We start from the raw sequence: 57,174 nt of genomic DNA, 5'->3' as shown, positions 1-57,174 counted from the left end.
ACGACAGCGGCGTGGTGGATCCGCAGCTGCGGGTGCGCGGGATCGAAGGACTGCGCATCGCCGACACCTCGGTCATGCCGGTGATCACCCGCGGGCACACCCACGCGCCGGCGGTGCTCATCGGCGAGAAGGCCGCGGATCTGATTCTGAACTGAGCTTTTCGGACGGCTCGACTCGTGAACCGTCACGTCGGATCGAAGTGCGCATCGATTCGGCGTGGCGTGCGCGAGGATCCGTAGCTCGTGGCGGCGGTGGCTCCTCGCTGCAATGATGGAGCGCGATGTCCGACGAACAGATGCCTCCGTCGCCCGAGTGGCCGTCCGACCGTCCCAAGTCCCGGGGCGGTAAATCCGGCGGTCTGCTCGGCCCGCTGCATGCCCTGCGCGCCAAGCTCGACACCAACAGCGCGCTGTCGGCCCCCACCATGCGCTGGGGTCTGCTCGCCGTCGCCGGCGGCGCGGTGCTCGCGGCCCTGCTCACCCTGGTCTTCACCGGATTCGACTCGAATCGCATCGAGGCGCACACGCCGGGCGCGGCCCAGCCCACCGGCGCGGTCGCGGGCGCGGCCTTCGGCACCGCCTCCCAGGGCGACTGCCTGAGCTGGAGCAAGCCGAACGCCAGCGACCTGGTGAAGGTGGACTGCTCCAACAAGCATCTGTTCGAGGTCACCGAGGACGTCGACCTGAGCAAGTACCCGGGCGTCGAATTCGGGCCCGGCTCCCGCTTTCCCGACTCGCTGCGCTTCACCGAACTGCGCGACGAGCACTGCGTCAGCGCCGCCCAGTCCTATCTCGGCGGCAAGCTGGACCCGCGCGGCAAGTTCGTGGTCGGCCTGATCAATCCGGGCGAGGCGGGCTGGAAGGCGGGCGAGCGCACGCTGCGCTGCGGCCTGCAGGTGGCCGGCAGCTCCGGCACCGCCACCCATCCGATCAGCGGCAGCGTGCGAGAGTCCAATCAGTCCAAGGTCTTCGACGCCGGCACCTGCGTGGGCATCAGCCGCAATCTGCCGACCGATCCGATCGACTGCGCCAAGTCGCACGCCTTCGAGATCGTCTCCACCGTGGATCTGGGCACCCGCTTCACCGGCGGCCCGCCGTCCAAGGACGAGCAGGACAAGTTCATGGAGGAGGCCTGCGCCAAGGACTCCACCGACTACCTCGGCTCCGCGGACGCGCTGCGCAACAAGACCCTCACCCTGTTCTGGGATTTCCTCGACACCCGCAGCTGGCTGGCCGGCAGCCGCAGCCTGAACTGCATGATCGGCAAGGGCGCGGACCAGGAGGGCTTCGCGGCCATCACCGGTTCGGCGCGCGGCGAGATCCTGATCGACGGCCAGGCCCCGGTGCCGCCGCCGAACAACGGCCGCTCCACGCCGTCGCCACTACCCGGCGCCGCCCCGCCCGTCATCCCGCAGCCGCGATGATCGACGGTTCGCCGGGGCGGAACGGATAGGCATGCCGGTCTTCATGTCCGACGACCGCTTCGAGGAGCTGGTCGGGGAATCGCTGGATCTGATTCCGCCGGAGCTGGCGCGGGCCATCGACAATGTGGTGGTGCTCATCGAGCCGCGCAGCGACGAGGACCCGCACCTGCTCGGGCTCTATCACGGGATAGCGCTCACCGACCGGGACTACAGCCACTATGCCGGGGCCTTGCCGGACACCATCACCATCTATCGCGAAGCCATCCTGGAGATGTGTCACAGCGAAGAAGAGGTGGTGGAGGAGGTGGCAATCACAGTGATTCACGAGATAGCGCACTATTTCGGGATTGACGACGACCGCCTTCATCAGCTGGGATGGGGCTGAAAGTCACGGCAGCTGAGAATTAGCTGGCGGGGGAATCGAAGGGAGTCCGCGCATGGTCGGCCACGTGCACGTACAGGCCGAGGTCGTCCTCGCCGCCGCTCTGGAGCTCGATCTGCTCGCCGAACGGCTGGCCGCCGCCGCTTCCTTCGCCGGACCCGCCACCCACGTGCTGCCCTCGGGCACCGAAGAGGTGTCGTTCCTGGCCGCCGGGCATTTCAATCAGGCCGCGCTGAGCCATGATCGGGCCGTCGCGCAGGGCATTCTCGAACTCCATCACGCCGCCGCCACGCTGCGCGGTCAGCTCGCGCAGTACATCGCGCAGGACGCCGTGCGCGCGGTCGGCATCGCCGCCGTCCAGGTCTAGAGGGGGAAACTCGCATGACGCTGGGAATCACCGGGGTGTTCTGGCTGCCCCGCATGGCCGAACTGAATTCCGTCTCGCTGAACGCGGGCGCGCACGCGATTCCGATCGCGGCCGCGGGCAGTTCGTGGGGCGTGCTGACCGCCGCCTGGGTGGACGCCACCGCGACCGTGGCCCGGGTCATGGCCGAACTGGGGGTCGGGCTGCAGGGCATCAACGGGCTCAATGTGCTCGGCCGGCTCACCGGGTTCAACCTGTGGGCCGAACAGCAGGGCGTGATGGCCGCGGTGATGGCGGGCAAGGCCGCGTTCAATGCCACCGCGTACACCGTGGCGTCCATCGCCATGCCGAGCCTGCCGGAGATCGCGCTGGTCGAGGCGGCGCGGGTGGCCGCGCACTCCACCGGCGGCGCGCTCAACGGGACCGCCGAAGCGGCCGAGGCGGCCAAGCTGGCCTTGGACATCCGGGCCGCGCTGGTCATGGAGACCTACGAGGCGGCGACCACGTTCATGGTCACCACGCCTGGCGAGTTCCTGATGCCGCCGCCCATCGCCATGGGCGCGGGGTCGGCGAACGGCGGGGACGCGTTCGGCACCGGGGGCGGGGATCCGATTCAGATGGCCGTGACGGCGGCGACCGCGCTGGCCAACAATCCGGCCGTGATGAGTGCGCTCTCGCAGGTCGGGCAGGTGGCGGGGACCGTGGTCACCACGGGTGCGTCCAGTGTCGGGCAAGTGGCGAGCAGTGCGGTCACGGCCATCACCAATGCGGTGACACAGACTTCCGCGGGCGGCGCGGCGCAGCTGCCGATGATGGCGGGCGCGAGCGTCGCCGCCGGTGGCGCGGCGTCGGTGAGCACGCGCGCGGCCTCCTTCGGTAGCGGCGGGGTGAGCATCGGAAACGGCGGCGGCACATTGAAACTGCCCGAGGGCTGGGGTGCGGGAGCTTCGATCGGCGGCGGTGCGCCGGCTGCCGCGCCGGTCACGGCCGTGGCGGAACCGGTCGCGGTGGCGGCGAACAACGGTGTGGCGCCGGTGCGGCCCGCGAGTTCGGGCAGTCCGCTGCTGGGTGCGCAGGCCGCCGACGACGAGGACGAAACGCACAGCGGCAATGGTTATGGGCGGTCGGTGGAGCACTTCGCCGACGGCCGGGCCATCGCGCCCGCGGTGATCGGCGGCGATCCGATGGATCAGCGGTGACGGTGCTCGGTGCGGGCCGCGGCCCGTCCCAGCTGCGGGCGGTCCTGCTGTCGCTCGACGAAATGCAGTATCTCCAGGAGGCTTTGGCGATCGACGAGCTGCCCGTGGTGTTGAATGCCATGGGGCGCTACGACAATGCGGCCGAGCACGACGCGGCCATGGTGGCGGCCGCCGCCGCGCTCACCGAACGCGGGCTGCTCGACGGTGCCGAGGTGCATCCGGAATTGGCCGAGCGGCTGCGGGTGCTGTACCGGCCGCATTGGGTGGTAGCGCTGCGCTGGTACGTGGACGGGCAGGTCAATCGGGGTTGTCTCGCCAAGGGGGACGATTTCGAGGTGATCGTGTTGCGCGGCACCGAGTCCTACATGCTCGACGAAGCCGGGCACGATCTGCCGGGCACGCTGCTGGCCGCGATCGGTCCGGCGGATCCGCTGGAGATCAGCGGCATGAACGCGCCCACGGCGGAGCTCGCGCCCATTTTCGATGCCGCCGGGGATGTCACCACCACCGCGAATCATCTTGCCCGGGTGGGCAATCCGGCGCGGGACGCGCAGACCTTGGCCGCCGCGCTGGTGCAGGTGCACGCGCACGCCGAGATCGTGGGCGTGGTCTATGCGGACGGTGCGCGCGAGGTCACCGACAATCACGTGGCCGTGTTCGATACCCGGCACGGGCGCTTGCTGGCCACCGCCAGCCGCGCCGACGACGGGGCCAAATGGACCTCGCTGGCGAGCGGCACACCGGGGCGGCTGCGCACGGCATTGCAGGACCTGATCACCTCGCTGCCGCTGCGCACCGAATTCCCTGGCGCACAAGAACCGTCAGCCCAGCGCTGACCGATCAGCCCATCGGGTCGTCGCCGGTCGGCGCGATGTCATCACCGAACGGCGGCAGGTAGCGACCCCAGCGGGTGCATTCCCAGCCACCGCCCGCGACCGGTAGCAGTTCGATCGTCTCGGTATTGTCGAGATGGTTGTTGGCGGCGAAACTGCGTGGCACGCCGGTCAATTCGCGCGAGACCAGCCGCATGGCGGCGCCGTGGCTGACCAGGATGACATCCGGGGCGTCCGGATCGGTCAGGTAGTCGGCGCGGATCCGTTCCAGCGCGGGCACATAGCGATCCAGCACGTCCCGCCCGGATTCCCCGCCCGGCACCCGCAGGCTCAGATCGTCGAAATGCCAAGCGTGATAGATGTCCTGGAACGTCTCGTGCGCGTCGCGGGTGTTCAGCCCCTCCAGGTCGCCGAGCTGTACTTCCTGCAATCCTTCGAGCGCCACCAGCGGCACGCCCGTCGCCGCTTCGATATAGCTACCGGTTTGCCGGGCTCGCAATGCCTCCGAGGAGAACAACCGCTGCGGTGGATCCACCAGGTTCGCCCCGAACGTCTTCGCCTGCGCCGCACCGCGTTCGGTCAGCGGCAGCCCCGGCAGCCGGGTGTCCAGGATCTTGGCCACATTGCCTTCGGTCTCACCGTGCCGCACCAGTATCAATTTGCCGGTCACAGATCAGCCACCCCCTTCTTGAGGTCGGTCAGCCAGACCGCCGCCGGTTCGTCGGGCGGCGGCGGGGTTCCGGTGGCCGAGGTCGCCGGCCAGGAACCCAGGAAGCGAATCCGGGCGGCGGTGCGGTGCAGGGCTTTCAGCGCCTCGGCGACCGCGGCATCGTCGATATGCCCGACACAGTCCAGATAGAAGCGATAGGTGCCCATCCCGGTGCGGGTGGGCCGCGATTCGATACGCGTGAGATCGATACCGCGGGTGGCGAATTCGGCGAACGCCCGCATCAGCGAGCCCGGCTCGTTGGCCAGCTCCAGCACGATGGAGGTGCGATCCGCCCCGGTCCGTGGCGGCGCCGGTTGCGGCGGGGTCACCAGCACGAACCGGGTCACCGCTTGATCATGGTCGGCCACACCCGAAGCCAGCACCGCCAGCCCGCGCCGCTCCCCCGCCAGCAAAGTCGACACCGCCGCATCCGCGTGCCCGGCGACCACATCGTCCGCCGCGGCCGCATTCGAAGCGGACGTATACATCTCGGCCTGCGGCATCCGGTGCGCCAGCCACATCCGCACCTGCGCGGCCGCCACCGGATAGGCCGCGACCCGTTTCACGTCGTCGAGCCCGATCCCCGCCCGCCCCACGATCGTGAACGCCACATCCAGCTCGGCCTCAGCGATGATCTGCAACCGCGGCCCCACCGCCAGCGCATCCAGGGTCGGCGCGATGGACCCCTCGACGGAACTCTCGATGGGCACTACCGCCCCTTCGACCTCCCCGGCCCGCACCAGCTCGATGGCCGCCCCCTGACTCGGCGCCGGCACACGCTCGACCGGCCCGCCGAACAATCCGGCGGACTCGAGTTTCGCGAGAGCCATCTCGGTAAAAGTTCCGGAGGGCCCGAAGTAGGCGATACGAGGCACGACAACGAGATTACTGTTCCGCCTCCCCGCGTACTTGGCGGACGGCTGAGAGCCGTAGGACTTCCCTGTCCGTGCCTGCGTCGAGTGCCGAACAAATTCTGGGCGTACCCCGGGAGTTACCCCGAATCTCACGAAATCAGTTGTCACCTTCGGCGAGCACGACCATGCGCGAGCGTCAAGCGAGGGCGGTGAGGGCGGCCGCCACGTCCGGATTGTCGGATTCGATGGCGAGCAGGACGGTGCGGAACGCCTCCACTGCGGGTGGCTTCAAGCCCTTCAGAAAGGCCAGATCCGGGGCGGCGAGCGCGGCGCGGATGTCTTCGCCGCAGAGGGCGGCCACCGTGGCGGCGACGATGGCGAGCGCGCGTTCGCCGGAATCGGTACGGGCGACGAAACCGGTGTCGGCGTGAGCGATTCGGACCAGGAACTCGGAGACGGCCTCGTCATCGGCGGTCAGGTCGAGTACTTCGGCGGCGGGCGCCGCACCGGTGGGGCGAACCAGATCCTCGGTGAGACCGCGCGCGGGGGCGGGCGGCATGGACAGCGAGAGCGCGACCGGCTCGGGCGCGGGAGGCAGATCGTGCGGCACCCGTCCACCGTAGCGAGCGCCTGCGCGGGCCTGAAGCGGGTGGGCGGCCGTTGCCCGGACGGAGTCGGCCGAACGTCCGACCCGTCGCGGCTGTTCGCATTCTGGTGGTGCCGAGCCATCCATGGCTTTGGCATCGCACCTCGCGAACCCCCAGCCGCAGGTGGCCACATACCCGGCAACGTGGGTGACGCGCCTTGGGATCGAACGCGCGAAGAGGCTGGTCGCGCGCACGGATCGGCCGCGCCCGCGGGGATTCGAGCGGTTGCGGGGTTGCGTGGGCGACTTGCGTCACTTAGCTTAGGTTTACCTAATTCACGATGGAGGTGTGTATGCCACCCGCGGCTGCCCCGGTTGCCTCACCCACTACCGCCGAGCGCGTGCACAGCGCGTGCAGTAATGCCGAGAGTTCGGTGCTGGCGCTGCCGGGGCTGGATCCGGTGCCGACCTCGGTGCATCGGCTGCGGTTGTGCGGCGACATGGTGATCGCGGTGCCGGCGGAGTCGACGGCGGCGATGCTGGTGGATCGGTGCGGGACGACCGGATCGCCGGCGGTGCTGGAGCTGACCGACAATGCGCCGCTGCCTTTGCGGGAGCCGGTGCGGGCGCTGGTGTGGTTGCGCGGATGGGTGCACGCGGTGCCCTCGCATGCGCAGCGGGCGCTGGCCACGGCGGTCGCGGAAGATCATCCGCATCCTAATCTGCTGGATGTGGGGCATACGTCGGTGCTGTTGCGGCTGGTCATCGACTCGGCGGTGGTGGCGGACACGGCGGGCGCGGATTCGGTGTCGCGGGAACAGCTTCGGGCCGCTCGGCCGGATCCGTTCTGCGGGATGGAGGCCGCCTGGCTGCAGCATCTGCATGCCGATCATGCCGATGTGATCGACCGCTTGGCCCGGCATCTGCCCGCCGACATCCGCCGGGGCGCGCTGGTGCATCCGCTGGCCATCGACCGGTACGGGGTCACGCTGCGGGTCGAGGCGATCGACCGCGATCACGACATCCGGCTGCCCTTCCACGCGCCGGCCGACGATGTGGAATCGCTGAGCCGCGCGGTACAGACCTTGGCGGGCAATCCCTTCCAGCGCGGCTTGCATCGCATCTGAATCCGGCTCGGCACGCCCGGACCGCCGAACCAGACGACTGCCCATAGATTGGCGGCATGGTTTCGGCTGATTCCGCGTCCGCGTGGCCCGCACCCGCGTCCTCCGAGGGCGAGCGGCGGGCGATCCGGATCGAGATCGCTATCGTCCTGGTCGTCACGTTCGGGCTGAGCGGGGCCAGTGCGGCGCTGTCGTTGATCGAGAGCGCGCTCTCGCCCGGTGGGGTGGGCGGGCAGACGGTCGCGCTGAATCCGTCGCGGGCCGCGCAATCCTTCCTGGACCTGCTGTTTCAGCTGTTGAGTGTGGGGCGGCTGCTGGGCTGGGCGGCGCTGGGGCTGTATCTGTTGTGGCGCAGCGGGATCGGACCGCGGGCGATCGGATTGGCGCGGCTGCGGTGGCGTTCGGACGTGCTGCCGGGCCTGGCGCTGGCGGCGGTGATCGGCATTCCGGGCCTCGGGCTGTATCTGATCGCGCACGCGCTGGGCGTGAGCGTCACCATCGTCCCGGGCTCACTGGAACATTGGTGGCGCCTGCCGATGCTGGTGCTCAACGCCTGGGCCAACTCGGCGGCCGAAGAAGTGCTGGTGGTGGCGTATCTGATCACCCGGTTGCGGGCGCTGGGCTGGTCGGAGCACAAATCGCTGCTGGCATCGGCGCTGCTGCGGGGCAGCTATCACCTGTATCAGGGCATCGGGGGCGGGCTCGGAAACCTGGTGATGGGGTTGGTGTTCGGGCGGTATTGGCAGCGGACCGACCGGTTGTGGCCGTTGCTGCTGGCGCACGCGCTCATCGACACCATCGCCTATCTCGGCTACGCCGCACTGCGCGGGCACGTGTCCTGGCTGCCGTAATCCCGGTCACGTCCACCGAAGTCCGATCACCGTAATGCGATTGGAATGAACCGCTCGAGCGCTTCCATCAGTAGGCTTTCCTTGATGAACGGCGACGACCCCCAGCAGTTTGCACGGATGCGCCGGGAGCCGCCGCCGAGACGTCCGGGCGAGCCTCCCGTGCCGCCGCGGCAACCACGAGCAAATCCCGTGCAACCCCAGCGCGGCAATCCCGGCGGCGCGGCGCGCGCGAACGGGAATCCACCGCCCGGCGCGCAGCCCGGCCGGCCGCAGCGCCCGAATGCCGCTCCGCCGCAACGCTCCAACGCCGTGCCCCCACAGCGCGGCAATGCGGCTCCCCCACCGCGCGGCAACGCGGCCCCAACGCAGCGCGGTAACCCGGCGCCGCCGCAGCGGGGTAACCCGGCCTCGCCGCAGCGCGGCAACGCGTCGCCGCAGCAGCGCGGCGGCGCCCCACAGCGATCCAATGCCGCTGCGCCGCAACGACAGCAGCGCCCGCCCGAGCGGACCCGGAAGATGTGGTCGGACGAGCAGAGTCCGCCGACAACATACGGGGAAGCCCGCGAGGCCGCGCCGGTCACGCACGCGCCGACCCAGCGCCCGGTCCCCTATCGCGAATCCACTCCCCCGCCGCCGCCCTCCCGGCCGGCCAAGCGCGGCGGCCGCGGCGAAGCGCCGCGACCGAAACGGCCCAAGCGCAAACGGCACTGGTTCCGCTGGATCCTGGTGTTGCTGCTGCTGATCCTGCTCATGCCGATCGGCGCGGCCATCTACGTGGACACCCACCTGACCCGGATCGACGCGCTCACCAGCTACTCCGGCCGGCCCGGCGACACGCCCGGGACGAACTGGCTACTGGTGGGTTCGGACAGCCGCGCCGGGCTCTCGACCGAGCAGGAACAGGAGCTGTCCACCGGCGGCGAGGTCGGGTCCGAACGGACCGACACCATCATCCTGGTGCACGTGCCGGAATCCGGTAAGCCGACGCTGGTCAGCCTGCCGCGCGACTCCTACGTGAGCATTCCGGGGCACGGAAAGGACAAGCTCAACGCCTCTTTCGCGTTCGGCGGCCCGCAATTGCTGGTGCAGACCGTGGAGGGTGCGACGGGGCTGCGCATCGACCATTACGCGCAGATCGGGTTCGGCGGCTTCGCCGGCATCGTGGACGCGGTGGGCGGTATCGACATGTGCCTGGACGAGGCCATCGACGATCCGCTGGCCGGCATCGACCTGAAGGCGGGCTGCCAGACGCTGAGCGGCAAGAACGCGCTCGGCTTCGTGCGCAGCCGCGCCACGCCGACCGCCGACCTGCAGCGCATGCTGAATCAGCGCAAGTTCCTGAGCGCACTACTGAAGAAGGCGTCCAGTCCGTCCACCCTGCTGAACCCCTTCCGGGCCTGGCCGCTCGTCACCGATACGACGGCCGCGCTCAAGGTCGACAATGGCGCGCACGTGTGGAATCTGGCCTCCCTCGGCCGGGCGTTGAGCGGGGATCCGGTGGCCACCACGGTCCCGGTCGGCGGCTTCACCGACGTCGACGGCAGCGGCAATGTGCTGCTGTGGGACAAGACCAAGGCGAGCAAGTTCTTCGAGGCGCTGGCGGCCGATCAGCAGATCCCGTCGGACCTGATCACCACGGTCCCGAATTAGCTGAAATTAGGCAATACTTGCCTCAATAAGGCTGGGCTCAATAAGGCTGCACTTGGATGACACGCGTTGTGACCAGGGCTAATGTCTTCTCCCATGGCCATCCGTACTCAAACCAAGCGCAGCAAGTTCCACGGTTTGCTGCAGGATCAGATCCGCAACGAATTCAATGCCGAACACCAGTACGTCGCGATCGCGACCTGGTTCGATCACGCGGATCTGCCGGTGCTCGCGAAGTACTTCTACAAGCAGGCCGTCGAAGAGCGCAATCACGCGATGATGATCGCGCAGTACCTGCTGGATCAGGATTTCGGCGTGGAAGTGCCGGCCGTCGATGCCGCGAAATCGCAATTCGAGAATGCCAAGGAGCCGATCGCCCTGGCCCTGGCCCAGGAGGAGACGGTCACCGAACAGATCGTCGCCCTCGCCCGCACCGCCCGGGAAGAAGGCGATTATCAGGGCGAGCAGTTCATGCAGTGGTTCCTGAAGGAGCAGGTCGAGGAAGTCGCCACCATGCGCACCCTCCTCACCGTCGCCGAGCGGGCCAGCGCGAACCTGTTCGATCTGGAGAATTACGTCTCGCGGGAAATGAGTTCCCCGAAGGACGCTTCCGGTTCGCCTTCCGCCGCCGGCGGTTCGCTGTAGTAAATACGAAATGGGCCCGATCCCTTGCGCTGGATCGGGCCCATTCGCATGTTATGAGCGAATTCCGCTCACTTGGCGGAGATGCTGGCGGACAGGGTGGAGACCAGGCCCTTGAGCATGGTGAGAATGGCTTCCATGATTTTCTCCTCATCTAACTCGGTGAGTCTTTCCCTCACCTCCCCCGACCTTCTGGGGTGAACCGAACTTAACCCCATCCCCGGACCGAAATGAGCATTTTTCAAAAAATTGACCGGGAAAAAATTTCGGGCCGTCCGGGGATGGTTGGAGACCACCCGCGAACGGCCCGGTAAGACCAGCTCAACGCCCCTTTCGAGGGCGGCGGATCAGCGCAGCGTGACCTGACGCGAACGCAGGCCGTCGCGCGAACGACGCTCGTCCGAGGACAGCGGGGCATCCGACTTCAGGGCAGCGGCCAGCTTGGCGCCGAACTCGCGCGCCGGGGCCTCCCATTCGGTGGCGTGCCGCTCCGGATCCAGGTCGAACACCGGGACCAGCAGGCCGTGGGTGCGGAACGAGCCCGCGAAGCGCGAACCCTCGCCCAGGTGCAGGTCACCGGCCGCGTGCAGGCGGGCCAGGGCCAGCATCAGCTGATCCTCGTCCTCCGGGCGCACCCAGCGCAGATGCGCCTTCTCGCCGGCGTCCACCCACCAGGCCGCGCCGATGGCGTCCGCGCCCAGCTCCAGGCGCGCCGACGGCATGATGGCCTGATTGGCCTGCTCGATGGTGGCGGCGACCTGCGGGTCCGGGGTGACGCCCGCGGGCACCCACCAGTTGAAGTCCTGGTGCACGGTCAGGTCCAGGGCGGCGCCGGGATCCAGCACCTCCGAAAGGCTCGGGGCGCCATCCACATTCGCGGCGTCCAGCGATTCGCCCGGCTCGGCGGCCTGGGTCCACAGAATGGCGCTCGCCAGATCGGCGGCCGGATTCGCGGACTGGTGCTGCACCTGGGTGCCGACGAAACCGATCGCCTCGTCCCCGGCCCGCACCAGCGCGGCCACCGCGCCCGGCAGCACCGTGGCCAGCGTGACCGCGCGTTCGGCGCCGACGCTCGGCGACAGCTTCAGCGTCGCGGTGGCGGACGGCACGAATTCGCGGAGCGCGACCAGATCGCATTCCGCGGCCAAGCCCTCGAACGGGCGGGTGACCGCCTGCGCGGCCTGCTCCTGCGCGGCCTTGCGCGCGGCCAGCTTCTGCGCCCGATTACTGTCCGGCTTCGGACTGTTGCGCTTGCTCTTACCCATGAGTGGCAAACCTACAGGGCCACTTACGCGGCAGGGAGCAAGCCCTTCGTACGGCCGGGGTGGTTGGTGGCGATCCAGCTGACGCCGAGGTCGGCGCAGAGGCGGACGTCTTCGGCGTCGTCGACGGTCCAGACGTAGGTGGCGCGGCCCGCGGCGGCGGCTTTGTCGACCAGGTCGGGGTGTTCGCGGAGGGTGCGGACCGAGGGGCCGATGGCGGTGGCGCCGACGGTGGTGGCCGCTCCGCCGGAGAGGTAGAGGGAGGATTCGCCGAGTAGGACGGTGGGGAGCAGCGGGGCGGCGCGGCGGATGCGCCAGACGGCCGTCGCGGCGAAGGAGATGACCACGGCGCGGGAGTGGTCGGCGGAGGCGGGGGCGGCGATGCCGTACTTCTGAAGTTGTTCCAGGAGGGTGGTTTCCACCTGTGCGCCGTAGCGGACGGGGTGCTTGGTCTCGATGAAGAGCTTGGTGGGGCGGCTCTTCCAGTCCAGGACCAGCTCGATGAGTTCGTCGAGGGTGAGGACCGAGGCGGGTTCGCCGTCGGCGCCGAAGTCCAAGGCCCGCAACTCGTCCAGGGTCATCTCGCTGACCGCGCCGGCACCGTTGGAGGTGCGGTCCACGGTGCGGTCGTGCACGCAGACCAGTACGCCGTCCTTGGTCAGCCGGACATCGCATTCGACGCCGTCGGCGCCCTCCTGCAGGGCGAGTTCGTATGCGGCGAGGGTGTGTTCGGGTCGCGCCGCCGACGCCCCCCGGTGCGCGACCACGAACGGCGCGCGACTGGCCCGGCTCACTTCGCCAATACCTCCTCATGTTCGGATTCCGGCGCCCGCTCGGAATCGGCGAGGCCGGATTCCGAATCGGATGCGGTGGCCTCATCATTCCCGACGGCGGCCCCGGGCGCGCGTCCGGTGGAATCCGATGCCCGATCGGCGGGCTGCACCGGTTCGATCACCGGCTGCGCCGGGGTGGTCGCGGGCAGCCAGCGGGTGACGGCGGTGGGGCGGCCGCGCAGATCCTGTCCGGCGAAGGCGCGCACCAGGCCCAGGGTCAGCACCGCGACGCCCGCCGCGACCAGGTTCGTCCACATGGCGACGAGGACGCCATCGGCCTTGACCTGCAGTGAGTCCGCAAAACGGTACAGCTGGGCGATCACGACCAGCAGACCGTTGAGAACCCAAGCCGCCCACCAGATCCGGACCGTGCGCAGCAGGCGCGGATCGGCCTCCGACTCCGTGCCGGGGTGCGCGGCAGCGGGACGGCGCGAAGCTCGGACGCCCTGCGGGGTCGCGGTGTCCGCGCCGAACCCGCGCAGCCGGGCGGCCTCGGTGAGGAAGACCCCCGGGAAGATCAGGTTCACGCCGGGGATCAAGCACCCCGCCGCGATCAGCCGCGGCGAACGCGGATCGTGTTGCCCCCGCGCGGCATACAGCGCGCCCCGGGTGCGCACCAGCCACCCCACCAGCGCCACGGCGGTGGCCAGGGCGAACACGAGGGACAGCACCGCGGTCGCGTACACGGCGATATCCGACGCCCACAGCACGGCCGGATGGATCAGCCGGGTGCGATTGCGCAGCAGTACCCCGTAGCGGCCCAGCTCGGCGACGGCGGCCAGCACGAACAGCGCGATGCTGGCGTACAGCAGCTGGTGCAGGCGATCGGTGAACGGCGACAGCGCGTTCCGGGGCTCCGGCGAGACCGCGGCCGGCCGGTCCCGCAGGCCCCAGCGCGGAATCTCGGTGTAGCGCGGCGTCTCCCGGCTCGCGGCGGCGCGCGCCGGACCACCCGCCGGATGACTCCTGCGGCCGGGCGGGCGCGCCACCCAGCGGTAGTTGCGCCGTTCGGCCGGCGCGTCCACCGGTGCGGGTGAGAGCAGCACGCCGTGGCAGCGGGGGCACCAGTGCAGCGGTTTGCCCTGCACGGCCCAGCGGGCGCCGCAGCGGGCACACGGCTGTACAACCGCGGATCGCGAGTCGGCCACTCGTCCCCCTGTCATCGGTGAGTCGTCGTCATCAGTAGATCTTGGCCTCGGCGCCCGCGCCGGTAAGCGGCCGCCCGGTCTGCTGCCAGGCCACCATGCCGCCGGTGACGTGCACGGCTTCGTAGCCGAGTTGTTCCAGGTACTGCACCGCGGTGATGGAACGCCCGCCCTGCCGGCAGATCACGTAGATCTGGGCGTCGATATCGAGCTCGTCGATCCGGGCCGGGACGTCCACGAGCGGGATGTGCACCGCGCCCGGCGCGTGCCCGAGCTGCCATTCGTCGTCCTCGCGCACATCGAGGAGCTGGGCGGGCAGGGGCTGCGCGCCGGCCCACGGCTCGGGTGTGTCGAACTCCGCCGGGACGGCGTCGACCGGCACCGAGGGGACATGGGGCATCGTCACACTTTCGATCCTGCCACGTGGTCAAGGGCGCCGTGGAGTCCTGTGCATAGCCGGACACCAGTTATCCACATAATCCACAACCTGATCCACAGCTTCAGAGTCGTCCGGAATGTCCGATCGGCCGATCCGGAAGTCCCCTCCACGTTCCGGAGCGGCCGACCGCACCGAGGGCCGCGACCCGGCCCTCATCTACTCTGACGCGCCCGCTCACGCCGCGGTTCCGTTCGCCTCCGAAAAAAACGACAACACTACCGAAAAACGGAAATCCTCGGCCCGGCCAGGCCGGATCGGTAGCCTGGCGCTATGACTGTGAGCAGGGGGCTACTCGACGGACTGGACATCACCGGACTCAGCACCGCGCTGTCCGAGGCGACCTGCCTCGGGATCGACGTCGACAAACAAGCCCGGACCCTACGGCTGGAGCTCGACGTCCTCACCCTCCCCGTCGACGGGCCGCCGCCGGCGGACTGCGACGTCTACCTCACCCTGACCGGCGTCAGCCGGGTCGCCGCCTCGCTGCGGCGGCAGCGCTGGGACGACCTGGAACCGGTCGTGCTGCCGCTCGAACTGGACGGCCTGCACGACGCCGTCAACAGCTTCGGCGGCGGCGCGCTGCACGGCTGGGAATTCATCGACCTCGACGAGAACGCCTGGAACCAGTGGCGCAAACTGCTCAGCTTCGACACCACGATCGGCGATGACCCCGCCTCGCACATGCTGGAGTTCTCGCAGGAAGAGGGCATCGATCCGCGCGAACTGGATGTGCGGGTGTGGTTCGACGGCCTCTTTGTGACCGATAAACAGGGCAATGACATTCCGCTCGACGAATTCATCGCGGGCGGGGTGCGCTGGTGGAAGGCGCACGACCTCGGCGACCCGCGCACCATGCGGCCGAATATCGTGCCGCCGCTGTAGCCCGAAAGCGGCTCGCGCAGATTCGAATCCGGCCCCGGCCCCGTTGAGGCGCCGGGGCCGGGGTATGCCCGGACCGGGAAGCCGCAGCCCGCAGCGGCCGGCGCCGGTCCATCCGCCCACTCCTCGAGACGATCGGGCCGGCGCCGGAATGTGGGGGCGAACGACCCGGTTGCACCCGAGCGGGTGTACGAATGATGGTTGGGTGCGCTCGATAGGAATCGAGGCACACAGCCCCGACACTGAGGAAGGGACATCGTGGCTGAGTACACGCTGCCGGAACTGGATTACGACTACGACGCTCTGGAGCCTTTCATCTCCGGGCAGATCAACGAGATCCACCACACCAAGCACCATGCCGCCTACGTCGCCGGCGCCAATGCCGCCGTCGAGAAGCTGGAAGCCGCCCGCGAGGCCGGCGACCACGCTGCCATCTTCCTGAACGAGAAGAACCTGGCCTTCCACCTGGGCGGCCACGTCAACCACTCCATCTGGTGGAAGAGCCTGTCCAAGGACGGCGGCGACAAGCCGGTCGGCGAGCTCGAGGCCGCCATCGACAACCAGTTCGGTTCGTTCGACAAGTTCCGCGCGCAGTTCTCCGCGGCCGCCAACGGCCTGCAGGGTTCGGGCTGGGCCTGGCTGGGCTGGGACACCCTGGGCGAGAAGCTGCTCACCTTCCAGCTCACCGACCAGCAGGGCAATGTGCCGCTCGGCATCATCCCGCTGCTCGGCCTGGACATGTGGGAGCACGCCTTCTACCTGCAGTACAAGAACGTGAAGGCGGACTACGTCAACGCGTTCTGGAACGTCGTGAACTGGGCCGAGGTGCAGGACCGCTTCGCCCGCGCCACCCAGCAGGGCAAAGGCCTGATCTTCGGCTGAGCCGAAGCAGAATTTCGTGGGGGCTGACGCCCCCACACCCCCGGGAGAGCGGGGAGGGGGCAAGCCCCCGGCGGGACGCCAGCCCGCACTCTCCGAGCGGTTAGCCCGCGAGCCGATTGGTTCGCGGGCTTTTCGCATTTCAGGGGTCCGACTGCTAGCAGTCTTTGGTACTTGTGTGCCAGTTACTTCGAGGTACAACCTGATGTTCCTACAACAGGATGGGCAGGGCGGCCCCGGATCGATCGGAGGCACGCGATGAGCGAGCAGATCGGCATCATGCCGTTTCATTCACGCGGGTCACTCTGCGGGTTCGTCATCTCCGGCCGGTGGCCGGATTCCACCAAGGAATGGGCACAACTGCTGGTCCTCGCCGTCCGCGTCGCCAGCCTGCCGGGATTGCTGCCGACCTCGACGGTGTTCGGGGCGCGCGAGGAACTTCCCGATGATCCCGATCCGGGGATGGTCGGCTTGGTGATCGCCGAAGGGACCGTACTGGGCGGGGAGGGCTTGCGGCCCGGGCAGTTTGCCGGACATGTGCCACCGGCATTGATCATGTTGCATCCGCCGCGCGAGACGCGGCCTTCGCTGCCCGAGTGCTCCGGCGCGGCATCGGGGTGCCTGCTGCTGCCGGGACTCCCCCATCTCGGGCTGGAGCATCGGGCGGCGTGGGTGGAAACCGACAGCGACGGCACCGTCACCTCGATGGTTTCGCGTGTGGGCGTCGATCCGATCAGCGATCCCGACACCGCGGTTCTGGCTATGCTGCTGGCCGCGTAAGGGTTCCCGAAACCTCGCGGCAGCGTGCCCAAACTTATTGCGCGCATTGCGATTTGGGCTACACGTGTTTGCGTGCGCCCGATTTGCCGGGTAGGGTGTGCAACAGCGAAGGGGAGTAGCCCGCAATCGCGTAGTCGACATACTGATCCGCTCTCGGGTCCGGCTGCGTGAACCGGAATCCGGTGGGCGAGACCTTCGGCCGATTGCAAACCAAACCGTTTTACCGGTGCGGTGTCGGCTGAAGCGCCCCCGCATTTCAGCCGACAGGCCGGAGACCTGGGAGCTGACCTTCATGATCGCCACGATATTGCTGAGCTTCGGCGTGCTCTTTCTCGCCGAACTGGGAGACAAATCCCAGCTCATGGCCCTGACTTTCGCCCTGCGCTACCGCTGGTGGGTGGTGCTGAGCGCCATCACCGCGGCGAGCGTGCTGGTCAATCTGATCGCGGTCGGGGTCGGTCATTTCCTCGGAGCGGCACTGCCCACCGAACTCATTTCCCTGTGCGCCGCGGCCACGCTCATCGGCGTCGGCCTGTGGACCCTGCGCGAGACGCTGCCGGGGGCGGGCGCGGAGGACGACGAAACGCCCGCGCCGCAGCCCAAGTCGCGGTCCGCGTTCCTGGTGGTGCTGTCCGCGTTCCTGCTCGCCGAGCTCGGCGACCGCACCATGTTCGCGACCATGGCCCTGGCCACCAAGAACGGCTGGGTGGCGGTGTGGATCGGTTCCGTCGTGGGCATGGTCGCGGCCGGCGGGCTGGCCATTCTGATCGGCGTGACGGTCGGCAAGCACATTCCGGAACGCTTCATCGCGGTCTGCTCGGGTCTGCTGTTCCTGTACTTCGGTGCGCTGACCCTGCTGGAGGCCTTCGCCACCGGCATCGGCACCCCGATCGCTGCGGTGCTCGCGGCCGGGCTGCCCGCGCTCGCCGGTGCGGCGCTGCTCGCACTGCGCCGCCGGACCCCCACCCGGGTCGATGCCTCAGCCGGCGAGCGGGACGTGGCCGAAGAGATCGCCGCTGCGCGCCACCAGGCCCAGTAGCGGCTCGCGCAAATTGCGCAGGCCGGTCACGTCACCGGTGGCGATGCGCGCGGTGACCATGGCGCTCATGGCCGCGACCAGGGTCTGGCAGGCGAAGCGCTGTTCCTCGGTGTCCGCGCCGAGAATGTCGGCGACCATGGCCGAGAAGGCTTCCTGCAGCGCGGCCCGGCGGGCGATGGCCTCCGGGCCGACCGCGTACACCTCGACCAGGAACAGCCGGGCGTAGGCGGGCTGGGAGGCGACCGCGTCCAGGTAGGAGCCGAGCACGCGTTCGATGCGCGCGGCCGGGGTCTCGCCCTCGAAGTCCGCGCCGGTGGCGGCGAAGATGCCGGTCAGCATGAGTTCCGCGGCCCGTTCGAAGGCGGCCTCGAAACAGTCCTCCTTGGAACGGAATTGCTCGTAGAAGGTTTCCCGGGAAACCCCGGCGCGTTTGATGACCGCCGCGACGGGTGTTCCGACATAACCGTTTTCGGCCATCGCCTCGGCCAGGGCGAGCAGGATGCGATCGCGCTGGGCGGCGATCACGGTTTCACGCGGTAGTCCGTGCCGGCCGCGGGGCAGCCGGGCGGCGGTGGTGGCCGATTCGGGCATGCGGTGAACTCCGTTGTGCCGTGGGAACTTTCAGGCGGGCTTGCGCAACCTGCGGGCCCGGGCCGGTTGGTCGGTGGTGTAGCGCGTCGCTTCGGTATCGGCGATGGCCAAGCCCGAGGCGACACCGTGCCGCAGGGTGTATTCGATCACCCGCTGGGCGAGTGGTCGCCACCACAGTACGGTGCCGACCCAGTACGGGGAGACCACTCGGCGCGAGCGGCGGGCCAGCGCGCGTTGCATGGCGTCGATGGCCGGGCCGAGGGGTGCGATGCCCGAGACGCTCGAGACGCCGCCGCCCTGGGCCTGGCCGAGAATGCTGCGCGCGGCCTCGGTGCCGAAACCGCGGCTGGTCATCTCGGTGTCGAGCTCGGCGAAATAGGCCAGGCCGACGCGGGCGCCGGTGTGCCGGAGTTCGATGCGCAGGGTTTGGCCGAGGGCTTCGACGGCGGCCTTGGAGGCGCTGTAGGCCCCGGCCAGGGGTAGGTGGACGGCGGCGGCCAGCGAGGACACCAGCAGCACGTAGCCGTCCGGGTGCGCGATGTGCGGGCCGGCGGCGCGCATGGTGTAGTACGCGCCGAGGACATTGACGGCGAGGGTTTCCTCGAGCACCTCGGGGTCGCCGGAGAGCAGGGCCAGCTGACGGGCGATGCCGGCGTTGACGACGACGGCGTCCAGGCCGCCCAGTTCGGTGACCAGGGATTGCACCGCGCGGTCCACCTGGGCCGGGTCGCCGATGTCGCAATAGCGCCAGGGAGCGTCCCCGCATTCGGCGGCGGTGTCGGCCAGCAGGGCTTCCTCGATGCCGAGCAGGGCCACGCGGGCGCCGCGGCTGTGCAGCTGGCGGGCCAGGGCCGCGCCGATGCCGCGGGCGGCGCCGGTGATCAGAATTCGCTTCCCGGCGACCTGGGGGGCCGGGCGGAAGAGACCACGGCGCGGTCGTTCGGCCGTGCTGGCGTTCATGTGACGACGGTACCACTAGGCGAACACTCGTGTTCGCAAACTCGACGGTCGTCTTCCGCGGACCCCGCGCGGGCACCATGATCGATCCGGATATCGTGCTTATTGACGGAGGGCCAGTGAGAGGGCCGTCCACGTTCGAGAGGACCAACCACCGTGGAGATTTCGGGCTCCGCCGCCATTGTCACCGGAGGCGCTTCCGGCCTGGGTGCGGCCACCGCCAAGCGCTTCGCCGACCTCGGCGCCACCGTGTTCGGCCTGGACCTGGCACAGTCGATCGAGCGTGCGGGCGACAGCGTCCCCGCCGGCGTCACCCTCATCCCGACCGACGTGACCAGCGCCGACGATGTCGCCGCCGCGGTCGCCAAGGTCGTGGAATCCGGTGTGCCGCTGCGCATCGTGGTCAACTGCGCGGGCGTGGGCTGGGCGGGACGCATCCTGTCCAAGAACGGGCCGCACGACCTCGAGCTGTTCCGGACCGTGATCACCGTGAACCTGCTCGGGTCCTTCAATGTGATGCGCCTGGCCGCCGACGCCATCGCCAAGACCGAACCGGTCGACGAGTACGGCCAGCGCGGCGTGGTCATCAACACCGCGTCCGTCGCGGCGTTCGAAGGCCAGATCGGGCAGATCGCCTACTCGGCGTCCAAGGGCGGCGTCGCCGGCATGACCATCCCGGCCGCTCGTGACCTGGCGCAGTTCGGCATTCGCGTCAACACCATCGCCCCCGGCATCATCGACACCCCGATGCTGGCCGGTGTCACCGAGGAATACCGCAAGGGCCTCGAGGCCGGCGTGCCGTTCCCGTCCCGCCTGGGCCGCCCGGACGAGTACGCGCAGCTCGCGCAGTACATCACCGAGCACGACTACCTCAACGGCGAGACCATCCGCATGGACGGCGCCCTCCGCATGGCTCCGCGCTAACGCTGGGTTTCGGGGGCTTCGCCCCCAAACCCCCTGTGGGAGGGGGAATCCGGGGGCCGAGCCCCCGGACCCCCAGGTGTGGCATGCGGGGGTTCGCCGCCACACCCCCGATACGACAAAACCCGCGCCGTTACCGGTGCGGGTTTTGTTATTTCGAAGCGGGGCGGCGCGCACTGTCAGGTGCGCGACGGACCAGTCTTACTGCGGGCGGACCGCAGCTGCCTGCGGGCCCTTCTTGCCCTCGGTGATCTCGAAGGAGACCGACTGGCCTTCCTCGAGCTGACGGTAGCCGTTGCCCTCGATCTCCGAGTAGTGGACGAAAACGTCGGGGCCGTCCTCGCGGGCGATGAAGCCGTAGCCCTTCTCCGCGTTGAACCACTTGACGGTGCCCTGAACCATTACCTTCTCCTGACGAGGTGTTTCTTTTATTGCGTGGTCACCCACTGGTGCGGTGACCGGGTCGATCAGAAGGCGGCTTGCAACTTGCCTGGCAAGGTGAAGCGACGCCCGCACGATGTTCAGCGCGAGCATGCGAAAAACACGAACACGAAAAACTTACGACCAAGACGTACAACGTACGCGTCTCGGAGGAGTTCCCGAAATCGCTCGAGGATGCCGGACGTCACATTTGCGCCACGGCGGGCATGACCGAAACCCGCCTTCGCGCAGGTAGCGAAGGCGGGTGATCGGTTCGGTCAGAGCGTGCGGGTCAGCCGATCGGCCAGGATGCGGGCGAAGTGCGCCGGATCCTTCAGCTCGCCGCCTTCGGCGAGAACCGCTGTGCCGTAGAGCAATTCGGCGGTCTCGCCCAGTTCGGCGGGCTTGTCCTCGGCATCCTTCACCCCCGCGTACGCGTCCCGCAGCCCGGTCACCAGCGGGTGCGCCGGGTTCAGTTCGAGAATCCGCTTGCTGTGCGGCAGGTCCTGCCCGGACGCGCGATACATACGTTCCAGCATCGGGGTGAAGTCGAACACGTCACCGACGATGCACGCCGGGGAGGTGGTGAGCCGGTTGGTCAGGCGCACCTCCTTGACGTCCGCGTCCAGGGTTTCCTTCAGCCAGCCCAGGACGTCGGCGAAATCCTTCTCCTGCTGCTCGCGCAGCTGCTCCGACGCCTGCTTCTCGTCCTCGGTCTCCAGGTCGATCTCGCCCTTGGCGATGGACTGGATCGGTTTGCCCTCGAACTCGGTGACCGCGCCGACCCACATCTCGTCGACCGGATCGGTCAGCACCAGCACCTCGAGGCCCTTGGCCTTGAAGGCCTCCATGTGCGGGGAGTTCTCGATCTGCTGCCGCGATTCGCCGGTCAGGTAGTAGATCCCCTGCTGACCCTCCTTCATGCGCTCCACGTATCCGGCGAGCGTGGTCAGCTCGGACTCGGAATTGGTGGAGGCGAAAGACGAGACCGCCAGGATGGTTTCGCGATTGTCGACGTCGGAGAGCAGGCCCTCCTTGAGCACCCGGCCGAACTCCGACCAGAAGGACTGGTACTTGGTCTGGTCCTCGGCGTTCTTGAGGTCCTTGACCGTGGACAGCACCTTCTTGACCAGCCGCTTACGAATGGCCCGGATCTGCCGGTCCTGCTGCAGGATCTCGCGGGAGACATTGAGCGACAGGTCCTGCGCGTCCACCACGCCCTTGACGAAGCGCAGGTACTCCGGCATCAGCTCTTCGCAGTTGTCCATGATGAACACCCGGCGCACGTAGAGCTGGACGCCGCGCTTGTGCTCACGCGCGAACAGGTCGAACGGCGCGTGCGCCGGAATGAACAGCAGCGCTTGATATTCGAAGGTGCCCTCGGCCTTCATCGGGATGATCTCCAGCGGATCGTCCCAGGCGTGGCTGACGTGCTTGTAGAACTCGGTGTACTCCTCGTCGCTGACCTCCGACCGGGGCCGGGTCCACAGCGCCTTCTGGGAGTTCAGGGTCTGGGTTTCGGTGAGTTCCTTCTCGACCTTGTCCTCGCCCTCGCCGTCCATGACCGTGCGGGTCACGTCCATGCGGATCGGCCAGGCGATGAAATCCGAGTACTTCTTGACGATTTCGCGGAGCTTCCACTCCTGCGTGTAATCGAAGAGGTGATCGTCCTCGTCGGCGGGCTTGAGGTGCAGGGTCACCGAGGTGCCCTGCGGGGCCTCGGCGAGCTCCTCGATGGAGTAGGTCGGGCTGCCTGCGGCGGATTCCCAACGGGTGCCGGTGGTTTCGCCCGCCTTGCGGGTGGTGAGCGCGACCTTGTCGGCCACCATGAAGGTGGAATAGAAACCGATGCCGAACTGGCCGATGAGTTCCTCGGCCGCCTGATCCGGCTTGGTCTCGAGCAGCTGCTTGCGCAATTGGGCGGTGCCCGACTTGGCGAGCGTGCCGATCAGATCCACCACTTCGGCGCGCGACATGCCGATGCCGTTGTCGCGCACGGTCAGCACCCGATTGTCGCGATCGACCTCGAGTTCGATGTGCAGATCGGAGATGTCGGCGGACAGATCCTTGTCACGGAACGACTCCAGGCGCAGCTTGTCCAGCGCGTCCGAGGCGTTCGAGATGAGTTCGCGAAGGAACGTGTCCTTGTTCGAATACACCGAGTGAATCATCAGCTCCAGCAGCTGATGGGTCTCGGCCTGAAACTCCAGGTGTTCGATGTGTTCGGTCACGACGCGATATTACGACGGGCGAAGTCGGCGATGGAGGGAACCTCGGCATCGGCGCGATCGGTCATCCAGTCCCGCAATGTCTTGGTGGCCAGCACATCGTCCTCGTTGTATTCGAGGATGCGGGTGCGCTGCGACAGGTCCGGCTCGCCGCCGTCGTAGGCGACCGCGAGGCGGTACCAGGCCATGGACGCCTCGCCGCCGGCCTCCGGATCGCGCCAGCCGAAACCGGCGACGGGGGCGATCTTCTTGAGGCCCTTGCCGTTCGGGCAGATGAACTGGTCGGAGACGGCCTGGAACATGTCCACCCATTGCGGGCCGTCGACGAACTGCTGGATCTGCTTCTCGGTGGGGATGCCGGGCATGCCGGCGAAGCGGCGGGCCGATTCATACAGCCATTTGTCTTCGGCCGTGCGCGAATAGCAGTAGGCGGCAAAGGTTTTGCCGTCGGCGGCGGCCTGCGCGCGGACTTCCATGAGCCAGTTCCAGAATTCGGCGAAGGAACGGCCCTCGTCCGTGGTGGGCAGCGGATCCCAGGTGACGAACGGGCGGTAGACGCCGTCCAGCAGGGTGCCCCACAGGTAGGCGCCGTGTTCCTGGTAGCTCTCCAGGTCCACGTCCACCTCGACGTCGGCGCGCTGCACCCGGATGGGCTCGACGCGGCGCACCAGCGGGGCGCCGGTGGCCCAGGCGCGGGCGGTCACCACGGTTTCGGTGAAGGGTTCGAAATGCCAGTCGTCCGGGTCGTCGCCGGTCCAGCCCGCCAGATCGTCGATGGTCTCCACGCCGTGCCGGCGCAGCACCTCGGCGCGCGCGCCCGGGGCGACCAGGCTGATGTCGCGGTGCGCGATCAGCCATTTCTCGCAGCTCAGGCCACCCTCTTCGGGAGCGCGGGTCCACCAGGGGCATTGGCGGCATTCGGGGACCTTGGAGGGGACGGTGGGCAGTTCGCCGCGCACCACGGCGATGCGGTCGGCGTAGCGGCGGTCGTAGTCGTCCAGGATCGGACCGAGGTCGTGCACCAGGATGCGGTCGAAGTGGTAGCCGATGGCGCCGCCGACCAGGGCGGGGCTGGCCATGCCGTGCCGCTGCAGCATGCGGTAGAGGTGCGCGAGGCGCTGCTGGTCACGCGGTTGCGGGCGGGTGCGGACGTGCTTGTCCGGCTTGGGATTCCATTCGTACAGACCGGTCGTCAGCGGGTGATAGTCCGCCGGGTCGGGCTGCCGCGGATCGGTCACCTTGTGGTTCACCACCACCACCGGGATGTATCCGCCCCGGTCGGTATCGCGCCACAGGATCTCGCAGCCGCCGCGCCGCCCGGTGTCGGTCTCCTGCGGCAGCAACCCGCCCCAGATCCGCTCCACGCCCGACTCCATGGCGGCCATGGTCGCCGCCGCCCGGTCCCGCGCCGGCTGCCCCGGCGGGATCACCACCCACTTGCCCGGATCGGCCCCCACCAGCGTGTCGCGCACATTCTGTCTGTGCGCCGCGGCCGCCTCCCGCCGCTGCTGCACGCCGGCGTCCTCGGCAACTCCGTGCAGCACCTCCGGGTGGGTGGCGTCCAGAAGCAGCCGGTGCCGGCACCCGATCAGCGCCCGCGCGTCCAGAAACGCGGCCCGCTCGCCATGGTCACCGATGCCCGAATACACGCCTAGCAGTATGGCCGTAACCCCCGACACCGTTGGCCCCGCACCCGCGCCGCGCCGAATCCCGCCACGCCCGAGACGTTTCGGATGGGCCGGAAAAGAAGGAAAAGGTGGCACGAAGCCGCGTCGAAACCGCCGGGTGCGGGCGGCCCGTGACGGGCAACGGTTAAGGTGATCGGCAAACTGTGTTTCATGGGCGGACAGGCATTCCCCCGGCCCTGTGCTGCCATGGCGAACCAGCATGACGGAGGCCATCAATGGGGTTGTTCACCAAGCGCAAGAAGCGGGTCAGCCGCCGAGCCGAGGCGAAAGCCCTCAAGCACAAGGCCGGTATGGAGGCCAAGCTCGGGGCGCGCAACGAGCGCAAGCGGAATCGGGCCGAGTCGCGGACCCAGGCCCGGGTGGCGAAGGCGGAGATCGCCAAATTGCAGGCCGAGGAGAAGGCGGCGCTGAAGCTGGCCGCCAAGGCGGAGCGGGATCCGTTCAGTGTGGCCTCGGTGCGCAAGTACCTGAGCGTGGCGCGGATTCTGGTGCCGGTGCTGGCGCCGCTCGCCTACCGGGGCGCGACCATCGTGCGCGGGCAGCTGGACCAGCGGCGGGCCCAGCAGCTGGGTATCGGCGTGAACCAGCTGGGCGACTTCTCCGGACCGGGCGCGAAGCTGCAGGCCCGCCTGACCAATGTGGAAGCCACGCTGGCCGAGGTGGAGAAGAAGAACTCCGACGCGGACACCAAGAAGTTCGCCACCGCCACCCGCGATCGCCTGGACAGCCTGGCCGCCGCGACCCGCACCGCCGCGCAGATGCCGGTGCAGCGCCGTCGCGCCGTGCACGCCTCCATCTCCAACGAGCTGTCGGGCATCGAATCCGACGTACTCGCGCGTCTCGGCGTGAACTGAGTTTCCGATGCACCGCCGCGCGTCCGCCCTCGGCCGGGGAACCGTCCCCGCAACCGGCGGTCCGCGTGTGCGCTCGACGGAGGCATCCCCCCGTCATTTCGAGGGGAATCGAGGCGGGAGCGATCGAACCGATTGGCTCCGTGGTGGTTTGACCGGAGTGCTGACAGCCGCCGTGGCGATCGCGGCGCACGGATCGGCGGGCGGCGGGCTACCCGGCTCGACCGGTGCGACGCTGCTATTGCTCGCGGCGGGTGTGATCGGGGTGCTGGCCTCGAACTTGCCGCGGGCGACCTCGCGCATCGCGCTGCCGGCGCTCATGGCGGTGGGGCAGCCGGTGTGCCATGTGGCGCTGAGCGGGCTGGCGCACGGCGGGCACGGTGCGGAGCCCGGCGGATTCGCTTCCGGCAGTGCCGAACTCGTCTCGGACGGGGCGATGGCGGCGGCGCATATGGTGGCCGCGATCGCCTGTGCGTTGCTGATCCTGACCGCCGAGCGGCTTTACGGGCTTGTCTCGCAGGCGATCCGGGTGGTGTGCGCCCGGCCGGGCGCGCTGCCGGTCCAGGTGTCGGTGACCGCGTGGACGGGTCCGCGCATCACATTGAAGGACCTGCTCACGGCGGGTGCGGCGGGGCCGCGCGCACCCCCGGTCACGGTGTGAGTTCCGCATTCACCCGTAAACCTTTGTGAGAAAAGGCCATTCATTCATGTACACCTCTATTTCGCGTGCGCTCACCGCGAGCGGCGCGGTCGTGGGTCTGACGCTGCTCGGCGCGGGCGTCGCATCCGCGCACGTGACCGTGGACGCGCCCGGCGCGGCGCAGGGCGGATACACCGTCGCCACCTTCAAGGTGCCGACCGAATCGAATACCGCGTCGACCACGAAACTGACCGTGGCGGTGCCGAATCTGAAGAGCATCCGCACCGAGCCGATGGCCGGTTGGTCGGAGAAGATCGATCGCAACGACAAGGGCGAGGCGGTGTCGGTGACCTGGGCCGTGGAGCCCGGGAACGCGGGCGTGGCGCCCGGCCAGTTCCAGCGGTTCGTGCTGTCGCTGGGCCCGCTGCCCAAGCAGGAGAAGCTGAGCTTCCCCGCCACCCAGACCTACAGTGACGGCAAGGTCGTGGAGTGGAATCAGCCGGAGAACTCCGACGGTTCCGAGCCCGAGCATCCCGCTCCCGCACTGTCTTTGGGCGAGGCCAAGGGCGACGCCGACGATCACAGCATCGCCGGGGCGGGCAAGGATGCCGACGCCGGCACCGACACCACCGCCCGCTGGCTCGGCGGCATCGGCCTGGCGCTGGGCGCGCTGGGCGCGGCGCTGGGTCTGGGCAGCGTGATCCGGGGTCGCCGGTCATGATGCGCAAGATCTTCGCCGGTGTGCTCACCGGCCTGCTGGTCACCGTGCTCGCCCTGCTCAGCGGCGGTGTCGCGAACGCGCATTCGGCCGCCATCGCGTCCTCGCCCGAGGACGGGGCCAAGATCGACGCCTCGCCCGCGCGGGTGACCGTCACCTTCAACGAGGACCTGCAGGCCTCGTTCCCGTCCATGACGGTGACCGGCCCGGACGGCAATCTGTGGTCCAAGGGCCAGCCGAAGGTGGAGGGCGCCACGGTCAGCGTCGAGGTGGGCGAACTGGGCCCGGCCGGCGAATACAAGATCGCCTACCGGGTGACGTCCGCCGACGGCCATCCGGTGAAGGGCACCCGCTCCTTCACGCTCACCAAGGCCGGCAACGGCACCCCCGGCGCCAAGGCCGACAGCTCGGCCAAATCCGGCGATTCCGATAACGGCGGCGTCCCGCTGTGGGTGTTCATCGCGGGCGCGGTGGTGCTGTTCGGCGGCGGTCTGGCGTTCGCACTGCTGGGCGGCCGGGGTAAGCAGCGTAAGTGAACCGGTCCGACCGCACCGATCGCCGCGACCGCGGGGCGACCGGCGACAGTAGAACGAGATGGCTACTGCTGCTGGTCGTTCCGTGCGGCCTGCTCGGCGCGCTGCTGGCCTGGATCCTCGCCGCGAACGACCCGGTGCAGCCCGAGGCCACCGCCCGGGTCTTCGCCGATTGCGCGGGCGCGACGGTGCTCGGCCTGGCCGCGCTCCCCCGCCTGCGCGATCGCCTCGACACGCCGTGGCGGCTGCTGACCGTGCTGGCGGGCCTGTGGGCGGCAATGGAATTCAGCATGCTGGTGCTGGAAGCCGCCGAAGTGCAGGGCGTTCCGGTGCGGCAGCTGAGCGCCGATCGCTTCGGCGAGTACCTGACCGATGTGAGCGGCGGCCAGATCGGTATCGCACTGCTGGTCGGCTGCGGTGCGGTGGCGATGTACAGCGCGTTCGGTTTCCGGAATCCGGAGCGCGCCACCGCGGATCTGGTGCTGGTGTTCACGGCGGTGACCATCGCGCTGCGGCCCATCACCGGGCATCTGTCGCAGCAGTTCCTCGGTTCGGTGCTGGGCGCGGTGCACGCGCTGGCGGCCTCGCTGTGGTTCGGGGCGCTGCTGGCGCTGGCGCTGGTGGTGCGCACCCGCGGCGAATGGGCGGTGCTGCTGCCGCGCTATTCGGGGTGGGCGCTGCCGCTCGCGGCCACCGTCACGGTGACCGGGTTGATCGACGGCCTGGTCCGGATCGGCGGGCTCGCACCGCTTTTCGACACCGGCTACGGCCGCATCCTGCTGGCGAAGACGGTGCTGCTGGCGGCGCTGCTGGGGCTGGGCTGGTGGTGGCGGCGCACCTGGGTGCCGCTGGCGACGGACCATCGAATGGACGCGGCGGGCTCGCTGCGGCGGTCGATTTTCGAAGTGCTGGCGATGGCGGTAGTCTTCGGGTTGGCCGCGACTCTGGCGGTCACGGCGTGATTCCGGCCCGTTCGGGCCATGTCATAGATGGCATGCATCACAAGAACTGCGACGAAAACTAGAACACGTTACAGTCGTGCCCATGACCGAAGTCAAGATCGTCGCGGATTGCGCCGCCTCGGCGGAATCCGCCTTCGCCTATGTCAACGATTACCGGCACCTGCCGCGCTTCATCAATGAGATCAGCGCATTCGAACCGCTCACCGAGCAGACCGAAGGCGTGGACGCCACCTTCGACGGCACCATCGGCCTCGGCCCGATCACGCTGCATTCGACCATCAAAATCGTGCGGCACGAACCGGGTAAAGCCATTGCCGTGAAGTCCATCAAGGGCTTCGAGATCGAATCCACCTTCCTGTTCCACGACCGGGGCGAGAACTCCTGCACCATCGACGCCATCGTCGATTACCGGGTGCCGGGCGGCATCGCGGGCAAACTGCTCGGCAAGACCATCGAGCCGTTCGTGAAATTGGCCGTGAAGAGCTCCACCCACAATCTGACCACCCAGGTCGCCGCCTTCCACGCCGAGCGCGAGAACGCCTGACCGCCCGGGGTCGCCAAAGCCGCCGGCCCCCTGAGTTGCCCTCGCACTCCCCCGCCGAGGATCCTGGGCACATGCCCGAACGCAGCACCCCGAACCCGGCCCAGCGGCTCGGCTACATCTGCGGCCGGACCCTGCCGCCCGCCATGCACGACTGGGTGCTGAACGATCTGACCGGCCCCGGTGCGACCCGGCGCTACATGTTGCGGATCCTGATCCCGATCATTCCGGTGCTCTGCGTCTTCCTGCTCGTCCCCGGCCCGAAATGGGTGGGCCTGGCCATGATGGCGCTGCTCTACCTGCCGCTCATCTATTTCACCGCGGCGCTCACCTACGTCTTCCGCCGCAATCGGCTCATCAAGCACGGCCTCGATCCGGCCCTCGCCGACGCCGACCGCCGCGCCCGCGAGAACGCCGACCGGCAGGCCTACGAACAGCGGCACGGACGCGCCTGAGGGAACGCTGTGGTTCCGGTCTCCATCCGGGCACACCGGCATTTCCGGGAATACGCTCGTAGGCAGCAGGATTCGGCACGGTTCGACGGGGAGCCCCATGCAACCTCACTGGGCAGGCGAGCATTTCCTCGCGAGTGACGCGGATCGGGAACGCACGGTCGAGGCACTCAAACAGAATTTCCAAGCCGGGCGGATCGGGGTGGACGAATTGTCCGAACGCATCGGACAGGCGCTCGCCGCACGGACTTTCGCGGATCTGGATATCGCCATGCGCGGGCTGCCGTCCATCCGGGCGAACATTCCGGTGTATCCGAATATGCCGGGGTATCCGGCGGCGCCGATGTTCTATCAACCGCCGCAGGCCAAACGGCAACGCGGTATGGGGATCACCGCGTTCGTGCTCAGCCTGTTCGGGGTGATCTGCGGTATCACCGCGGTGCCGGCGGTGGTGCTGGGATTGGTCGCGCTGGCCATCGATTCCGAACGCGACGACAAGGGGTTCGCGGTCGCCGGGGTGGCGGTCGGGATCATGTGGGCGGGGATCTTCGGGTTCTGGTTCCTCAGTTGAGCGGGGTGGACAGCGCGCGTTCGAAAGCGCGCAGATCCGCCTCCAATTGCCGGAACAGCCAATAGTTCCCGATGAAACCGAGCACGCCGAGCAGGCACAGCCAGCGGATCGGGGCCAGTACCAGCGACACCTCCTGCGAGTTCAGGAACATCAGGCTGACCACCACGCCGATCAATGGAATGGCCGCGGCGACAGCGAGATACAGGGTGCAGCGGCGGCCCAGAGCGCGCAGGGCCCGGCCGTCGTCGGCGGTCTCCCCGTGCGAGAGCAGCCGCGGATAGAAGCAGCGCACCACCGCGAAAGTCACCAGGAAGAACGGATACGCCGTGGCGATGGCGCCCGCGACCAGCAGCGTGGCGGTCAGATTCACGATGCGGTCGGCGGGCAGATCGGTGAGGACGATCAGGGCGATGGTGGACACGATCGCCGAGACCACCCACCACAGGAAGGCCAGCAGCGCCACCCGGTCGCCGTTGATCAGGGTGTCCCGGCGCGCCACGGCGAGGGCTTCCGGTTCGTAGGCACGGCCCTTGCGCAGGCCGCGCCAGACCAGGAACGCCTTGCGGCACAGATAGTTCGTGAGCGCGACCGCGGCCGGGGTGCTGATCAAGCCGAGCCACAGTCCGACCACCTGCAACTGCGCGTGTACTTCGGGCGTGAACCAGAGCGTGAACAGCGGGCCGTTGTGCAGGTTGGCGTACAGGATGCCGAGATAGTCGCCGATGAAGGTGGCGGCGGTGACCAGCAGGATCAGCGACCAGGGGCCGACGCGGGCGCGCAGGCTGCCGCTGGGCGGATCCACCAGATCGCGGGCGCGGTGGTCCAGGCACAGGTCCAGCTGCTGGGCCAGCGCCGCGCCGGTGGCCCAGCGGTCCTCACGCTGCGGGGCAAGGCATTTCAGCAGCACGCGGCGCAGGGTGGGCGGGGTGTCGGGCGGCAGTTCGGCCAGATGGCGCGGATCGACCTGGTGGCGGCGCAGGCGCAGCATGCGCTCCAGCGAGGATTCCGAATCGCCCGCGCGGGATTCGTCGTCGAAAGGGCGGCGGCCGGTGAGCAATTCCCACAGCACCACCCCGAGGGCGTAGATATCGCTGCGGCCGTCCAGCTGCTCGGCGGTGTCGGGCAGGCCGGGATGGCAGGCGGCCAGTTGCTCGGGCGACATGTAGGCCAGTGAGCCGCCGAAGTAGGCGAGCGGGCTGGTACCGGCCACGTGCAGGCTGAAACTGATATTGAAATCGGCGAGTTTCGGGATGCCGTCGGCGGTGAGCAGCACGTTCGCGGGTTTGATATCGCGATGCAGGACGCCGTTGGCGGCGGCGTAGTCCAGGGCGCGGGCCAGCCGGCTGCCCAGCCAGGCAACGGTTTCCGGCCAGGTGCGGGCGCGCATGGCGGTGCGGGTGGCCGATTCGCTGGGCACCAGGCCGCCCTTGTCGCGCATGGCGGCGTCGACCGCGTCCAGCAGCAGGCCGCCGTCGCGCTGCTCGGGCGGGCGCTCGCGGACCAGGCTCAGCACCTTCGACAGCGTGCCGCCGGGCAGGTACTGCATGTACATGAGCTTGAGTTCGCGGTCGGCCATCAGGCGCTGGTCGAAGACGCGGACGATGTTCTCGTGATCCAGCTGGGCCAGGGTCTCGGATTCGGTGCCGTGATTCTGCGAGATCTTCACCGCCACCAGGCGCTGCATGGAGCGCTGGCGGGCCAGGAAGACGCGGGCGAAGGCGCCGGCGCCCAGTTCCACCAGCAGATCGAAATCGTCCACCCGATCGCCGACCTCGATGCCGTCCAAGGCTTCCCGGGCCGCGGGGCGGGCGATCAGGGTGCTGCGGTAGTCGCGTTCGCCCCAGGCCGCGGTCGGGCCGGCCTCGGTCGGATAGCCGCTCTGGTCGATGCCGCGGCCGGAGCGGCGCAGGGCGTGGAACTCCTCGTAGGCCAGATCGAGCGGGAGCGGGCCGGAACGCAATTCGTCGAATTCCAGGCGGTATTCGGCCAGGCGTTTGGGGAAGTCGTAGCGGATCCAGCGGTATTCCAGATCCACCTTGATCAGCTCGATCAGGCACAGGCGGCGCAGTTCCGGGGTCGCCTCCGGCAGGAAGCGGACCAGGTCGGGCGGGGCGGCGGCCTGCTCCCAGGCGGCGGTGAAGCGGGCCGCTACGGCGGTGAGCAGGGATCGGGTCTCGTCGACCGCGCCCGAATCCACGGCTGGATCGACACTCATGAACTCCCCCCGATCGCCTAGCGGGTAATCGCCAGTATGCGCCGGGTTTCCGGAGCACACCGCCGAATCATTCGTCCCCTGTAGATCGTCGAGCGGCCCGGCAACGTATCGGGAACCCCGGTAAGTTACTCGGACATGAGTGAGCAGTTTCCGGACCGCATCTGGGGTTCGCGCACGGGAATCCTTAACCGCCTTGCCAGTTCGTTCGCCGCGAGCAAATTCGGCTCGCTGGTGGTCCGCAAGCTCACCCCACTGGATCGCCGGGTGCTCGAGCGCACCGCCGGCAAATACACCGTGCTCGGGCCGATCGGCGCGCCACTGATCCTGCTCACCACCACCGGGCGCAAATCCGGGCAGCCGCGGACCACTCCCCTGCTGTACGTGCACGACGGGGACACGCTGTACGTGATCGGCAGCAATTTCGGCCAGGCGCATCATCCGGCGTGGACCGGGAACCTGCTGGCCGACCCGCACGGTGAGGTGACCATCGCCGGGGAGCGGATTCCGGTGACGGCGACGCTCATCACCGATGAGGAGCGCAAGCGGGAGATCTTCGCGCGGTTCGAGGAGACCACCGAGGCGTACACGGCCTACCGCAATCGCACCACGCGCGACTTGCGCATTTTCGCCCTGACAAGATGATCTCGTGACCGAATCAGCAAACGTTGTGGCGACTGCCGACCTAGCCGATGAGATCGGCCCTGAGATCCGCAGCTGCGATACCCAGTTCATTCAATTCGGCGGTGTGGAGGCTTTCGCGGGCCGCATCGTGACGATCCGTTGCTTCCAGGACAATCTCCTGGTCAAGCAGACCCTCGGCGAGCCCGGCGCAGGGCGCGTGCTCGTCGTCGACGGCGGTGCCAGCGTGCACACCGCCCTGGTCGGCGACATCATCGCGGGCCGCGGCGTGGACAACGGCTGGGCCGGAGTCGTGGTGAACGGAGCCGTCCGCGACTCCGCGATCCTGCGCACCCTGCCAATCGGCATCAAGGCGCTGGGCACCAACCCCCGCAAGTCCACCCAGACCGGAACCGGCGACAAGGACGTGCCCGTCGAATTCGGCGGCATCACCTTCGTCCCCGGGGACATGCTCTACAGCGACTCCGACGGCGTCGTGGTGCGAGCCGAGAGTTAGACAACTCTCGTAACTCTCAGGGGCAAGCCCCTGAAACCCCATGGAAAGAGGGGCCGGCGCTCCGGGCAGCCTCCGAACCCACGGGGTTGCGGGGCGGACGGGCTTCGGCAGCACGCTTGCGGGCGAGCCGCGGAACTCTCGCCGACGGCCCGGTTTCCGCTGGGTTCGGGGGGTTCGGGGGCTTGCCCCCGAGAAACCCTTTATCCGGCGGAGACGCGGGCTTTGTGGCCGGCGAGGGTGACGATGTCTCCGGTTTGTAGCTGGCGGCCGCGACGGAGTTCTACTTCGTCGTTCACTCGGACCAGTCCTTCGGCGATGACGGTCTTGGCTTCCGCACCGGAATCGATGAGGTTCGCCAGTTTCAGGAACTGGCCGAGTCGAATTACATCGTCCGCGATCGGGACATCGATTGGCTCCGACATGGGTACATCCTCACCCGCGGGTCGCGAGAGACCAAATAGGGGCCCCGCAACCGGTCGGTAGACATACGCCACGCGGACACGAACAGGGTTCTGAGTGCACATGGGCGGCGGCAACATTCACACTGGTGCGGTGACTTCGACGCAGGACCGGCAACACCAGGACATCGAGCCCAGATCGGGCGCGCGAGAATCCGAGGTGCCGCATCGCGGACACGGGCGCTTCAGCGAGGTGCCGCATATCGCGGGCCTGGTCCTGGGCGTGTTCGCCACCTTCTGCGCACTGTGGAGCATCTCGCCGGGCCTGCGGTATCTGACCGCGGGACTGCGGCACTACGTCGACACCTACTACTTCGACGCGCCCGACACCTCGCTGGTGTGGGCGCTGGTGGTGGGCCTGCTCGCGGGCGCGACCGCCAGCCGCAAACGCATCGCCTGGTGGCTGCTGCTCGGCTACATGGCGGCGTACGCACTCGCCAACGCCCTCGACTTCGCCTCCGAAGGCGATACCAGCGCCCTGATGGCCCTGGTCGTGCACCTGCTGGTGATCGGCCTGCTGCTGGCCTCCTGGTCCGAGTTCTACACCCACGTGCAACGCGGCGCGGTGTGGCGGGCGCTGGGCGTGCTGGCCGGCGGCCTGGCGCTGGGCTGCCTGCTCGGCTGGGGACTGGTCGAACTGTTCCCCGGCAGCCTGCCCGGCGGCGCGCAACGACCGCTGTGGGCGGTCTCCCGGGTCACCGCCGCCATCCTGGTCAGCAACGACGACTTCGACGGGCATCCGCCGCATCCGGTGAACCTGCTGCTCGGCCTGTTCGGCGCCCTCGCGCTGCTGGCCGCGGTGATCGTGCTGTTCCGTTCGCAGCGGGCCTCCAACGCGCTCACCGGCATCGACGAATCCGCGCTGCGCGGCCTGATCGCCCGCTCCGACGTCGAGGACTCGCTCGCCTACTTCGCCACCCGCCGCGACAAGGCGGTGGTGTTCGCGCCCAGCGGCAAGGCCGCCGTCACCTATCGCGTGGAGATGGGCGTGTGCCTGGCCTCCGGCGACCCGATCGGCATGAAGGAGGCGTGGCCGCACGCCATCGACGCCTGGCTGCGGCTGGCAGACCAGTACGGCTGGGCCCCGGCCGTGATGGGCGCCAGCGAGATCGGCGCCACCGCCTACCGCCGCGCCGGCCTGTCCGCGCTGCGCCTGGGCGACGAGGCCATTCTGGAAACCCGCACCTTCTCCCTGGCCGGACCCGAGATGAAACAGGTCCGCCAGGCCGCCAACCGCCTTGCCAAACAGGGCATCTCGGTGCGGGTGCGGCGGCACAAGGAGCTCGAACCGGAGGAGATGCGCGAGGTCATGCGCCGCGCCGACGCCTGGCGCGACACCGAGACCGAACGCGGCTTCTCCATGGCGCTGGGCCGGCTCGGCGATCCGCTGGACGGCGACTGCCTGCTGGTCGAGGCGGTCGATTCCGGCGGCCGGGTGCTGGGCATGCTGTCGCTGGTCCCGTGGGGCCGCACCGGCGTCTCGCTGGATCTCATGCGCCGCGACCGCACCAGCCCCAACGGCATCATGGAATTGATGATCTCGCGGCTGGCGCTCACCTCCGAGCAGTACGGCATCACGCGAATCTCGTTGAACTTCGCGGTCTTCCGCTCGGTCTTCGAAGAGGGCGGCCGGATCGGCGCGGGCCCGGTGCTGCGGCTGTGGCGCGGCGTGCTCATGTTCTTCTCGCGCTGGTACCAGCTGGAAGCCCTGTACCGCTCCAATGTGAAATACCAGCCGGATTGGGTGCCGCGCTTCTCGATGTTCGAGGACCGCCGCCACCTGGTGCGGGTCGCCACCGCCAGCGCCATCGCCGAAGGCTTCCTGCCCCGCATCGGCAAGGAACCCGACGCCACCGCGCACACCGGCGTCCGCTCCTCGGTGCCCGACACCATGACCGGACTGCACGCCGACGGCAGCCTGCCCGACCTGCCGCCGGAGGAACTCGAGGAATCCGGCCCGCGCCGCCCCGAACAGGTGCGGGTGCGCATGGACAAGCTGGAGAAACTGAACGACGCGGGCATCGACGCCTACCCGGTCGCCTATCCCCCCACCCACACCGTCGCCGGGGCGCGCCGCGCACCGCAGGGCACCACGGTGCGAGTCTGCGGGCGGCTGTTGCGGATTCGCGATTACGGCGGCGTCGTGTTCGCCGTGGTGCGGGACTGGTCCGGGGAGATCCAGCTGGTCATCGACCGCGAACGGGTCGGGGCGAAGCGCAGCGACGAATTCCACGAGTTCTTCGATCTGGGCGATCTCATCGAGGTGAGCGGTCAGATCGGGCGCAGCCGCCGCGGCGAATTGTCTTTACTGGCCGCGGATTGGCGCATGCTCGGCAAGTGCCTGCACCCGCTGCCGGACAAGTGGAAGGGTCTGGCCGACCCGGAAGCCAAAGTGCGGCAACGCTACGTCGACATGGCCATCAACACCGATATCCGCGAGGTGATGGCCAAGCGCAGCGCCGTGGTGCGCTCCCTGCGCGACACCTTGCACGGCTGGGGCTTCCTGGAGGTGGAAACCCCGGTGCTGCAACAGGTCCACGGCGGCGCCAACGCCCTCCCGTTCACCACCCACATCAATGCCTACGATCTCGACCTCTACCTACGCATCGCGCCGGAACTGTATTTGAAGCGGCTGTGTGTGGGCGGGATGGAGAAGGTCTTCGAACTGGGCCGGGTGTTCCGCAACGAAGGCGTCGACTACAGCCACAATCCCGAGTTCACGATTCTGGAAGCCTATGAGGCGCACAGTGATTACGAGCGCATGATGCACGCCTGCCGCCAGCTCATCCAGGAGGCGGCGCTGGCGGCCAACGGCAAGATGGTGGCGCTGCGCACCGCCGAGGACGGCACCGTCACCGAGGTGGACATCTCCGGCGAATGGGCGGTCAAGACCGTGCACGGGGCGGTGTCGGAGAAACTGGGCGAGACCATCACCCCGGAGACCGGCGAGGACCGGCTGCGGGTGCTGTGCGACAAGGCCGGGGTGCCTTGCCAATTGGGCTGGGACGCCGGGCAGATCGTGCTGGAGATGTACGAGCACCTGGTGGAGGCGACCACCGAGGAGCCCACCTTCTACATCGACTTCCCCACCTCGGTGTCGCCGCTGACCCGCGCGCACCGGCATATCGCGGGCGTCACCGAACGCTGGGATCTGGTGGCCTGGGGCGTCGAACTCGCCACCGCCTACAGCGAATTGACCGATCCGGTCGAACAGCGGCGGCGGCTCACCGAGCAGTCCATGCTGGCGGCCGGCGGCGATCCGGAGGCGATGGAACTGGACGAGGACTTCCTGCAGGCCCTCGAACACGCCATGCCGCCGACCGGTGGGCTCGGCGTGGGCGTGGACCGGGTGGTCATGCTGATCACCGGCCGCAGCATTCGCGAGACGCTGCCCTTCCCGTTGGTGAAGCCGCGCAACACCTAGGGGTGAGAGTTCGCCACCTCGTAAAGAAGTTGTGCCGCAATACAGAACCGGCGGCTAACCTTTAAGACGGCCCCGGGAGGAGGCCGTCTTGCCGCTCGACCGATGGGGTTAACCATGTACCTGGAACTGATGTCCCAAGCCAACCTGCTGGACCACACCGTCTGGGCGAACCCCGACACCTGGACCACCGCCATGGAGTACACGGCGAAGAAGTCGAGCAAGAAGAAGGGCGGCAGTTTCTGGATCTTCGCCGCCGTCTGCTGCATCGGCATCGTCGCGCTGATCCTCGGCATCGTGTACCTGATGCAGAACAAGAAGAAGAACCAGGGCTGACGGGCCCGACCCGCCGCGCCAACTGATGGCACGGTGCGGCACAGTGGTGACGTGCAGTTGATCCTCGTTCGCCATGCCCAGCCGCGTCGTGTCACGGATGCCTCCGGCCCGGCCGACCCGGATCTCACCGAGATCGGATCCGAACAGGCCGGGCGGGTGCCGGCCGCGCTCGCCCACCACGCCATCGCGCGCGTGGTGAGCAGCCCGCAGCTGCGCGCCCGCGAAACCGCGCGACCCACCGCAGAAAAGCTGGGCCTGGACATCGAGGTGCTCGACGATCTCGCCGAGTACGACCGCGACCTGCCCGCCTACATTCCGATCGAGGACGCGCAGCGCGATTTCCAGGAGGTGTACGCGCGCATCAAGGCCGGGTACATTCCCGAGCCGATCGATGCCGGCGCGTTCACCACGCGCGTGCTGACCACGGTCGCCGAGATCGTGGCCGCCGCCGACCACACCGAGACCGTGGTCGTCTTCGCGCACGGCGGCGTGATCAATGTGCTGCTGCAGGACGTGCTCGGGCTGGCCCGGCCGCTGACTTTCCCGATCGACTACTGCTCGATCACCCGGATCCTGTACTCGCGCACCGGGACGCGCACCGCGGCCACCATCAACGAGAACGGGCACGTCTGGGACCTGCTGCCCCGCAATCGGGCGCCGCGCAGCTGAGCAGGCCGATCCGGCCTCCCAGCCAATTCCCAGCGCGATCGAACGACGTTCTCAGCGCCGGGTTCTTCGATGGGAACTCGTGAGCCCCTCCCCCCTCGCGGCTCACTCCCACGGAGAAAGGTTTCACGTTGAACACCATCTCGAAGCAGTCCCGGATCCGTCGCCTGACCGCCAGACTGACCGTCGCGGGTGCGCTCACCGCGATTCCGGTCGCGCTCATCGCGATTCCCGCCTCGGCCGCCACCCCCGACGATCCGGCGGCCATCGCCCCGGTCAGCGCGCCGGACTGGAACAACGCGCACGGCGGGCGGCCGCACGACGGCGACCATCACCGGCGCGACGGCGGACCGCGCAACAACAACCCGCTCCCGGGCCCTGGCGTGCTCCCGCCCACCGGCTCCTTCGGTAGCTGATCCCCAGGAATGCCGAGGGCCGCTCTCCATTCGGAGAGCGGCCCGGAGGTGCTTTCGCGAAGCTGCCCCTGCGAAAAGGGGTTTCAGGGGAAGCCCCTGAAACCCCTTTCGAACCTGAGTCCGTCGCGACTACGCGTTGGTCGCGATCCAGTTGTGCATCCAGGTGAGCGCGGTCTGCCCGCCGCCGACCGGGTAACTGCCGTAGCTGGTGTGCTTGCCGGTCTTGAAGAACTGGTCGAACTGCTTGACCCGCTCCTCGTTCGCGCCCTCGCTCAGCTGCGCCTGCAGGGTCGCAATACCGCCCTGAGCCATCAGGTCATTGATGATCGACCCGACCTCGAGCTGGTAGCGCCACAGGTTGAGCGGGTTCGGGTTGGAGGTCTGCGCCAGGAAACCCGCGAACCGGGTGATGAAATCGCTTTCCTCGGTGGAGCAGTAGAGGTCGCCGACGACGCACACGGTGCGCACCTTGTCGGCGACGAAACCGAAGCCGCCCATGCGCGCGCCGCCCGCACCCGCGCCGGGCGCGAACGGACCGACCTGGATGTCGCTGGGCGAACGCCGCGGATCGGAGATCAGCGCGACGGCGGCGATGCGATCCGGCGGCACCACGCCGAGGCCGGTGCCGATCTCGGCGGCGAGATCACCGGCGGCGTCGGCGCCCTGGCTGTAGCCGGTGATGGCGATCTTCGTCGAGCCGCAGCGGGCCGCGAAGTTCTGCACCGCGGCCCGGGCGTGCGTGAGCGCCTCGTTCTTGGAGGCGCCGTAAACGTCGCCCTCCCACGGGAATGCGGTCGCGGCGTAGGTGACGTACTCGACCTCGCCGGGTAGGCCATTGGTGACGGTCGACAACATGCCGGGCTGCGGCGTCTTGTCGTGACCGGTTTCCCAGGTGCCGGGGACTGCCACCGTGTAAAGCGACGGGCACCCCGGGTCCGCTGTAACGGGGCCGCTGCCGAGAACGACTCCCGACATGAGCACACTCGCCGCTGCCCCCGCAGCGGCGACAATATTCTTCAACCGCATACTGCTCCACTTCACACATGCCTGCCCGGGACCATCTTCTGTCCCAGTCCTCATCATGGTGATATCGCCTCGTGACCTCAGGGTGCACGCTGGGTTAACGCTGGTTACCCGCCCGTTATGAAATGCGCGAACCTCGCCTACCCGACGAGATCGGCGACACACCGTGCATAACAATAAAGGCACGTTGCCGCCGCTGCCACCGAGCCTCGGAAAACGTCCGAAATCATCCGATTTCCGTCCGATTCGGCGCTCACCGGACCAGCGCGGCCTCCAGGATCGGCCAGGAGCGGTGCAGGGCGTCCTGCCAGTACCGCCAGGAATGCGTTCCGCCGGACCGGAATTCGACCTGGGCCGGGATGCCGAGTTCGCTCAGGCGGTCGGCGAGCCGGTGGGTGCACAGATTGGTGGCCGCTTCGATCATGCCGCCGAGCACGATCTGATTGGCCAGCGTGCTGGTGCGGCCGGCGATGTTCGGGGCCTCGAGGGTGTCCTCGGTTCCGGGCAATCCGGTCGAGTTGGAGATGTACAGGGTGAGCCCCCGCAACTTCTCGGCATTCAGCACGGCGTCGTGCCGCGCCCAGGCCGGATCGTCGTCGGGGCCGAACATATTGCGCACGTCCGCGCCGGACCGTTCCATCACCAATCGCACGAAGGCGCGGCTGGTCTCGTCGTTCGTGGACGCGCAGCCGCTGTAGGAGCCGACCGCCCGATACAGACCGGGCGCCGCGATGGCCAGATTGAGCGCCGAGGTGGCCGCCATCGAGATGCCCGCGATGGCATTGGCTCCCGAGGTGTGCAGCGCCGCGTCGATGATGGGCGGCAGCTCCCGCGTCAGGAAGGTCTGCCACATATTGCGGCCGAGTTTGGGATCGTCGCGCTGCCAGTCGGTGTAATAGGAGAACTTGCCGCCGATCGGAATGACGACATTGACATTCTTGTCGGCGAAATACTGCACGATATCGGTCTGCTGGAACCAGGTGGCGGCATCCTCGCCACCGCCGGCGCCATTGAGCAGATACAGCGTCGGCCGCGGCGCGCTGTTGTCGGCGGGCAGGATCACCTGCAGCGTGATGGTCTTCTCCATGGCGGCGGAATACACGTGCAGCAATTGCACCCGGCCGCCGGAGCCGTCGACGTAGAGCAGTTGCGCGCCATCGGAATCGGCGCTCGCCGCACCGATGTCACCGGTCTGCCCGGCGAATGCCAGAGCCAGCGCGAGAGCGGAGAGCGCGGCCAGTCGCGACAGTTTTCGGATGAACATCGGTGCGGTCCTCATCGATTCCGGGAAAGCGGGGATCAGCTGCCGAGGAACTTCTTCAGCATGTCCGACAGGATGTCGCTGAAGGATCCGGTCGAGCTGAGCTGACCGTCGGCCGAACCGAGCCCGTTGTCGCCGAGGCTGCCCAGCACGGTCTCCCCGGCATTGGCGCCGCGGGCGGTGAAGCAGGAGGTCAGACCGGACATCTCATTGCTGACGCCGACCGTGCCGGCCACGCCGACGCCGCCGCTGGTGACCTGCTGACCCGCCTTGATGCTGTCGTTCAGCGGGTAGGTGATGGTCAGCGTGACCGGGTTGCCGGAGTTCACGAACCAGCCGGTGCTGGTGACCTTCCAGCCGCCGGCGTTCGGCACCGCGGTGACGTCCTCGGTGCGCTGGCCGGTGCCCGCGTGGTAGGCGGTGACCGAGGTCTTGATGGGCGCGCCGAGTCCGGCGGCCGGGAAATCGGTAATGGTGTTGACGTACGGATTTCCGATTCCGGTGGTGCCGACGACGATCTTGTAGGTCACCGTGGTGCCCACGCCGATGGAATCCGCGGTCGCGTACTTCTCGTACGTGTGCGTGATTCCGACCGTGCTGATGTCTTTCTTGGTCTCGAAACTCCGGACCTCGCAACCACTCGCGGCATTCGCCGTGGCGGCGTCCAATCCGACGGTCAATCCGGCAATAACCAGAGCGGCCGAGGCCGCGGCGGCAGTCGTCCGAGTCCGGAACATGGTTTCTCCTCCGAAGAGCCCGGAATTCGTTCCGGGACAAAAGAACAGCAAGCCGAGCTCTGCGGATACTCGGAGGTGATCCAGGCCACCCGAGCGCCTAGTAAACAGGTGTAACTGGTCTCCTGTCCAGGATTTCAGGAAATTGACTAGAACATGTTTCAGAACATGCTGGTCCGGGCCCTGAGCGCGGTTTTCTCGCTTTCGTCGAGCCACGCCGCGGCGATCCCGGCGGCCGTGAAACGCATCAACTGTTCGGGACCGTAGTCGAGCGCGCGCACCAGCGCGGCCAGATCCTCGGTCGGATCCGTGCCGAACATGGGCGGATCATCGCCGTCGATGGTCACCGCCAGCCCCGCGTCCACCATGGCCGCGATCACCGCGTGGGTGCCGTCGCCGGAACCCGAATAGCGGCCGATATCCGAACTCACCGGGGTGCAGGTGAACGGAATGCCCTCATCGCGGCAGCGCCGGGTCAGCTCCGGATCGGTGACCACGTGATAACCGTGATCGATGCGCTCGCAATCCAATACGTCCAGCAGCGTCACGATATTGCGCGGCGGGCCCGACTCCGAATGCGCGGTGCGGCGCAGACCGTTCCGCTTGGCCAGCGCGAACGCCTCCGCGAAACGCTCCGGCGGGCCGGTGACCTCCTCGTAGTCCAGCCCGATCCCCACGATGTCGTCGGTGCGGTGCGCGATCACCTGCCGCACCAGCTCCACCCCGTCGGCCGGATCGGCATTGCGATTCATGGCGAAGATCAGGCGGCACTTGATGCCGTGATCGGCCTCGGCATCGCGCAGTCCGGCGGTGATGCCCTCGATCATGGTCGAATAGGCCACCGTCGGATGCGACGGCGGACTGATGAACAGCTCCCGGTAGATGACATTGTGTTCGGCTGCGAGCGTGAGGGTTTCGTAGGTGGTGCGATGGAAGTCGTCCTGGTCGAGCATGACCGCGCCGACCAGGTCCAGCACCCGCAGGAACTCGCCGAGGTCCTCGTAGGACGCGTGATCGTAGAGGTTCTCCGCGGTCCGGCCGTCCGGCATGGGCACGCCGTGCTTGGCCGCCAGCTCGGCCACCGTGCGCGGCTGCAGGGTGCCGGTGAGGTGGCAGTGCAGGCTGACCTTGGGCATGGCGGCGGCGAAGGCCAGCTTCTCGTCGAGACTGGGATTTCCGGCAATGACGCTGTCAGGCAATGGAAGCCGCTTTCGCTCGTTCGGTCATGTAGTCGTGCGCGCGCACCGGCGGATAGTGCGCGCCGCCGCCGATCGGCGGGTCGAAGGGGACGATCTCCAGATCCATGTCGATCTCGTAGAAGCAGATCAGCGAGATCAGATCCTCGTCCGGCGCGACGGCGGGCGGCGGCAGCACCCGGTGCCGGGTGGAGCGCCAGCGGTCGCCGGTCCAGCGCGCCAGCATGTCGGCGATGTTCACGGTGAAAGCGCCGGGCACGTTCGGGGCGTCGGCCCAGTGCCCGTCCCGGGTCAGCACTTGCAGCCCGCCGTAACCGATTTCGCGATCCAGGATGGTCAGGGTGCCCCAGTCGGTGTGCGCGCCGACCCGGTACTGCCCCGCGGCGGCGGGGCCGGTCACCGTGATCGGCGGATAGCGGTTGATATTGATGGACTCCGCGGCCCGCCCGGCGCGGGAGACGAAATAGTCCGGTTCCAAGCCCAGCGCGACGGCGCACATCTCGAGCAGATCATGGAACAGCACGCGGACCTGCGCGGTGTAATCCAGCACCAGATCCCGCAATTCGGGCACCTCGGCCGGCCACACATTGGGCGGGAACCAGGCCGCGTCGAGCACCGGATCGCCGGTGCTGAGCTCCCGGCCCGCCGTGATGGTCTCCTTCAGATCCGGTTTGGCGGCATCCGGCGCTTCCCCGTAGTACGAATTGGCTTCCACGCCGGTGGCCAGCCAGCCACGCCCGCCGACCGTGGTCGCGTACGGCTGTTTCACCGTCGTGGGCAGGGTGAAGAACTTGCGTGCGGCGGTGCGGATCTCGGTCATCAGCGCGCGCTCGATGCCGTGCCCGGCGACCAGGAAGAATCCGGAATCCCGCATGGCGGTGTCCAGCCGGGCGGCCAGCGCGGCGCGCTGGGGCGGGGTCCCGGTGCGCCAGGCGGCGATATCGATGAGCGGGATATCGGGTGCGGTCACAGCGTGATTCCTTCCGTCGCTTCGGTATTCGGTACGCTCCGGACCGGCCGCGCGCGGCGCGCCAAGAGCAGGTAGGTGAGGCCGCCGACCGCGAGCCCGGCGAACACCGACAGGTCCAGCCCGCCCAGTGCCTGCGCCGCCCAGCCCGACCAGATGGTGGTCACCAGGCACAGGCCGGACGCGGCCATGCCCAGCGCCTGGGCGATCAGCCCGGGTGTTCCCCAGCGGGCGGGCCGCTCCAGTTCCGCGTCCGAGTAGCTCGCCCGGCGCAGGAAGTAGTCCACCACCAAGATGGCCGACCACGGGGCGAACCACACGATCATGAAGAGCAGGAAATTGCTGAGCGCGGTATTGAAATCGCCGGAGGCCAGCACGATTCCGGCCAGTACGGTGCAGGCCACCGAATCCAGCGCGACCGCCGCGACCCGGCCCAGCGGTACGCCGGCCGCCTGCAGGGTGAGACCCGAGGAGTACAGATTCAACCCGTTCAACGATCCCAGCTGCACGATGAGCAGCAGCAGGAACGGCACCGCGAACCAGGTCGGGAAGGCGGCGGGCAGCCCTGACACCACATCGCTCGCCGCCGGGGTCAGGAATCCGACGCCGACACCCACCAGCATGAGCAGGATCTGCGGTACGCCCGCGCCCAGCGCCACCGCGCCGACCACCCGCCGCCGGTCACTGCCGACCGGCAGGTAGCGCGCCACATCGGCGGCATTGGGGGTCCAGCCGAGCCCGGAACCACTGGCCACCAAGGCGATTCCGCCCAGGAACGCCGCCCAGCCCGCATCCGGCGCTTCCGGCACGGTGAGCCGATCGGCCGTCAGATACGCCAGCACCGCGAAACCGGCCGCGAACGGCACGATCAGGGTGCGCACCGTGCGCAGGATGGCGGCGTGGCCGAGCAGGGGCAGCGCGCTCTGGGCGAGCGAAAGCGCCACCATCACCAGTAGTTTCCCGGTGCCGCCGATTTCCACGCCGGCCATATCCAGCAGTGCCGTCACGGCCAGCACCATCAGCACCAGATCGAGCACCTCGTACCCGACCTGCATGAGCCAGTTGAGTAGTGCCAGCGGTCGATTGCCCCAGCGGCCCATGATCGAGCGGCTGACCACGAAGGTGGGCGTGCCGGCCGCCGGGCCGATCAGGCTGACCAGTCCGGTGGCGATCCAGGTCAGATTGCCGATCAGCACCGCCAGCAGGCATTGCAGCGGGGAGAGACCGAAGCTCACCAGCAGCGCGCCGTACACGACGGTCAACGGGTTGAGCACGATGCCGCCCCATAGACCGGCCAGGTGGAAGGGGGTTCCGCGCCGTTCTCCGACGGGGACGCGGTCGATGCCGCGTTGCTCGACGGTGAACCGCCGAGTCGTTGCCGTGCCTTGCATGATGGCAACTCCTGATTACTCGATAGGCTGTGGGCAATGCCCGGAGCTGATCGCTCTGAGCAATCAGAATTGCCATATCGAGTTACGACAGCAGTCGGTGACGGTTAAGGTCAGGTGAATCCGCCCGGTGGAATCCCTCGAAGAGGACCGAGTAGCCAGATCAGTCGGCGCGCTGCTGCGTGAGCTGCGCGAGAAGGCCGGGCTCTCCACCCGCGCCCTCGCCGCGAAAGCCGGTATCAGCCAGGCGTTCCTGTCGCAGCTGGAGCGCGGCGCTTCCACCCCTTCGGTTTTCACCATCTACCGATTGGCCGAAGCCCTTGGGGTATCCCCGGGAACGCTGCTCCCCGCCCCCTCCCCCGCCGCCGAACTGGTTCGCATCGTGCGCGCCGACGAAGGCGATCTGATCCCCGTGGCCGATCGCCCGGATTCCGCCATCGGCCGCTTCATGACCCTGGGCACCGATTCCCAGTTGGACATCAGTGAATACGTCATAGCCCCGGGGCAATACGCCTCCGAATGGTGGCAACTCGACAATGACGGCGAGGTGGCGATCTACGTCGTCCGCGGTCGCCTCGACATCGAATTCGAGGGCGTCGGCACGTACAGCTTCGGCCCCCGCGACGTCGTCGCCCACCCCGCCACCCTGCGCAATCGCTGGCTCCCGGTGGACGACAACCCGATTCACCTGACGGTGACTATGACTCGCCCGCAGCCGAGCTGAGGCTGAGAGGGGTTTGGGGGGCGGCCCCCAAACCCCCTCAAAATCGCGAAGCGCCCGTGGACCGTAAGGTCCACGGGCGCTTCATAGTTCCGTCTCAGCCCGGAGGCTGAATCAGCGCTGCGCCACCATGGTGGGGGTGATCGGCGACGGCAGGGCGGTCTCGCCCTCCAGGAACTTGTCCACGGCGGCGGCCGCGGCGCGACCCTCCGCGATGGCCCACACGATCAGCGACTGGCCGCGGCCCATGTCACCGGCGACGAAGACGCCGGGAACCGTGGTGGCCCAATCGTTGTCGCGCTTGACGTTGCCGCGCTGGTCGTAACCCACGCCCAGGCCCTCGAGCAGACCGTTCTTCTGCGGTCCGACGAAGCCCATGGCCAGCAGCACCAGGTCGGCCTCGAGGGTGAAGTCGGTGCCTTCGACCTTCTCGAAGCGGCCGTTCACCATCTTGACCTCGTGCGCCTGCAGGCCGGTGACCTTGCCGTCCGCACCGACGAAACGCTCGGTGTTGACGGAGAACACGCGCTCGCCGCCTTCCTCGTGGGCCGAGGAGACGCGGTACATGAGCGGGTAGGTCGGCCACGGGGTGGAACCCGCGCGCTCGGCCGGCGGCCGCGGCATGATCTCGAACTGGTGGACCGACTCCGCACCCTGGCGGTGCGAGGTGCCCAGGCAGTCCGCGCCGGTGTCGCCGCCGCCGATGATGACGACCTTCTTGCCGCGCGCGTTGATGCGCGGCAGGCCGTCCTCGTCGGTGATCTGATCGCCCAGCTGCACCCGGTTGGCCAGCGGCAGGAACTCCATGGCCTGGTGGATGCCGTCCAGGTCGCGACCCGGGATGGGCAGGTCACGCGCGATGGTCGCGCCACCGGCCAGCACCACGGCGTCGAACTGCGCGCGCAGCTCGTCGGCGGTGATGTCGACGCCCACGTTCACGCCGGTCTTGAAGATGGTGCCCTCGCCCTCCATCTGGGCGATGCGGCGGTCGATGAACCGCTTCTCCATCTTGAATTCCGGAATGCCGTAGCGCAGCAGGCCGCCGATGCGGTCGTCGCGCTCGAACACGGTCACGGTGTGACCGGCGCGGGTCAGCTGCTGGGCAGCCGCGAGGCCGGCCGGGCCGGAGCCCACCACGGCGACCTTCTTGCCGGTCAGGCGGGTCGGGTAGACCGGGGTGACCCAGCCCTCGTCGAAGCCGTTCTCGATGATCTCGACCTCGACCTGCTTGATCGTCACCGGATCCTGGTTGATGCCCAGGACGCAGGACGCCTCGCACGGAGCCGGGCACAGGCGGCCGGTGAACTCCGGGAAGTTGTTGGTCGCGTGCAGCCGATCGAACGACTCCTTCCACGCGCCCTTGTACACCAGGTCGTTCCACTCGGGAATCAGGTTCCCGAGCGGGCAGCCGTTGTGGCAGAAGGGGATACCGCAGTCCATGCAGCGGCTGGCCTGCTTCTGCAGGGTCTCGTGGGAGAACTTCTCCTCGTAGACCTCTTTCCAGTCCAGCAGTCGCAACTCGACCGGACGGCGCTTCGGCAGTTCCCGGGAAGTGTGCTTCAGGAAGCCTTGTGCGTCACCCATTTACGATCTCCTGACAATCGAACGTCATGTCAGCCACGAGCGGCCTCCATGATCGCCTCGTCCACGTTCCGGCCGGCCTTTTCGGCCTCGGAGATGGCGAGTAGAACCTTCTTGTAGTCGCGCGGCATGACCTTGACGAACTTGGTCACCTCCTGCGACCAGTCGCTCAGAATGCGTTCGGCCACAGCGGAACCGGTCTCGGCCTTGTGCTGGCCGATGGTGTCGCGCAGCCATGCGGCCTCGTCGGCCGACAGCGCCTCGAGATCGACCAGCTCGGTGTTGAGGTTCTTCTCGAAGGTCCCGTTCGGGTTGTAGACGAACGCGATACCGCCGGACATACCCGCACCGAAGTTGCGGCCGGTCTCACCGAGGATGACCACGCGGCCACCGGTCATGTACTCGCAGGCGTGGTCGCCCACGCCCTCGACGACCGCGGTCGCACCCGAGTTGCGCACCGAGAAGCGCTCGCCCGCGACACCGCGGATGAAGGCCTGGCCGCTGGTGGCGCCGAACAGGATCACGTTGCCCGCGATGATGTTCTGCTCCGCCACGTACGCCTCGGGCGCGGACTGCGCCGGGCGCACGATGATGCGGCCACCGGAAAGACCCTTGCCGACATAGTCGTTGGCGTCGCCGAAGACCCGCAGCGTGATGCCGGCCGGGACGAACGCACCGAACGAGTTACCGGCGGAACCGGTGAACGTGATGTCGATGGTGTCGTCGGGCAGGCCGACGCCGCCGTACAGCTTGGTCACTTCGTGGCCGAGCATGGTGCCGACGGTGCGGTTCACGTTGGTGATCTTGGTGTCGATCTTGACCGGCTTGCCCCGCTCGAGCGCGTCCGCGGCCTGCGCGATCAGCTCGTTGTCGAGGGCCTTGTCCAGACCGTGGTCCTGCGTCTTGGTGGCGCGGCGATCCTGGAACATGAACGCCGTCTCGACATCGTCGAGGATCGGCGACAGGTCCAGCTTGCTGGCCTTCCAGTGCGCCTTGGCCTCGGCGGTGTCGAGCAGGTCGACCCGGCCGATGGCCTCGTCCAGCGTGCGCAGACCCAGCGAAGCCAGCAGCTCACGCACCTCTTCGGCGATGAACAGCATGAAGTTCTCGACGAATTCCGGCTTGCCGGTGAAACGCTCACGGAGAACGGGGTTCTGGGTCGCGACGCCCACGGGGCAGGTGTCGAGATGGCAGACGCGCATCATGATGCAGCCCGAGACCACCAGCGGCGCGGTGGCGAAGCCGTACTCCTCCGCGCCCAACAGCGCGGCGATCATGACGTCGCGGCCGGTCTTCATCTGACCGTCCACCTGCACCACGATGCGGTCGCGCAGGCCGTTGAGCAGCAGGGTCTGCTGGGTCTCGGCCAGGCCGAGCTCCCAGGGGCCGCCCGCGTGCTTGAGCGAGGTCAGCGGCGAAGCGCCGGTGCCGCCGTCGTGGCCCGAGATGAGCACGACGTCCGCGTGCGCCTTCGACACACCCGCGGCGACGGTGCCGACGCCGGGCTCCGCGACCAGCTTCACGTGAATCCGCGCCTGCGGGTTCGCGTTCTTCAGGTCGTGGATCAGCTGCGCCAGATCCTCGATCGAGTAGATGTCGTGGTGCGGCGGCGGGGAGATCAGGCCGACGCCCGGGGTGGAGTGCCGGACCTCGGCGACCCACGGGTACACCTTGTGCGCCGGCAGCTGGCCGCCCTCGCCGGGCTTCGCGCCCTGCGCCATCTTGATCTGGATGTCGGTGCAGTTGGTCAGGTAGTGCGCGGTCACGCCGAAGCGGCCGGAAGCAACCTGCTTGATCGCACTGCGCCGCCAGTCGCCGTTCTCCTCCGGCTCGAAGCGCGCCGGGTGCTCGCCGCCCTCACCGGAGTTCGAGCGACCGCCCAGGCGGTTCATCGCGACCGCGAGGGTCTCGTGCGCCTCGGCCGAGATCGAGCCGTAGGACATGGCGCCGGTCGAGAACCGCTTCACGATCTCCGAGGCCGGTTCGACCTCTTCGATCGGAATCGGGTTGCGGCCCTTGGACTTGAACTTGAACAGGCCGCGCAGCGAGGCCAGGCGCTCGGACTGGTCGTCGACCAGCTTGGTGTACTCCTTGAAGATCGAGTACTGACCCGAGCGGGTCGCGTGCTGCAGCTTGAACACCGTGTCCGGGTTGAACAGGTGGTACTCGCCCTCACGACGCCACTGGTACTCGCCGCCGACCTCGAGCTCGCGGTGCGCGCGCTCGTTGCGGTTCTCCAGGAACGCGACCTTGTGGCGCTCGGCCACCTCGCCCGCGATGTCGTCCAGGCCGATGCCGTCCAGCGGCGACTTCAGGCCGGTGAAGTACTCGTCCACCAGCTCCTGGCCCAGGCCGACGACCTGGAACAGCTGCGCGCCGCGGTAGGAGGCGATGGTGGAGATGCCCATCTTGGACATCACCTTCAGCACGCCCTTGCCGGCGGCCTTGTTGTAGTTGTAGACGGCCTTCTTGTAGTCGGCCGCGAGATCGCCGGTGCTGCCGGGCATCTGCAGCGCGCCACGCTCCAGCATGTCCTCGATCGACTCGAAGGCCATGTAGGGGTTGATGGCGGCGGCGCCGAAGCCGATCAGCAGGGCCATGTGGTGCACCTCGCGGGCGTCACCGGCCTCCACCACCAGGCCGACCTTGGTCCGGGTGCGCTCGCGCACCAGGTGATGGTGCACGGCGGCGGTGAGCAGCAGCGACGGGATCGGCGCCAGCTTCTCGTTGGACTCGCGGTCGGACAGGATGATGATGCGCGCGCCACCGTCGATGGCGGCCGAAACCTGCTGCTGCACAGCGGCAATGGCCTTGCGCAGCCCCTTGCCGCCCTTCTTGACGGGGTACAGGCCGTGCACGACCACCGAACGCAGGCCCGGGTGCGAGCCGTCGTCGTTGATGTGGACCAGCTTGGACAGCTCGTCGTTGTCCAGGATCGGCTGGGTCAGGGTGATCTGACCGCAGGACTCCGGTCCCGGGTTCAGCAGATCGGCCTCGGGGCCGACCATGCTGCGCAGCGAGGTGACGACCTCTTCGCGGATGGCGTCCAGCGGCGGGTTGGTGACCTGCGCGAACAGCTGCGAGAAGTAGTCGAACAGCAGGCGCGGCCGCGACGACAGCACCGCGATCGGGGTGTCGGTGCCCATGGAGCCGAGCGCCTCGCCACCGGTCTGCGCCATCGGCGACATCAGGATGTTGAGCTCTTCGGTGCTGTACCCGAAAATCTGCTGGCGGATGAGCACGCGATCGTGCGACATGTGCACGTGCGGGCGATCCGGCAGGTCCGACAGCTTGGTCGGGCCGTTGTCCAGCCACTCCTGGTACGGGTGCTCGTTGGCGAGCGCCGACTTGACCTCGTCATCGCTGATGATGCGGCCCTGCTCGGTGTCCACCAGGAACATGCGGCCGGGCTTGAGGCGGGTCTTCTGGACCACGGTGGCCGGGTCGATGTCCAGGACGCCGACCTCGGAGGCCATCACGACCAGGCCGTCCTCGGTGACCCAGATGCGGCCGGGGCGCAGACCGTTGCGGTCCAGCACCGCGCCGACGTAGCGGCCGTCGGTGAAGCACACCGAGGCCGGGCCGTCCCACGGCTCCATCAGGAAGGAGTGGTAGCGGTAGAAGGCGCGCTGGGCCGGGTCCATGGACTCGTGCCGTTCCCACGCCTCGGGGATCATCATGAGCACCGCGTGCGGCAGGCTGCGGCCGCCCAGGTGCAGGAGCTCCAGGACCTCGTCGAAACGAGCGGTGTCCGAAGCCCCCGGGGTACAGACGGGGAAGATCTTCTCCAGGCGGTTGTTGCCCTCGGAGTCGGTGCCGAACACATCGGAGTTCAGCAGCGCCTCGCGCGCCCGCATCCAGTTCTCGTTACCGGAGACGGTGTTGATCTCGCCGTTGTGGGCGACGCGCCGGAAGGGGTGCGCCAGCGGCCACGACGGGAAGGTGTTGGTGGAGAAGCGGGAGTGCACGATGCCCAGCGCCGACTCCACGCGATCGTCCTGGAGGTCCAGGTAGAAGGCGCGCAGCTGCGGGGTGGTGAACATGCCCTTGTAGACGAAGGTCTCACCGGAAAGGCTCGGGAAGTAGACCGATTCCTTGCCGACGCTGCCCTCACCCGCACCCTGCTTACCGAGCTCGTGCTCGATGCGCTTGCGGATGACGTAGGCGCGCCGCTCCAGGTCCATGCCGGAGAGCTGCTCGGCCGCGTCCTTGGGCGAGGCGATGAAGATCTGCCGGAAGGTCGGCATGGCGTCGCGGGACAGTGCGCCCAGCGAGGAGCCGTCGATCGGCACCTCACGCCAGCCGAGGACCTCGAGGCCCTCTTCGCGGACGATCTTCTCCACGCCGTAACCGGCGCGGGCGGCCTCGCGGCGAGCCTGCGGCAGGAAGGCGATACCGGTGGCGTAGGAGCCCTCGGCGGGAAGATCGAAGTCGACCACTGCACGGAAGAACTTGTCCGGGAGCTGGATCAGGATGCCCGCGCCGTCGCCGGAGTTCGGCTCGGCACCGGCGGCACCACGGTGCTCCAGGTTCAGCAGGGCCGTGATGGCCTTGTCGACGATGTCGCGGCTGCGACGGCCGTGCATGTCGACGACGAATGCGACACCACAGGCGTCGTGTTCGTTCGCCGGGTCATAAAGCCCGCGGGGTCCAGGGGACCTGTGGCCAGGAAGTTGCGTCATGCCTCTGCCTTCACAAAAAACAGGCCTTCGGTTTTTTGTGGCCACATGAATGCGGCCGCCGTCGAATGCCTCCGTCTAGACTGCGCCCGGACGTTTCGGAGACCAGCCGCGCTGATGGCCTTCCCGTGCAGTCAACTCTCCAGTTGTCCACCCGCTTCGGTTCACGTACGTAGTCGGGTGCTCGGCGGTAACTCAGCCCTTACGTGCTGGCTACCTGCCGTGCCGTTCTCCACCGTTAGTCTGGGCACCGATCGGGTGCCCGCCTTATGGGGAGAATTGCCGAACTTGTCGCGTTCGGCGTAAGAGCAAACGATAAGTCAGGACTCGAGCCCAACCAACTTAGGTCGCACTAATAATCGTGCCTAGCTGGGCTTCTTCATCGATCCTCCACTACCTGCGCGTTCTCCAGTGTAAAGCAGGCCGGCGACGGTCCCTCAGTTGACTGCACCACTGAAGCGAACGCGGGGACTCGGCTTCCGAGACCTACCCGACGCAGCTCCGGTAGGGCCTCTCACCTGCAATGAAACAGATTTCCCCGCAAGGGGTTCCGGCAAACCGGGCAGAGGCGGGCTATTTCTCCGGACACTTCGGGCGGGTGCGCCGACGGTCCGGGCGACGTGCCCAGGCAACCTGCCGACCGTACGGAATCTTTCCTGGTTGTGGACTCGAGCACACGATCAGCAAACAGTGACTATGGCTCGAGTCACTGTTTTCGCAGGTATTCGCCCCGGTACGGGCGTGATCAAAGCCACGTCACGTGCCGGAAACAAGCTGATGTGAGCCTGGCCACATCCCAGCCGCCACAGGCGATGGAATTCATCCTCGCCTGTCACGCTGGGACAACGAATCAATGACGGTTAAGAGACCGAATCAGCCTGGGACTTAGAGGGATGTGAGCTCCCATGAGCGTTTTCACGGCGCTGCTGGTGTGGCTGGGCGGGGCGCAGACACAACTGTTGAAGCCTCACGATCGGGCCGGTTATACGGTGAGCGGCGCGGTAGTGGCCCTGTTCGCGGTCGTTTCCGGCACGGTCACCGCCATCGCCACGGGGGCCGCGGACTGGCCGTTGCTCGCCGTCATCGGCGCGGCGCTGCTGGTGACGGTGCTGATGGGGGCGGTATCGCGGGCGCTGGCCACCGCCGCCACCCCCGCACGCGATCGAAACCGCCGGGCGCGAGCCGAATTCGCGGGACGCATCGCGGTCGCGGTGGGCGCGGGACTGCTGATCGCCGAATTGGCCTGCACCGTACTGTTCGGCGGCAGCGTGAACCGGGTGCTGGACGAAACCGCCCAGCGCGGAGTCGAATCCGCGCCGGTGGTGACGAACGCGCGCACCGCGCTGGACCAAGCGCGCGGCGACAAGAGCAGCCTGGAACAGCAGATCACCAAGGCGCAGAACGACGTCGACACCGCGCTGGTGATCGCGCGCTGCGAATACAACCCGGCCGGTAACTGCGCGCAGGTGCCGATCACCAATGTGCCGGGACGCGGTCCCGAGGAGCGCACCGCCAACCAGATGCTCGACGAAGCCCGCACCCGGTTGTCCGGTTTGCAGGGCAAGGTCGATGGGCTCGACACGAACGTCAAGGACAAGGAGAAGGCGCTCGCCACCGCGCGCGCCGACGCCTATACCGCCGGCGATCGCGGGCTCGGCGCCCGCTGGGTCGCCATGAACGACTACACCACAAGCCATTTCGGGCCGGCCGTGCTGCGCCTCGGCGTCGCGCTGCTGCTGATCACGCTGGCCCTGCTGCCGCTGCTGCTGCGCCGGTGGCGCGGTGAGACCTCGTTCGATCGCGAGATCGAGGTGCGCACCGAGACCGACCGCATCGACCAGGCCACCACCGCGGCCATCGCGCTCAAGCAGGCCGAGGTGCGGGTGGAGACCGAGGCGCTGCGCGCCGAACAACAGCTCACGGCAGCCAAATTGGCCGCGCACGCCGATACCGCCATCGACCGGGAACAGCAGCGCCGCCGCATCATCGCCGCCATCGGCAATTTCGAGATCGGCATCACCGAGCCCGCCCAGCGCGCCGTGGCCGAATTCGACCGGGCCGCACAGCATGAACTACCGGCCGGAACGTCGGCCGGAGACCGAAAGGAAAGCTCCGTGTCCCAGGAGGGGATCGTGACACACACGCCGAACCTGCCCGCCCAGCTCGCCCCCGGCATGCTGGCTCCGGCGCAGCCCGGCGGAGCCCTCGTCCCGGCCGTGCCGGTGAGTCCCGCTCCCGCCCCCGCGAACAAGGGTGGCGGACTGGAACTCCCGATCATCGGCACCGTGCCGTTCACCGATACCGCCGCCCGCTGGATCCGGCCGCTGGTGCCGTCATTCGTGGCCAATGCCATCGATACCGCGACGCATCCGCTGCGCACCGTGCGGCAGGCGTTCGAGGAAGCCGAGGAAATCACCTTCACACTGCGCCGCACCCGCAAGGTGACCGTCGACTCCCAGGATTCGGCGGCCCCGCAACAACAGGTGTACGCGCCGCAGCCGCAATACGTTCCGCAACAGCAGTACGGCTACCAACTGCCGCCCGGCTCCCCCCAGCACGTCTACGCCGAGCGCATGGCGGCCTCGGTCAACCAGCCGTACCAGCAGTACCCCGCCTACGGCCAGCTCCAGCCCGGCCAGGTGGTCGAACCCGGCTATCCGCTCCCGCCCACCCCCCAGCAGGACGCCCTCTCCGGCCGCAACAACCCCGAACTGGAATACCGCGGCCCACGCGAACTCCCACCCGGCAAGAAGGACTAGGCCGTGTTTCGAAAGTGGGTGGGGGTGGCTGGCTCTCACCCGTGGCGGAGCCACTGGTTGATCGCGGCGATGCGGACGGTGGCCAGGTAGCGGACCGCGAGTTTGTCGAATCGTGTTGCCACCGCACGGTTTTCCTTGAGTTGCGCGATCCCGCACTCCACGGCATGGCGCAGCTTGTAGTCCTCGGCGTCGAAAGCGTGGAGACGGCCCCCGGCGGAACCCTTCTTCTTCCGGTGAGCGCGCTGGTCCCTCTTCTCGGGGATCGTCGCCTTGATTCCGCGTCGACGCAGGTGGGCACGGTTGGCGGCCGACGCGTACGCCTTGTCGCCGCGCACCCGGTCCGGGCGTGTGCGCGGGCGGCCCTTCCCGAGACGGGGCACGGCGATGCCGTCGAGCACCGCGGTGAACTGCGGGCTGTCCCCACACTGACCCGCGGTGATCACGATCGACAAGGTTTTGCGCCCCTGCTCGGTGGCCAGATGGGTTTTCGTGCTCCAGCCGCCCCGCGAACGGCCCAGGGCATGATCGTCGGGTTCGACCTCGACCCCACCGGGCGGTTCGACCTGGGCGGCACCGTCGCGGCGGGCACCCGCGGCGTGCCGGTGCGCGCGGGCGATGGTGGAGTCCACGCTCACCTCCCACACAATCGAACCGGCCGCGTCGGCGATCGCCTGCAGCCCTTTCAGGATCAACTCCCAGATCCCGGTGCGCTGCCAACGGCGCAACAACCCGTACACCGTCTGCCACGGTCCGTACTGTTCGGGCACGTCCCGCCACGGTGCGCCGACCCGCACCCGCCACCGAATCCCGTCGATGAGCTGTCGTTTCGTCCACTTCGGCGGGCGTCCCGCCTTCTTACCACGAGGCAGCAGCGGTGCCAACCGCGCCCATTGGGCGTCGGTCAGGTCCGCGCGCCTGGTCACCGCTACGCTGGGCACGAGGTCTCCGGTGTTCAGTTGCTTCTTGGTCGAACAACTTCAATACCGGAGACCTCACCCATTCGCCAACGCGGACAACACCTTCCAGCTCACACATTGAGACGTGCCACGAAGCGGCACCTCCCAACGGGCACCACTTTCGAAACACGGCCTAGCCCGCGACGACCGTGGCCCGCAATGTTTCACGTAGAACACGGAAACATGCGGGCCACAGGCTTTTTCACAGCATGACTGCGAGAGAATTCCCACTCCTGGGGTCCTCAGGGGCAAGCCCCTGAAACCCCGAGCCAAAAGGGGTGGGCCGCCGCCCGGGGAGAGGCCACATCAGGGGCTAGGCCACCGCCCGACCAGGCCACACCAGGGCACGATGCCGCTCGACAAGGCCGGCGGTCAACCGGGCTCTGGATCAGGCTGTGGGATGGCGCTTGGTTGCGGCGCGGTAGGCGACCACTGCCGTGATCAGGAGGATCAGGGTGGTGCCGGTGGCGGCCAGGTGGATGCCGCTGACGAAGGCGGAGTGCGCCGAGTTCAGTAGTTCACCGGATGCCGGTTGCGGGAGCGCCTTGGCGGTTTCGACCGCGCCGCCGAGGGATTCGCGGGCCGCGTCTACCCGGTCGGACGGGACGTGGGTCAGGTCCAGTCCGTTGCGGAAGGCGGCCATGACGGCGCTGCCGAGGACGGCGACGCCCAAGGCGATGCCCATTTCCATGGCGGTCTCCGAGATGGCGGCGGCGTTGCCGGCACGCGCTTCGGGGGCGGTGCTGACGATCATGTCGGACGAAACCGTCAGTGCCACACCCTCACCGAGGCCGATGAGCAGGAAGCCGACGATGAACGGGGTCACCGAACCGGACGGATCGGTGGGGAGCAACCAGTAGAGCGTCGCGCCCGTCGCCACCGTCACCAGGGAACCCGCGAGCACGGTGGCCGGACGCCACCAGCGCACCAGCCAGGCCGCCACCAGCGCGCCGACCATCGAACCGATGGTGCCGGGGATCAGCAGCAGGCCGGCCTCCAGCGGCGACTTGCCGAGCACCAACTGCAGGTACTGCGAACCGAAGAACAGCACGCCGGCCAGCGCGAACACCGACAGCAGGTTGGTGAACACGGCGGCCCGGAACTGCGGCAGCCGGAACAGGTCCAGGTCGATGAGCGGCGCCGCCAGCCCCTGCTGGCGGCGGATGAACACGTAACCCGACACCACGCCGACGCTCGCCGCGATGAGCAGGTTCAGGCTCGGGCCGTGGGCCGCGAACTCCTTGACCGCGTACACGATCGGGATCAGCGCCAGCATGGACAGCGCCGCGCTGGTCAGATCGAAACGGCCCGGGTTCGGG

55 protein-coding genes (2 of these 55 running past the window's edge) are annotated in these 57,174 nt (G+C 68.2%); 31 read left to right on the top strand and 24 right to left on the bottom strand.

Annotated elements, in window-relative coordinates:
- The 6 genes from NY1_RS24860 to NY1_RS24835 all read left to right on the top strand — a co-directional run.
- On the top strand, nt 1-155 hold the final stretch of the coding sequence (locus NY1_RS24860; protein WP_067718026.1) for a GMC family oxidoreductase. The gene continues 1,435 nt to the left of window position 1, outside the view; 155 of the gene's 1,590 nt are visible here — the last part of the coding sequence; the start codon falls outside the window, past its left edge; it ends in the stop codon at nt 153-155.
- A gap of 125 nt (nt 156-280) precedes the next feature.
- Nucleotides 281-1,423: a septum formation family protein gene (locus NY1_RS24855; protein WP_408639282.1), complete on the top strand. Its 1,143-nt coding sequence runs from the start codon at nt 281-283 to the stop codon at nt 1,421-1,423.
- A gap of 31 nt (nt 1,424-1,454) precedes the next feature.
- Complete coding sequence (locus tag NY1_RS24850; RefSeq protein ID WP_067718024.1) at nt 1,455-1,808, top strand: metallopeptidase family protein; 354 nt, start codon at nt 1,455-1,457, stop codon at nt 1,806-1,808.
- Between the two features lie 52 nt (nt 1,809-1,860).
- Entirely contained in the window at nt 1,861-2,172 is a 312-nt protein-coding gene (locus NY1_RS24845; protein ID WP_067718021.1) for a PE domain-containing protein, read from the top strand.
- A gap of 14 nt (nt 2,173-2,186) precedes the next feature.
- Nucleotides 2,187-3,368: a PPE domain-containing protein gene (locus NY1_RS24840; RefSeq protein ID WP_067718018.1), complete on the top strand. Its 1,182-nt coding sequence runs from the start codon at nt 2,187-2,189 to the stop codon at nt 3,366-3,368.
- The gene (locus tag NY1_RS24835) at nt 3,365-4,204 is read left to right on the top strand and encodes an ESX secretion-associated protein EspG (protein ID WP_067718015.1); all 840 of its coding nucleotides are present in this window, start codon (nt 3,365-3,367) and stop codon (nt 4,202-4,204) included. The genes NY1_RS24840 and NY1_RS24835 overlap by 4 nt, the downstream gene beginning before the upstream one ends.
- A gap of 4 nt (nt 4,205-4,208) precedes the next feature.
- Here NY1_RS24835 and NY1_RS24830 read toward each other — a convergent pair whose 3' ends face one another.
- The 3 genes from NY1_RS24830 to NY1_RS24820 form a co-directional block, all read right to left on the bottom strand.
- Entirely contained in the window at nt 4,209-4,871 is a 663-nt protein-coding gene (locus tag NY1_RS24830) for a histidine phosphatase family protein (protein WP_067718013.1), read from the bottom strand.
- Nucleotides 4,868-5,785: a prephenate dehydratase gene (gene pheA / locus NY1_RS24825; protein ID WP_067718010.1), complete on the bottom strand. Its 918-nt coding sequence runs from the start codon at nt 5,783-5,785 to the stop codon at nt 4,868-4,870. The genes NY1_RS24830 and pheA overlap by 4 nt, the downstream gene beginning before the upstream one ends.
- 175 nt (nt 5,786-5,960) lie before the next feature.
- Nucleotides 5,961-6,374, bottom strand: coding sequence for a hypothetical protein (locus NY1_RS24820; RefSeq protein WP_084535304.1), 414 nt, complete (start codon nt 6,372-6,374; stop codon nt 5,961-5,963).
- 329 nt (nt 6,375-6,703) lie between these two features.
- Here NY1_RS24820 and NY1_RS24815 point away from each other — a divergent pair, with 329 nt between their 5' ends.
- The 4 genes from NY1_RS24815 to NY1_RS24800 all read left to right on the top strand — a co-directional run bounded on the left by NY1_RS24815 (nt 6,704) and on the right by NY1_RS24800 (nt 10,617).
- Nucleotides 6,704-7,477, top strand: a complete 774-nt coding sequence (locus NY1_RS24815) for a DUF2470 domain-containing protein (protein ID WP_067718007.1) — start codon at nt 6,704-6,706, stop codon at nt 7,475-7,477.
- 56 nt (nt 7,478-7,533) lie between these two features.
- Nucleotides 7,534-8,325, top strand: coding sequence for a CPBP family intramembrane glutamic endopeptidase (locus NY1_RS24810; RefSeq protein ID WP_067718005.1), 792 nt, complete (start codon nt 7,534-7,536; stop codon nt 8,323-8,325).
- Nucleotides 8,326-8,514: 189 nt separating this feature from the next.
- The gene (locus tag NY1_RS24805; protein WP_233434467.1) at nt 8,515-9,975 is read left to right on the top strand and encodes an LCP family protein; all 1,461 of its coding nucleotides are present in this window, start codon (nt 8,515-8,517) and stop codon (nt 9,973-9,975) included.
- Nucleotides 9,976-10,068: 93 nt separating this feature from the next.
- Nucleotides 10,069-10,617: a ferritin gene (locus tag NY1_RS24800; protein WP_067717998.1), complete on the top strand. Its 549-nt coding sequence runs from the start codon at nt 10,069-10,071 to the stop codon at nt 10,615-10,617.
- Nucleotides 10,618-10,961: 344 nt separating this feature from the next.
- On the opposite strand, the gene NY1_RS24795 is transcribed toward NY1_RS24800, so the two are convergent.
- Genes NY1_RS24795 through NY1_RS24780 form a run of 4 tightly spaced genes read right to left on the bottom strand, consistent with a single transcriptional unit; the run spans nt 10,962 to nt 14,254 of the window.
- Complete coding sequence (locus NY1_RS24795) at nt 10,962-11,879, bottom strand: DUF5926 family protein (protein ID WP_067717995.1); 918 nt, start codon at nt 11,877-11,879, stop codon at nt 10,962-10,964.
- A gap of 23 nt (nt 11,880-11,902) precedes the next feature.
- Nucleotides 11,903-12,670, bottom strand: coding sequence for a glycerophosphodiester phosphodiesterase (locus tag NY1_RS24790; RefSeq protein ID WP_067717992.1), 768 nt, complete (start codon nt 12,668-12,670; stop codon nt 11,903-11,905).
- Nucleotides 12,667-13,857 (bottom strand): DUF4328 domain-containing protein, encoded by a 1,191-nt coding sequence (locus NY1_RS24785; protein ID WP_233434466.1) that lies wholly within the window; start codon nt 13,855-13,857, stop codon nt 12,667-12,669. The genes NY1_RS24790 and NY1_RS24785 overlap by 4 nt, the downstream gene beginning before the upstream one ends.
- Nucleotides 13,858-13,888: 31 nt before the next feature.
- A complete protein-coding gene (locus tag NY1_RS24780; RefSeq protein WP_084535301.1) occupies nt 13,889-14,254 on the bottom strand; it encodes a rhodanese-like domain-containing protein in 366 nt (121 codons plus the stop codon).
- Nucleotides 14,255-14,563: 309 nt separating this feature from the next.
- Between NY1_RS24780 and NY1_RS24775 the strand changes: the two genes are divergently transcribed.
- From NY1_RS24775 to NY1_RS24760, 4 genes are all read left to right on the top strand, one after another.
- Nucleotides 14,564-15,175 carry a hypothetical protein gene (locus NY1_RS24775; protein ID WP_067717990.1) on the top strand — a complete coding sequence of 204 codons (612 nt, stop codon included), beginning with the start codon at nt 14,564-14,566 and terminating at the stop codon, nt 15,173-15,175.
- A 255-nt stretch (nt 15,176-15,430) separates the two neighbouring features.
- Complete coding sequence (locus NY1_RS24770) at nt 15,431-16,054, top strand: superoxide dismutase (RefSeq protein WP_067717987.1); 624 nt, start codon at nt 15,431-15,433, stop codon at nt 16,052-16,054.
- 255 nt (nt 16,055-16,309) lie between these two features.
- Nucleotides 16,310-16,831, top strand: coding sequence for a peptidase (locus tag NY1_RS24765; RefSeq protein WP_067717984.1), 522 nt, complete (start codon nt 16,310-16,312; stop codon nt 16,829-16,831).
- Between the two features lie 292 nt (nt 16,832-17,123).
- Nucleotides 17,124-17,870 (top strand): TMEM165/GDT1 family protein, encoded by a 747-nt coding sequence (locus tag NY1_RS24760; protein ID WP_067718349.1) that lies wholly within the window; start codon nt 17,124-17,126, stop codon nt 17,868-17,870.
- Here NY1_RS24760 and NY1_RS24755 read toward each other — a convergent pair.
- Together NY1_RS24755 and NY1_RS24750 are read right to left on the bottom strand one after the other, a co-directional pair.
- Entirely contained in the window at nt 17,811-18,461 is a 651-nt protein-coding gene (locus tag NY1_RS24755; RefSeq protein WP_067717981.1) for a TetR/AcrR family transcriptional regulator, read from the bottom strand. The genes NY1_RS24760 and NY1_RS24755 overlap by 60 nt on opposite strands.
- 30 nt (nt 18,462-18,491) lie before the next feature.
- A complete protein-coding gene (locus NY1_RS24750; protein WP_067717979.1) occupies nt 18,492-19,421 on the bottom strand; it encodes an SDR family NAD(P)-dependent oxidoreductase in 930 nt (309 codons plus the stop codon).
- Between the two features lie 153 nt (nt 19,422-19,574).
- On the opposite strand from NY1_RS24750, the gene NY1_RS24745 reads away from it, so the two are divergent.
- Entirely contained in the window at nt 19,575-20,342 is a 768-nt protein-coding gene (locus tag NY1_RS24745) for an SDR family NAD(P)-dependent oxidoreductase (protein WP_067717976.1), read from the top strand.
- Nucleotides 20,343-20,540: 198 nt separating this feature from the next.
- On the opposite strand, the gene NY1_RS24740 is transcribed toward NY1_RS24745, so the two are convergent.
- The 3 genes from NY1_RS24740 to NY1_RS24730 all read right to left on the bottom strand — a co-directional run bounded on the left by NY1_RS24740 (nt 20,541) and on the right by NY1_RS24730 (nt 24,636).
- Nucleotides 20,541-20,741, bottom strand: coding sequence for a cold-shock protein (locus NY1_RS24740; RefSeq protein WP_067717973.1), 201 nt, complete (start codon nt 20,739-20,741; stop codon nt 20,541-20,543).
- Nucleotides 20,742-21,037: 296 nt separating this feature from the next.
- Complete coding sequence (gene htpG, locus NY1_RS24735; protein ID WP_067717970.1) at nt 21,038-22,990, bottom strand: molecular chaperone HtpG; 1,953 nt, start codon at nt 22,988-22,990, stop codon at nt 21,038-21,040.
- Entirely contained in the window at nt 22,987-24,636 is a 1,650-nt protein-coding gene (locus NY1_RS24730; protein WP_233434464.1) for a TM0106 family RecB-like putative nuclease, read from the bottom strand. The genes htpG and NY1_RS24730 overlap by 4 nt, the downstream gene beginning before the upstream one ends.
- 254 nt (nt 24,637-24,890) lie before the next feature.
- Between NY1_RS24730 and NY1_RS24725 the strand changes: the two genes are divergently transcribed.
- From NY1_RS24725 to NY1_RS24690, 8 genes are all read left to right on the top strand, one after another.
- Nucleotides 24,891-25,529 (top strand): DUF6474 family protein, encoded by a 639-nt coding sequence (locus NY1_RS24725; protein WP_067717968.1) that lies wholly within the window; start codon nt 24,891-24,893, stop codon nt 25,527-25,529.
- Nucleotides 25,530-25,686: 157 nt separating this feature from the next.
- Complete coding sequence (locus tag NY1_RS24720; RefSeq protein WP_067717965.1) at nt 25,687-26,187, top strand: hypothetical protein; 501 nt, start codon at nt 25,687-25,689, stop codon at nt 26,185-26,187.
- A gap of 46 nt (nt 26,188-26,233) precedes the next feature.
- Nucleotides 26,234-26,887 carry a YcnI family copper-binding membrane protein gene (locus NY1_RS24715; protein WP_067717962.1) on the top strand — a complete coding sequence of 218 codons (654 nt, stop codon included), beginning with the start codon at nt 26,234-26,236 and terminating at the stop codon, nt 26,885-26,887.
- Nucleotides 26,884-27,420 (top strand): copper resistance CopC family protein, encoded by a 537-nt coding sequence (locus NY1_RS24710; RefSeq protein ID WP_067717961.1) that lies wholly within the window; start codon nt 26,884-26,886, stop codon nt 27,418-27,420. The genes NY1_RS24715 and NY1_RS24710 overlap by 4 nt, the downstream gene beginning before the upstream one ends.
- Nucleotides 27,417-28,379: a CopD family protein gene (locus tag NY1_RS24705; RefSeq protein WP_084535300.1), complete on the top strand. Its 963-nt coding sequence runs from the start codon at nt 27,417-27,419 to the stop codon at nt 28,377-28,379. Before NY1_RS24710 ends, NY1_RS24705 begins: the two co-directional genes overlap by 4 nt.
- 82 nt (nt 28,380-28,461) lie before the next feature.
- Nucleotides 28,462-28,923: an SRPBCC family protein gene (locus tag NY1_RS24700; RefSeq protein ID WP_067717958.1), complete on the top strand. Its 462-nt coding sequence runs from the start codon at nt 28,462-28,464 to the stop codon at nt 28,921-28,923.
- A 71-nt stretch (nt 28,924-28,994) separates the two neighbouring features.
- Nucleotides 28,995-29,375: a DUF5313 family protein gene (locus NY1_RS24695; RefSeq protein ID WP_067717955.1), complete on the top strand. Its 381-nt coding sequence runs from the start codon at nt 28,995-28,997 to the stop codon at nt 29,373-29,375.
- 97 nt (nt 29,376-29,472) lie between these two features.
- A complete protein-coding gene (locus NY1_RS24690; RefSeq protein WP_067717953.1) occupies nt 29,473-29,943 on the top strand; it encodes a DUF1707 and DUF4190 domain-containing protein in 471 nt (156 codons plus the stop codon).
- Here the strand turns inward: NY1_RS24690 and NY1_RS24685 are convergent.
- Nucleotides 29,936-32,158, bottom strand: a complete 2,223-nt coding sequence (locus NY1_RS24685; protein WP_067717950.1) for a serine/threonine-protein kinase — start codon at nt 32,156-32,158, stop codon at nt 29,936-29,938. The genes NY1_RS24690 and NY1_RS24685 overlap by 8 nt on opposite strands.
- A 135-nt stretch (nt 32,159-32,293) precedes the next feature.
- Between NY1_RS24685 and NY1_RS24680 the strand changes: the two genes are divergently transcribed.
- Together NY1_RS24680 and rraA are read left to right on the top strand one after the other, a co-directional pair.
- A complete protein-coding gene (locus NY1_RS24680) occupies nt 32,294-32,800 on the top strand; it encodes a nitroreductase/quinone reductase family protein (protein ID WP_067717948.1) in 507 nt (168 codons plus the stop codon).
- Between the two features lie 4 nt (nt 32,801-32,804).
- The gene (gene rraA, locus NY1_RS24675) at nt 32,805-33,293 is read left to right on the top strand and encodes a ribonuclease E activity regulator RraA (protein ID WP_067717945.1); all 489 of its coding nucleotides are present in this window, start codon (nt 32,805-32,807) and stop codon (nt 33,291-33,293) included.
- Nucleotides 33,294-33,493: 200 nt separating this feature from the next.
- Here the strand turns inward: rraA and NY1_RS24670 are convergent, their stop codons facing one another.
- Nucleotides 33,494-33,715 (bottom strand): RNA-binding S4 domain-containing protein, encoded by a 222-nt coding sequence (locus NY1_RS24670; protein WP_067717944.1) that lies wholly within the window; start codon nt 33,713-33,715, stop codon nt 33,494-33,496.
- A gap of 130 nt (nt 33,716-33,845) precedes the next feature.
- Between NY1_RS24670 and lysX the strand changes: the two genes are divergently transcribed.
- From lysX to NY1_RS24650, 4 genes are all read left to right on the top strand, one after another.
- Nucleotides 33,846-37,175 carry a bifunctional lysylphosphatidylglycerol synthetase/lysine--tRNA ligase LysX gene (gene lysX, locus NY1_RS24665; protein ID WP_067718341.1) on the top strand — a complete coding sequence of 1,110 codons (3,330 nt, stop codon included), beginning with the start codon at nt 33,846-33,848 and terminating at the stop codon, nt 37,173-37,175.
- Nucleotides 37,176-37,289: 114 nt separating this feature from the next.
- Nucleotides 37,290-37,508, top strand: coding sequence for a hypothetical protein (locus NY1_RS24660; RefSeq protein ID WP_067717940.1), 219 nt, complete (start codon nt 37,290-37,292; stop codon nt 37,506-37,508).
- A gap of 51 nt (nt 37,509-37,559) precedes the next feature.
- A complete protein-coding gene (locus NY1_RS24655; protein ID WP_067717937.1) occupies nt 37,560-38,177 on the top strand; it encodes a histidine phosphatase family protein in 618 nt (205 codons plus the stop codon).
- 128 nt (nt 38,178-38,305) lie between these two features.
- Entirely contained in the window at nt 38,306-38,590 is a 285-nt protein-coding gene (locus tag NY1_RS24650; RefSeq protein WP_067717934.1) for a hypothetical protein, read from the top strand.
- A 129-nt stretch (nt 38,591-38,719) separates the two neighbouring features.
- Here the strand turns inward: NY1_RS24650 and NY1_RS24645 are convergent, their stop codons facing one another.
- From NY1_RS24645 to NY1_RS24620, 6 genes are all read right to left on the bottom strand, one after another.
- Nucleotides 38,720-39,616 carry a cutinase family protein gene (locus tag NY1_RS24645; protein ID WP_084535298.1) on the bottom strand — a complete coding sequence of 299 codons (897 nt, stop codon included), beginning with the start codon at nt 39,614-39,616 and terminating at the stop codon, nt 38,720-38,722.
- A 250-nt stretch (nt 39,617-39,866) separates the two neighbouring features.
- Nucleotides 39,867-40,877, bottom strand: coding sequence for an alpha/beta hydrolase (locus NY1_RS24640; RefSeq protein ID WP_067717932.1), 1,011 nt, complete (start codon nt 40,875-40,877; stop codon nt 39,867-39,869).
- Nucleotides 40,878-40,912: 35 nt separating this feature from the next.
- Complete coding sequence (locus NY1_RS24635; protein WP_067717929.1) at nt 40,913-41,611, bottom strand: hypothetical protein; 699 nt, start codon at nt 41,609-41,611, stop codon at nt 40,913-40,915.
- 158 nt (nt 41,612-41,769) lie between these two features.
- Nucleotides 41,770-42,807 carry an adenosine deaminase gene (add, locus tag NY1_RS24630; protein WP_233434463.1) on the bottom strand — a complete coding sequence of 346 codons (1,038 nt, stop codon included), beginning with the start codon at nt 42,805-42,807 and terminating at the stop codon, nt 41,770-41,772.
- Nucleotides 42,800-43,774 carry an isopenicillin N synthase family dioxygenase gene (locus tag NY1_RS24625; protein WP_067717926.1) on the bottom strand — a complete coding sequence of 325 codons (975 nt, stop codon included), beginning with the start codon at nt 43,772-43,774 and terminating at the stop codon, nt 42,800-42,802. The genes add and NY1_RS24625 overlap by 8 nt, the downstream gene beginning before the upstream one ends.
- Nucleotides 43,771-45,162, bottom strand: a complete 1,392-nt coding sequence (locus NY1_RS24620) for a purine-cytosine permease family protein (protein ID WP_067717923.1) — start codon at nt 45,160-45,162, stop codon at nt 43,771-43,773. Before NY1_RS24620 ends, NY1_RS24625 begins: the two co-directional genes overlap by 4 nt.
- Nucleotides 45,163-45,289: 127 nt before the next feature.
- Between NY1_RS24620 and NY1_RS24615 the strand changes: the two genes are divergently transcribed.
- Nucleotides 45,290-45,883, top strand: a complete 594-nt coding sequence (locus tag NY1_RS24615) for a helix-turn-helix domain-containing protein (RefSeq protein ID WP_084535297.1) — start codon at nt 45,290-45,292, stop codon at nt 45,881-45,883.
- A gap of 111 nt (nt 45,884-45,994) precedes the next feature.
- Here the strand turns inward: NY1_RS24615 and NY1_RS24610 are convergent, their stop codons facing one another.
- Both NY1_RS24610 and gltB read right to left on the bottom strand, forming a co-directional pair.
- Nucleotides 45,995-47,464: a glutamate synthase subunit beta gene (locus NY1_RS24610; protein WP_067717918.1), complete on the bottom strand. Its 1,470-nt coding sequence runs from the start codon at nt 47,462-47,464 to the stop codon at nt 45,995-45,997.
- 29 nt (nt 47,465-47,493) lie between these two features.
- On the bottom strand, nt 47,494-52,143 hold the full coding sequence (gene gltB / locus NY1_RS24605; protein WP_067717915.1) for a glutamate synthase large subunit: 4,650 nt from the start codon (nt 52,141-52,143) through the stop codon (nt 47,494-47,496).
- Between the two features lie 902 nt (nt 52,144-53,045).
- On the opposite strand from gltB, the gene NY1_RS24600 reads away from it, so the two are divergent.
- A complete protein-coding gene (locus tag NY1_RS24600) occupies nt 53,046-54,899 on the top strand; it encodes a DUF4407 domain-containing protein (RefSeq protein ID WP_067717912.1) in 1,854 nt (617 codons plus the stop codon).
- A gap of 35 nt (nt 54,900-54,934) precedes the next feature.
- On the opposite strand, the gene NY1_RS24595 is transcribed toward NY1_RS24600, so the two are convergent.
- Both NY1_RS24595 and NY1_RS24590 read right to left on the bottom strand, forming a co-directional pair.
- Nucleotides 54,935-55,837: an IS5 family transposase gene (locus NY1_RS24595; protein ID WP_067717909.1), complete on the bottom strand. Its 903-nt coding sequence runs from the start codon at nt 55,835-55,837 to the stop codon at nt 54,935-54,937.
- Nucleotides 55,838-56,243: 406 nt separating this feature from the next.
- Nucleotides 56,244-57,174 carry the 3' portion of an MFS transporter gene (locus NY1_RS24590; protein ID WP_084535296.1) on the bottom strand. Its footprint extends 665 nt past the window's final position, so only the last 931 of its 1,596 coding nucleotides appear in the window; its start codon lies beyond the right edge, outside the window; its stop codon occupies nt 56,244-56,246.

The sequence above is a fragment of the Nocardia yamanashiensis NBRC 100130 genome (genome assembly GCF_001613325.1).
Lineage (GTDB): Bacteria > Actinomycetota > Actinomycetes > Mycobacteriales > Mycobacteriaceae > Nocardia > Nocardia yamanashiensis.
Note: the sequence above shows the minus strand (reverse complement) of the source record. Positions and strands in the feature narration are given on the sequence as shown.

What these genes read in the sequence shown, in the direction of transcription:
- NY1_RS24855 (WP_408639282.1), top strand. Translation starts at nt 281, where the DNA reads ATGTCCGACGAACAGATGCCTCCGTCGCCCGAGTGGCCGTCCGACCGT.
- NY1_RS24850 (WP_067718024.1), top strand. Translation starts at nt 1,455, where the DNA reads ATGCCGGTCTTCATGTCCGACGACCGCTTCGAGGAGCTGGTCGGGGAA.
- NY1_RS24845 (WP_067718021.1), top strand. Translation starts at nt 1,861, where the DNA reads ATGGTCGGCCACGTGCACGTACAGGCCGAGGTCGTCCTCGCCGCCGCT.
- NY1_RS24840 (WP_067718018.1), top strand. Translation starts at nt 2,187, where the DNA reads ATGACGCTGGGAATCACCGGGGTGTTCTGGCTGCCCCGCATGGCCGAA.
- NY1_RS24815 (WP_067718007.1), top strand. Translation starts at nt 6,704, where the DNA reads ATGCCACCCGCGGCTGCCCCGGTTGCCTCACCCACTACCGCCGAGCGC.
- NY1_RS24810 (WP_067718005.1), top strand. Translation starts at nt 7,534, where the DNA reads ATGGTTTCGGCTGATTCCGCGTCCGCGTGGCCCGCACCCGCGTCCTCC.
- NY1_RS24800 (WP_067717998.1), top strand. Translation starts at nt 10,069, where the DNA reads ATGGCCATCCGTACTCAAACCAAGCGCAGCAAGTTCCACGGTTTGCTG.
- NY1_RS24795 (WP_067717995.1), bottom strand. Translation starts at nt 11,879, where the DNA reads ATGGGTAAGAGCAAGCGCAACAGTCCGAAGCCGGACAGTAATCGGGCG.
- NY1_RS24780 (WP_084535301.1), bottom strand. Translation starts at nt 14,254, where the DNA reads ATGCCCCATGTCCCCTCGGTGCCGGTCGACGCCGTCCCGGCGGAGTTC.
- NY1_RS24775 (WP_067717990.1), top strand. Translation starts at nt 14,564, where the DNA reads ATGACTGTGAGCAGGGGGCTACTCGACGGACTGGACATCACCGGACTC.
- NY1_RS24765 (WP_067717984.1), top strand. Translation starts at nt 16,310, where the DNA reads ATGAGCGAGCAGATCGGCATCATGCCGTTTCATTCACGCGGGTCACTC.
- NY1_RS24760 (WP_067718349.1), top strand. Translation starts at nt 17,124, where the DNA reads ATGATCGCCACGATATTGCTGAGCTTCGGCGTGCTCTTTCTCGCCGAA.
- NY1_RS24755 (WP_067717981.1), bottom strand. Translation starts at nt 18,461, where the DNA reads ATGCCCGAATCGGCCACCACCGCCGCCCGGCTGCCCCGCGGCCGGCAC.
- NY1_RS24750 (WP_067717979.1), bottom strand. Translation starts at nt 19,421, where the DNA reads ATGAACGCCAGCACGGCCGAACGACCGCGCCGTGGTCTCTTCCGCCCG.
- NY1_RS24740 (WP_067717973.1), bottom strand. Translation starts at nt 20,741, where the DNA reads ATGGTTCAGGGCACCGTCAAGTGGTTCAACGCGGAGAAGGGCTACGGC.
- NY1_RS24725 (WP_067717968.1), top strand. Translation starts at nt 24,891, where the DNA reads ATGGGGTTGTTCACCAAGCGCAAGAAGCGGGTCAGCCGCCGAGCCGAG.
- NY1_RS24715 (WP_067717962.1), top strand. Translation starts at nt 26,234, where the DNA reads ATGTACACCTCTATTTCGCGTGCGCTCACCGCGAGCGGCGCGGTCGTG.
- NY1_RS24710 (WP_067717961.1), top strand. Translation starts at nt 26,884, where the DNA reads ATGATGCGCAAGATCTTCGCCGGTGTGCTCACCGGCCTGCTGGTCACC.
- NY1_RS24700 (WP_067717958.1), top strand. Translation starts at nt 28,462, where the DNA reads ATGACCGAAGTCAAGATCGTCGCGGATTGCGCCGCCTCGGCGGAATCC.
- NY1_RS24695 (WP_067717955.1), top strand. Translation starts at nt 28,995, where the DNA reads ATGCCCGAACGCAGCACCCCGAACCCGGCCCAGCGGCTCGGCTACATC.
- NY1_RS24690 (WP_067717953.1), top strand. Translation starts at nt 29,473, where the DNA reads ATGCAACCTCACTGGGCAGGCGAGCATTTCCTCGCGAGTGACGCGGAT.
- NY1_RS24685 (WP_067717950.1), bottom strand. Translation starts at nt 32,158, where the DNA reads ATGAGTGTCGATCCAGCCGTGGATTCGGGCGCGGTCGACGAGACCCGA.
- NY1_RS24680 (WP_067717948.1), top strand. Translation starts at nt 32,294, where the DNA reads ATGAGTGAGCAGTTTCCGGACCGCATCTGGGGTTCGCGCACGGGAATC.
- NY1_RS24670 (WP_067717944.1), bottom strand. Translation starts at nt 33,715, where the DNA reads ATGTCGGAGCCAATCGATGTCCCGATCGCGGACGATGTAATTCGACTC.
- NY1_RS24660 (WP_067717940.1), top strand. Translation starts at nt 37,290, where the DNA reads ATGTACCTGGAACTGATGTCCCAAGCCAACCTGCTGGACCACACCGTC.
- NY1_RS24645 (WP_084535298.1), bottom strand. Translation starts at nt 39,616, where the DNA reads ATGCGGTTGAAGAATATTGTCGCCGCTGCGGGGGCAGCGGCGAGTGTG.
- NY1_RS24640 (WP_067717932.1), bottom strand. Translation starts at nt 40,877, where the DNA reads ATGTTCATCCGAAAACTGTCGCGACTGGCCGCGCTCTCCGCTCTCGCG.
- NY1_RS24635 (WP_067717929.1), bottom strand. Translation starts at nt 41,611, where the DNA reads ATGTTCCGGACTCGGACGACTGCCGCCGCGGCCTCGGCCGCTCTGGTT.
- NY1_RS24620 (WP_067717923.1), bottom strand. Translation starts at nt 45,162, where the DNA reads ATGCAAGGCACGGCAACGACTCGGCGGTTCACCGTCGAGCAACGCGGC.
- NY1_RS24610 (WP_067717918.1), bottom strand. Translation starts at nt 47,464, where the DNA reads ATGGGTGACGCACAAGGCTTCCTGAAGCACACTTCCCGGGAACTGCCG.
- gltB (WP_067717915.1), bottom strand. Translation starts at nt 52,143, where the DNA reads ATGACGCAACTTCCTGGCCACAGGTCCCCTGGACCCCGCGGGCTTTAT.
- NY1_RS24600 (WP_067717912.1), top strand. Translation starts at nt 53,046, where the DNA reads ATGAGCGTTTTCACGGCGCTGCTGGTGTGGCTGGGCGGGGCGCAGACA.